The 57,671-nt window shown below is 72.6% G+C and carries 49 protein-coding genes, 1 tRNA gene and 1 pseudogene (1 of these 51 only partly in view); 29 read left to right on the top strand and 22 right to left on the bottom strand.

Translation table 11 applies throughout. From position 1 onward, the window contains the following. The 3 genes from thrS to HD597_RS10140 form a co-directional block, all read right to left on the bottom strand. Positions 1-543, bottom strand: partial view of a threonine--tRNA ligase gene (gene thrS / locus HD597_RS10150; protein WP_253741741.1) — the 5' end (the start) only. It extends 1,422 nt beyond the left edge of the window; 543 of the gene's 1,965 nt are visible here — the first part of the coding sequence; its start codon is at positions 541-543; the stop codon falls past the left edge of the window. Positions 544-609: 66 nt separating this feature from the next. After that, positions 610-1,206 (bottom strand): glycoside hydrolase family 25 protein, encoded by a 597-nt coding sequence (locus HD597_RS10145; RefSeq protein WP_253741740.1) that lies wholly within the window; start codon positions 1,204-1,206, stop codon positions 610-612. A 39-nt stretch (positions 1,207-1,245) separates the two neighbouring features. After that, complete coding sequence (locus HD597_RS10140) at positions 1,246-2,145, bottom strand: TIGR03564 family F420-dependent LLM class oxidoreductase (RefSeq protein WP_253741738.1); 900 nt, start codon at positions 2,143-2,145, stop codon at positions 1,246-1,248. Between the two features lie 98 nt (positions 2,146-2,243). Here HD597_RS10140 and pgm point away from each other — a divergent pair, with 98 nt between their 5' ends. Then, positions 2,244-3,878 (top strand): phosphoglucomutase (alpha-D-glucose-1,6-bisphosphate-dependent), encoded by a 1,635-nt coding sequence (pgm, locus tag HD597_RS10135; RefSeq protein ID WP_253741737.1) that lies wholly within the window; start codon positions 2,244-2,246, stop codon positions 3,876-3,878. Between the two features lie 87 nt (positions 3,879-3,965). Here pgm and HD597_RS10130 read toward each other — a convergent pair whose 3' ends face one another. From HD597_RS10130 to HD597_RS10110, 5 genes are all read right to left on the bottom strand, one after another. Next, complete coding sequence (locus tag HD597_RS10130; RefSeq protein ID WP_253741736.1) at positions 3,966-4,730, bottom strand: SDR family NAD(P)-dependent oxidoreductase; 765 nt, start codon at positions 4,728-4,730, stop codon at positions 3,966-3,968. Next, a complete protein-coding gene (locus HD597_RS10125) occupies positions 4,721-6,010 on the bottom strand; it encodes an MFS transporter (RefSeq protein WP_253741735.1) in 1,290 nt (429 codons plus the stop codon). The genes HD597_RS10130 and HD597_RS10125 overlap by 10 nt, the downstream gene beginning before the upstream one ends. Continuing rightward, a complete protein-coding gene (locus HD597_RS10120) occupies positions 6,011-7,045 on the bottom strand; it encodes an Ldh family oxidoreductase (RefSeq protein WP_253741733.1) in 1,035 nt (344 codons plus the stop codon). It lies immediately after the preceding gene. 109 nt (positions 7,046-7,154) lie between these two features. After that, on the bottom strand, positions 7,155-7,871 hold the full coding sequence (locus HD597_RS10115) for a DUF2786 domain-containing protein (protein WP_253741731.1): 717 nt from the start codon (positions 7,869-7,871) through the stop codon (positions 7,155-7,157). Positions 7,872-7,954: 83 nt separating this feature from the next. Beyond that, a complete protein-coding gene (locus HD597_RS10110) occupies positions 7,955-9,196 on the bottom strand; it encodes a hypothetical protein (protein ID WP_253741729.1) in 1,242 nt (413 codons plus the stop codon). 201 nt (positions 9,197-9,397) lie between these two features. Between HD597_RS10110 and HD597_RS10105 the strand changes: the two genes are divergently transcribed. The 5 genes from HD597_RS10105 to HD597_RS10085 all read left to right on the top strand — a co-directional run bounded on the left by HD597_RS10105 (position 9,398) and on the right by HD597_RS10085 (position 12,562). After that, positions 9,398-9,835, top strand: a complete 438-nt coding sequence (locus HD597_RS10105; RefSeq protein ID WP_253741728.1) for a hypothetical protein — start codon at positions 9,398-9,400, stop codon at positions 9,833-9,835. Between the two features lie 103 nt (positions 9,836-9,938). Then, positions 9,939-10,214 carry a hypothetical protein gene (locus HD597_RS10100; protein ID WP_253741727.1) on the top strand — a complete coding sequence of 92 codons (276 nt, stop codon included), beginning with the start codon at positions 9,939-9,941 and terminating at the stop codon, positions 10,212-10,214. Between the two features lie 144 nt (positions 10,215-10,358). After that, positions 10,359-11,543 carry a cytochrome P450 gene (locus HD597_RS10095; protein WP_253741726.1) on the top strand — a complete coding sequence of 395 codons (1,185 nt, stop codon included), beginning with the start codon at positions 10,359-10,361 and terminating at the stop codon, positions 11,541-11,543. 18 nt (positions 11,544-11,561) lie between these two features. After that, entirely contained in the window at positions 11,562-12,293 is a 732-nt protein-coding gene (locus tag HD597_RS10090) for an HAD family hydrolase (protein WP_253741725.1), read from the top strand. Further along, positions 12,290-12,562, top strand: a complete 273-nt coding sequence (locus tag HD597_RS10085; RefSeq protein ID WP_253741724.1) for a DUF4031 domain-containing protein — start codon at positions 12,290-12,292, stop codon at positions 12,560-12,562. The genes HD597_RS10090 and HD597_RS10085 overlap by 4 nt, the downstream gene beginning before the upstream one ends. A gap of 68 nt (positions 12,563-12,630) precedes the next feature. Here the strand turns inward: HD597_RS10085 and HD597_RS10080 are convergent, their stop codons facing one another. After that, the gene (locus HD597_RS10080) at positions 12,631-13,461 is read right to left on the bottom strand and encodes an HD domain-containing protein (protein WP_253741723.1); all 831 of its coding nucleotides are present in this window, start codon (positions 13,459-13,461) and stop codon (positions 12,631-12,633) included. 105 nt (positions 13,462-13,566) lie between these two features. On the opposite strand from HD597_RS10080, the gene HD597_RS10075 reads away from it, so the two are divergent. Beyond that, the gene (locus tag HD597_RS10075) at positions 13,567-14,733 is read left to right on the top strand and encodes an alpha-hydroxy acid oxidase (RefSeq protein ID WP_253741722.1); all 1,167 of its coding nucleotides are present in this window, start codon (positions 13,567-13,569) and stop codon (positions 14,731-14,733) included. On the opposite strand, the gene HD597_RS10070 is transcribed toward HD597_RS10075, so the two are convergent. Then, positions 14,720-16,855: a discoidin domain-containing protein gene (locus HD597_RS10070; protein WP_253741721.1), complete on the bottom strand. Its 2,136-nt coding sequence runs from the start codon at positions 16,853-16,855 to the stop codon at positions 14,720-14,722. The two genes, HD597_RS10075 and HD597_RS10070, sit on opposite strands and share 14 nt — an antisense overlap. Positions 16,856-16,949: 94 nt before the next feature. Continuing rightward, positions 16,950-18,140: an ROK family protein gene (locus HD597_RS10065; protein ID WP_253741719.1), complete on the bottom strand. Its 1,191-nt coding sequence runs from the start codon at positions 18,138-18,140 to the stop codon at positions 16,950-16,952. A 143-nt stretch (positions 18,141-18,283) separates the two neighbouring features. Here HD597_RS10065 and HD597_RS10060 point away from each other — a divergent pair, with 143 nt between their 5' ends. The 6 genes from HD597_RS10060 (at position 18,284) to HD597_RS10035 (ending at position 25,223) form a co-directional block, all read left to right on the top strand. Next, the gene (locus HD597_RS10060; protein WP_253741717.1) at positions 18,284-19,495 is read left to right on the top strand and encodes a sugar ABC transporter substrate-binding protein; all 1,212 of its coding nucleotides are present in this window, start codon (positions 18,284-18,286) and stop codon (positions 19,493-19,495) included. 25 nt (positions 19,496-19,520) lie between these two features. Beyond that, positions 19,521-20,456 (top strand): carbohydrate ABC transporter permease, encoded by a 936-nt coding sequence (locus HD597_RS10055; RefSeq protein ID WP_253741715.1) that lies wholly within the window; start codon positions 19,521-19,523, stop codon positions 20,454-20,456. Further along, on the top strand, positions 20,453-21,286 hold the full coding sequence (locus HD597_RS10050; RefSeq protein WP_253741713.1) for a carbohydrate ABC transporter permease: 834 nt from the start codon (positions 20,453-20,455) through the stop codon (positions 21,284-21,286). Before HD597_RS10055 ends, HD597_RS10050 begins: the two co-directional genes overlap by 4 nt. A gap of 11 nt (positions 21,287-21,297) precedes the next feature. After that, a complete protein-coding gene (locus HD597_RS10045) occupies positions 21,298-23,271 on the top strand; it encodes a beta-galactosidase (RefSeq protein WP_253741711.1) in 1,974 nt (657 codons plus the stop codon). Between the two features lie 227 nt (positions 23,272-23,498). Then, a complete protein-coding gene (locus HD597_RS10040) occupies positions 23,499-23,792 on the top strand; it encodes a hypothetical protein (protein WP_253741708.1) in 294 nt (97 codons plus the stop codon). 189 nt (positions 23,793-23,981) lie between these two features. Further along, entirely contained in the window at positions 23,982-25,223 is a 1,242-nt protein-coding gene (locus tag HD597_RS10035; RefSeq protein WP_253741706.1) for a hypothetical protein, read from the top strand. 7 nt (positions 25,224-25,230) lie between these two features. On the opposite strand, the gene HD597_RS10030 is transcribed toward HD597_RS10035, so the two are convergent. Beyond that, positions 25,231-25,815 (bottom strand): RNA polymerase sigma factor, encoded by a 585-nt coding sequence (locus HD597_RS10030; protein ID WP_253741704.1) that lies wholly within the window; start codon positions 25,813-25,815, stop codon positions 25,231-25,233. Positions 25,816-25,994: 179 nt separating this feature from the next. Between HD597_RS10030 and HD597_RS10025 the strand changes: the two genes are divergently transcribed. The 5 genes from HD597_RS10025 (at position 25,995) to HD597_RS10005 (ending at position 33,995) form a co-directional block, all read left to right on the top strand. Next, positions 25,995-26,705: a Crp/Fnr family transcriptional regulator gene (locus tag HD597_RS10025; RefSeq protein WP_253741703.1), complete on the top strand. Its 711-nt coding sequence runs from the start codon at positions 25,995-25,997 to the stop codon at positions 26,703-26,705. A gap of 23 nt (positions 26,706-26,728) precedes the next feature. Next, positions 26,729-28,012 carry an oxygenase MpaB family protein gene (locus HD597_RS10020; protein WP_253741702.1) on the top strand — a complete coding sequence of 428 codons (1,284 nt, stop codon included), beginning with the start codon at positions 26,729-26,731 and terminating at the stop codon, positions 28,010-28,012. Next, positions 28,012-31,242 carry an ATP-binding protein gene (locus HD597_RS10015; protein ID WP_253741701.1) on the top strand — a complete coding sequence of 1,077 codons (3,231 nt, stop codon included), beginning with the start codon at positions 28,012-28,014 and terminating at the stop codon, positions 31,240-31,242. Before HD597_RS10020 ends, HD597_RS10015 begins: the two co-directional genes overlap by 1 nt. 43 nt (positions 31,243-31,285) lie before the next feature. Continuing rightward, positions 31,286-33,085, top strand: coding sequence for a glycoside hydrolase family 15 protein (locus HD597_RS10010; protein WP_443689985.1), 1,800 nt, complete (start codon positions 31,286-31,288; stop codon positions 33,083-33,085). Between the two features lie 97 nt (positions 33,086-33,182). After that, positions 33,183-33,995 (top strand): DUF4352 domain-containing protein, encoded by an 813-nt coding sequence (locus HD597_RS10005; RefSeq protein WP_253741699.1) that lies wholly within the window; start codon positions 33,183-33,185, stop codon positions 33,993-33,995. A 7-nt stretch (positions 33,996-34,002) separates the two neighbouring features. Here HD597_RS10005 and HD597_RS10000 read toward each other — a convergent pair whose 3' ends face one another. The 3 genes from HD597_RS10000 to HD597_RS09990 all read right to left on the bottom strand — a co-directional run bounded on the left by HD597_RS10000 (position 34,003) and on the right by HD597_RS09990 (position 38,023). Then, positions 34,003-34,872 (bottom strand): hypothetical protein, encoded by an 870-nt coding sequence (locus HD597_RS10000; protein WP_253741698.1) that lies wholly within the window; start codon positions 34,870-34,872, stop codon positions 34,003-34,005. A 93-nt stretch (positions 34,873-34,965) separates the two neighbouring features. Beyond that, positions 34,966-35,712 carry an SDR family NAD(P)-dependent oxidoreductase gene (locus HD597_RS09995; protein ID WP_253741697.1) on the bottom strand — a complete coding sequence of 249 codons (747 nt, stop codon included), beginning with the start codon at positions 35,710-35,712 and terminating at the stop codon, positions 34,966-34,968. A 43-nt stretch (positions 35,713-35,755) separates the two neighbouring features. Then, positions 35,756-38,023 (bottom strand): hypothetical protein, encoded by a 2,268-nt coding sequence (locus HD597_RS09990; RefSeq protein ID WP_253741696.1) that lies wholly within the window; start codon positions 38,021-38,023, stop codon positions 35,756-35,758. 136 nt (positions 38,024-38,159) lie between these two features. Here HD597_RS09990 and HD597_RS09985 point away from each other — a divergent pair, with 136 nt between their 5' ends. Continuing rightward, entirely contained in the window at positions 38,160-39,071 is a 912-nt protein-coding gene (locus tag HD597_RS09985; RefSeq protein WP_253741695.1) for a DUF4352 domain-containing protein, read from the top strand. Between the two features lie 3 nt (positions 39,072-39,074). Here HD597_RS09985 and HD597_RS09980 read toward each other — a convergent pair whose 3' ends face one another. Next, positions 39,075-39,764 (bottom strand): sulfotransferase family protein, encoded by a 690-nt coding sequence (locus tag HD597_RS09980; protein ID WP_253741694.1) that lies wholly within the window; start codon positions 39,762-39,764, stop codon positions 39,075-39,077. Positions 39,765-39,878: 114 nt separating this feature from the next. Between HD597_RS09980 and HD597_RS09975 the strand changes: the two genes are divergently transcribed. The 7 genes from HD597_RS09975 (at position 39,879) to HD597_RS09945 (ending at position 49,307) form a co-directional block, all read left to right on the top strand. Beyond that, entirely contained in the window at positions 39,879-41,378 is a 1,500-nt protein-coding gene (locus tag HD597_RS09975; protein ID WP_253741693.1) for a class I adenylate-forming enzyme family protein, read from the top strand. Between the two features lie 71 nt (positions 41,379-41,449). After that, positions 41,450-43,009 (top strand): NAD(P)-binding domain-containing protein, encoded by a 1,560-nt coding sequence (locus HD597_RS09970; protein WP_253741692.1) that lies wholly within the window; start codon positions 41,450-41,452, stop codon positions 43,007-43,009. Between the two features lie 13 nt (positions 43,010-43,022). After that, positions 43,023-44,390, top strand: a complete 1,368-nt coding sequence (locus HD597_RS09965) for a cytochrome P450 (RefSeq protein ID WP_253741691.1) — start codon at positions 43,023-43,025, stop codon at positions 44,388-44,390. Next, entirely contained in the window at positions 44,347-45,687 is a 1,341-nt protein-coding gene (locus HD597_RS09960) for a cation:proton antiporter (RefSeq protein WP_253741690.1), read from the top strand. Before HD597_RS09965 ends, HD597_RS09960 begins: the two co-directional genes overlap by 44 nt. Positions 45,688-45,749: 62 nt before the next feature. Next, positions 45,750-46,439, top strand: a complete 690-nt coding sequence (locus HD597_RS09955) for a response regulator transcription factor (protein ID WP_253741689.1) — start codon at positions 45,750-45,752, stop codon at positions 46,437-46,439. Then, positions 46,436-47,740, top strand: a complete 1,305-nt coding sequence (locus HD597_RS09950; protein ID WP_253741688.1) for a sensor histidine kinase — start codon at positions 46,436-46,438, stop codon at positions 47,738-47,740. Before HD597_RS09955 ends, HD597_RS09950 begins: the two co-directional genes overlap by 4 nt. Before the next feature lie 10 nt (positions 47,741-47,750). Further along, on the top strand, positions 47,751-49,307 hold the full coding sequence (locus HD597_RS09945; RefSeq protein WP_253741687.1) for a phospholipase D family protein: 1,557 nt from the start codon (positions 47,751-47,753) through the stop codon (positions 49,305-49,307). Between the two features lie 9 nt (positions 49,308-49,316). Here HD597_RS09945 and HD597_RS09940 read toward each other — a convergent pair whose 3' ends face one another. The 3 genes from HD597_RS09940 to HD597_RS09930 form a co-directional block, all read right to left on the bottom strand. Then, entirely contained in the window at positions 49,317-50,348 is a 1,032-nt protein-coding gene (locus tag HD597_RS09940) for a trypsin-like serine peptidase (protein ID WP_253741686.1), read from the bottom strand. Positions 50,349-50,441: 93 nt separating this feature from the next. After that, a complete protein-coding gene (locus HD597_RS09935) occupies positions 50,442-51,749 on the bottom strand; it encodes a hypothetical protein (RefSeq protein ID WP_253741685.1) in 1,308 nt (435 codons plus the stop codon). 209 nt (positions 51,750-51,958) lie between these two features. Then, positions 51,959-53,380 carry a glycoside hydrolase family 6 protein gene (locus HD597_RS09930; RefSeq protein WP_253741684.1) on the bottom strand — a complete coding sequence of 474 codons (1,422 nt, stop codon included), beginning with the start codon at positions 53,378-53,380 and terminating at the stop codon, positions 51,959-51,961. Positions 53,381-53,599: 219 nt separating this feature from the next. Between HD597_RS09930 and HD597_RS09925 the strand changes: the two genes are divergently transcribed. Both HD597_RS09925 and HD597_RS66705 read left to right on the top strand, forming a co-directional pair. Then, on the top strand, positions 53,600-54,526 hold the full coding sequence (locus HD597_RS09925) for a class I SAM-dependent methyltransferase (RefSeq protein ID WP_253741683.1): 927 nt from the start codon (positions 53,600-53,602) through the stop codon (positions 54,524-54,526). Next, positions 54,481-54,579, top strand: a pseudogene (locus HD597_RS66705) (IS5/IS1182 family transposase); the annotation flags it as partial. The gene HD597_RS09925 and the pseudogene HD597_RS66705, both read left to right, overlap by 46 nt. A gap of 15 nt (positions 54,580-54,594) precedes the next feature. On the opposite strand, the gene HD597_RS09920 reads toward HD597_RS66705, so the two are convergent. Then, on the bottom strand, positions 54,595-55,065 hold the full coding sequence (locus tag HD597_RS09920; RefSeq protein ID WP_253741682.1) for a pyridoxamine 5'-phosphate oxidase family protein: 471 nt from the start codon (positions 55,063-55,065) through the stop codon (positions 54,595-54,597). 302 nt (positions 55,066-55,367) lie between these two features. Here HD597_RS09920 and HD597_RS09915 point away from each other — a divergent pair, with 302 nt between their 5' ends. After that, positions 55,368-55,577, top strand: coding sequence for a hypothetical protein (locus HD597_RS09915; protein WP_253741681.1), 210 nt, complete (start codon positions 55,368-55,370; stop codon positions 55,575-55,577). 55 nt (positions 55,578-55,632) lie between these two features. On the opposite strand, the gene HD597_RS09910 is transcribed toward HD597_RS09915, so the two are convergent. Then, on the bottom strand, positions 55,633-57,294 hold the full coding sequence (locus tag HD597_RS09910; protein ID WP_253741680.1) for a TROVE domain-containing protein: 1,662 nt from the start codon (positions 57,292-57,294) through the stop codon (positions 55,633-55,635). Positions 57,295-57,569: 275 nt separating this feature from the next. After that, positions 57,570-57,643, bottom strand: a tRNA-OTHER gene (locus HD597_RS09905). Between the last annotated feature and the right edge of the window lie 28 nt (positions 57,644-57,671).

The following is a 57,671-nucleotide window of genomic DNA, read 5'->3' as shown; positions in this document are numbered from 1 at the left end:
GAGGTTGTCGTAGATGGTGAGCTGCCCGGCTCCCACCTCGACGCTCTCCTCGTCGGCGGCGCCGCCCTTGAGCCCGATCAGCTCCAGCTTGTACGGCTCGGCCGCCAGCTCCTCGCGGGCCTCGTCGTCGCCGACCGGGCGGCGGGAGAAGAGCTGACCCTGCTTGACGATCTCGCGCATGCGCTTCTCGATGCGCTTGAGGTCGTCGGGGTTGAACGCCTGCGGGACGTCGAAGTCGTAGTAGAAACCGTTCTCGACGGGCGGCCCGATGCCCAGCTTGGCCTCGGGGAACAGCTCCTGCACCGCCTGCGCCATGACGTGCGCGGTGGAGTGCCGCACGATCGCCCGGCCCTCTTCGCTGGAGATCTCGATCGGCTCGACGGCGTCGCCGTCGGACAGCGCGTGGGCCAGGTCGCGGGCCTCGCCGTTGACCCTGGCGGCGATGACGGTGCGGCCGTCGGCCTCGAGCGCCTCCCCGGCCGTCGTGCCGGCCGCGACCACACGCTCGGCTCCGGCGAGGGTGATGCGTAGCTCGGCTGACACGGTGAACTCCTTGAAGGTCGCGCTCGATGCCCGGCACCGAGGCAGGTTCGACGGTAGTCACCGATGCTATCGCGGGTGAAACCCCAGCTTTGTCAGCTCCTGCCGGGTGCCGTGGAAGACGTTGCGGTCGATCGGGCTGCTGGCGTACTGGTGGATGGTCCAGTCGCGCCAGGGCCTGGGCACCGGCGGGTTGCCGCGCGGGCTCTCGGGGCTGGCGATCCAGAGAGGGTGTTCGGCCAGCCCCGCGCAGTGCCCGCCGCGCGCGAACGCCTGGAAGGTGTAGATGAACGGCCGCACGCCGGCGTGCCGCTCGACGTGGTGGCACCAGCGGCGGGCGTACCTGGCGACCTGCTCGGGGCGCAGGCCGTCGTTGGTCTCGAGGTCCAGCGCGATCAGGTCGCCGCGGCGCAGCCCGCCCGCCGACCTGATCGCGCCGAGGAAGTGCCGTGCCTGCTCGATGGGGTCGCCCTTGGGCCTGGCGAAGTGGTAGGCGCCGCAGACGATCCAGCTCTCGCGCATGCCGTTCCAGTTGCGCGCGAACCACTTGTCGGTCCAGTCGCCGCCCTCGGTCGCCTTGGCGAAGGCGAAGGCCACTCCCGCCTCCGCGTGGCCGGCCCAGTCGACGGTTCCCTGCCAGTTCGACACATCGATGCCTTGTAGCACGCGCTTCACCTTGCCGGATTTTAGGGAGATGTGCGCGGATCAGCCCTTCGCCGCGCCGATCAGCAGGCTCCTCGTGCGTTCCCGGTTGGCGAACATGGAGCCCACGAAGTCGGTCACCCCCGCCTGCTTCAGCTCCTCCAGCCTGGCCAGGACGGTGTCCTCGTCGCCGACGATCGCCGCGTCGCCAGGCCCCGCCGCCCCTTCCCTGTCGAGCATGGCACGGTAGGAGGGGAGCTGCCCGTAGATCTTGAAGATCTCGTTGGCGCGCTCGACGGCCGCGGCGCGGTCGTCGGTGACGCTGATGGGCAGCGCGCAGACGATCCTGGGCCGCTCGCGGCCCGCCTCTGCCGCCGCGGCCGTGATGGTGGGCGCGATGTGCTCGGCCACCGTCTTCGGGCCGGTCATCCAGAGCACGGTGCCGTCGGCCACGGTGCCCGCGAGCTTGAGCATGCGCGGGCCGAGCGCGGCCACCAGCACGGGGAAGCCCGCGCCGGGGGTGGTGAGCCGCACGTTGGCCTTGAGCGTCTCGCCCTGGTAGTCGACCTGCTCGCCGCGGGAGGCGGGCAGGAGGATGTCGAGGTACTCCTTCATGTGCCGGCCTGGCCGCTCGAAGCTGTAGCCGAACATGTTCTCGATGACCATCTTGTGCGACAGGCCGATGCCCAGGGCGAACCGGCCGCCCAGCGCGGCGTTGGCGGTCATGGCCTGCTGGGCGAGCACCGCCGGGTGGCGCGGGTAGGTGGGCACGACGGCGGTGCCGAGCTCGATGGGCGGCGCCTGGACGCCGGCCGCGGTCAGGGCGGTGATGGCGTCGAGGCCGAAGATGTTGGAGAGCCAGGCGGAGGAGAAGCCGTCCTCCACCGCCTGGGCGATCTGGTCGCGCAGACCGCCGATCGCGTCGGGTCCTTGAGGTTCGGCGAGAAAATATCCGTAGCGCATGAGAACAGAACTCCGTTCTGGTGACTGACGCGAATGTATCTCCCCACGCCGCCATGCGGTCACCCGCCCGGCCGCACGGGATTTGTAAAGTGACCTCCATGACGCATGAACGCGCGGGACAGCCCGCCCGGCCTTCCGACCTGGTCGACGTCGCCAGGCTGGTGACGTCCTACTACGCGCTCCACCCGGATGCCGGCGAGGTGGCGCAGCGGGTGGCGTTCGGCACGTCGGGGCATCGGGGGTCGTCGCTGAGGTCGGCGTTCAACGAGGACCACATCGTGGCCACGAGCCAGGCCATCTGCGAGTACCGGCAGTCGCAGGGCACCGACGGGCCGCTGTTCCTGGGCATCGACACGCACGCGCTGTCGGAGCCCGCGCGGGTGTCGGCGCTGGAGGTGTTCGCGGCCAACGACGTCGCCGTGCTCATCGACTCGCGCGACGGCTACACCCCCACGCCCGCCGTCTCCCACGCCATCCTGCGGCACAACAGGGGCCGCACGAGCGGGACGGCCGACGGCGTCGTCGTCACGCCGTCGCACAACCCGCCGGGTGACGGCGGGTTCAAGTACAACCCGCCGCACGGCGGCCCGGCCGACACCGACGCCACCGGGTGGATCCAGGACCGCGCCAACCGGCTGCTCCAGGACGGGCTGAAGGGCGTGCGCCGGGTGCCGTACACGGCGGCGCTGGACCGGGCCGGGCGCTACGACTTCCTCGGGACGTACGTGGACGACCTGCCCTCCGTGGTGGACCTCGACGCGATCCGCGCGGCCGGCGTGCGGATCGGGGCCGACCCGCTGGGCGGGGCGAGCGTCGCCTACTGGGGGGAGATCGCCGAGCGGCACCGGCTGGACCTCACCGTGGTCAACCCGCTGGTGGACCCGACGTGGCGGTTCATGACGCTCGACTGGGACGGCAAGATCCGGATGGACTGCTCGTCGCCGTACGCGATGGCCTCGCTCATCGCCGGCCGCGACACCTACGACATCTCGACGGGCAACGACGCCGACGCCGACCGGCACGGCGTCGTCACGCCCGACGGCGGGCTGATGAACCCCAACCACTACCTCGCCGTCGCCATCTCCTACCTCTGCACGCACCGCGACGGCTGGCCGTCCGGCGCGGGCGTGGGCAAGACCATGGTCAGCAGCGGGATCATCGACCGGGTGGCCGAGTCGCTGGGCCGGCGGCTGTACGAGGTGCCGGTGGGCTTCAAGTGGTTCGTGCCGGGGCTGCTGGACGGCTCCCTCGGGTTCGGGGGCGAGGAGAGTGCGGGGGCCTCGTTCCTGCGGCGCGACGGCTCCGTGTGGTCCACCGACAAGGACGGCCTCATCCTGGCGCTGCTGGCCTCGGAGATCCTGGCCGTCACCGGCGAGTCGCCGAGCGCCCGCTACCGGGAGCTGGTCGAGCGGTTCGGCGAGCCCGCGTACGCGCGGGTGGACGCGCCCGCCACCCGGGAGGAGAAGGCCGTGCTCGGCAAGCTGTCGGCCGAGCAGGTGACGGCCGGCTCGCTGGCGGGCGAGCCGGTCACGTCGGTGCAGACGTCGGCGCCCGGCAACGGCGCCAAGCTGGGCGGGGTGAAGGTCTCGACGCGGAACGCCTGGTTCGCGGCCCGGCCGTCGGGGACCGAGGACGTGTACAAGATCTACGCCGAGTCCTTCAAGGGCCCGGACCACCTGGCCAAGGTGCAGGAGGAGGCCCGCTCGCTGGTGTCGGCCGCCCTGGGCGCCTGAGCCTCCGGCCCTGAGCCACCGGCACGGGCCTCCGCCGGCCGGGCCTCCGGGCCGGAGCCGCGCGGCGCGGGCCCCCGCGTCGCGCGCTCAGTACTGCAGGTGCCGCCCGCCGTCCCCCACCAGCACCTCGCCCGTCACCAGGTCCGACTCCAGCAGGGCGGTGACGAGCTGGGCGATGTGCTCCGGTTGCGCGGTGCGCCGCAGCGGCGCCTTCCGCTGCTCCTTCGCGGTCATCTCGGAGAACACCTGCTCCCCCACCCGGTCGATGTGCCAGCGGGTGGCCACGAGGCCGGGCGCGACCGCGTTCACCCGGATCTCGGGGCCGAGCGCCACCGCCAGGTCGCGGGTGAGCTGGAGCAGCGCGGCCTTGCTGACCCCGTAGGCGATGGAGGAGCCGGTGGCCAGCAGGCCGGCGACGGAGGCCACGTTCACGACGGCGCCGCGCGCCGCCCGCAGGGCAGGCGCGAAGGCGCGGGCGCAGTAGAAGGCGCCCATGAGGTTGACGCCCATGATCCGCTGCCACACCTCGTCGGTGAGGCCCTCCAGGTCGGCGAACGGCACCCACGCGGTCGTGCCCGCGTTGCACACCAGGGCGTCCACCCGCCCGTAGTCGGCGCGGACACGCTCGGCCAGGCGCCGTACGGCGGCGTCGTCGGACACGTCGGCGGCCACCGCCTCCGCCTTGCAGCCGAGGCTCTCCAGCCGGGCCACCGTCTCCCGGGCGTCGGCCGCCGAGCGCGAGTAGTTGACGACCACGGCCGCCGCGCCCTTCCTGGCCAGGCGCTCCGCGACGGCGGCGCCGATGCCGGTGCCGCCGCCGGTGATCACCGCGACCGTGCCGTTCAGGTCCATAGATCAGTCTCCTTGCTCTCGCGCGAGGCGTGGAACGCGGCGAACGAGATCACCGCGGTGCCGACCAGGAACGCCGCCACCAGCCAGGGCGCGCCGCCCAGCCGGGCCGCCAGAGCCGCGCCGATCAGCGGCGAGAACCCGGCCAGCGCCGCGCCCAGCTCCCGCGAGGCGGCGAACCCGGTGTAGCGCACCCGTGCCCCGAACAGCTCGGCGTAGAACACCGGCTGCACGGCCACCTGCGGCGCGAAGCCGAACGCGCCCATGATCATCATGGCCAGCCAGACCAGCCAGGTGACGCCGGTGTCCACCAGGAGGAAGTACGGATACGCGTACACCGCCACGAACACGACGCTGAACAGGTTGAGCGGCCGCCTGCCCACCCGGTCGGACAGATGGCCGTACACCGGTTGCAGCACGATGACGGTCAGCCCGAACAGGATCACGCCCAGCAGCGCCGTGCGGCTGCTGAGGCCCAGCCGGCCGGTGGCGTACGCGACGCTGAACGTGGCCAGCGTGTAGACCACGGCCGTGTCGCAGATGTGCGCGCCGACCCCGACCAGGAAGTTGCGCGGGTGACGGACCAGCGCGTCCCTGATCGGCAGCCGGACGATCTCCTTGGTCCGCGCCATCTCCTGGAACACGGGCGACTCGTCGACCCGCAGCCGCACGTACAGGGCGACCCCGATCAGCGCGAAGCTCACCAGGAACGGCATCCGCCAGCCCCAGGCCAGGAAGTCCTCCTCCGGCAGGAGCTGGACGAGCAGGAACGCCGAGGTGCCCAGCACCAGCCCGATCTGCACGCCGGTCTGGGCGTAGGAGGCGTAGTAGCCGCGCCGGCCAGGCGGGGCGTGCTCGGCCAGCAGCGTCGCCGCGCCGCCGAACTCCGCGCCCGCGCCGAGCCCCTGGCAGACGCGCAGCAGCGTGAGCAGCACCGGCGCCAGCACCCCGATGGCGGGGTAGGTGGGCAGCAGGCCGATCAGCCCCGTCGACACACCCATGATCACCGTGGTGATGATCAGGGTGGAGCGGCGGCCGATCCTGTCGCCCAGATGGCCGAACAGGACGCCGCCGAACGGCCGTACCACGAACCCCACGCCGAACGTGGCGAACGCGACGATCGTGCCCGTGGCCGGGTCGGCGTCGGTGAAGAACAGGCGGTTGAAGACGAGGGCGGCGGCGGTGCCGTAGATGAAGAAGTCGTACCACTCCAGGGCGGTGCCGACGAGGGCGCCCAGGACGACGCGGCGTAAGGCGGGGCTGGGGGCGGGTGTGGCGGACATCTAACCTCCTGGCGGCGTGTCTGGCCACGGAACGCCGAGCCGCGCGGCGAGCCCGCCCAGCTCCGCCCACACCGGCGCCGGCAGCGGGACGCCCTCCTTCAGCCGCTGCGCGCGGGTGCGGGCCTCGGGCTCCCCCGGGACGACCACGCCGGGGCCGCCGGCGCGCAGGGCTTCGCAGAAGGACTCCACCTGGGCGACGTAGCTCTCCAGCGGGACGAACGCGGCGATGTCCACCGCGGTGATCACCGTGCCGAAGGTGCCGTCGTACTCGGCGGAGCAGGCGGTGCCGGTGCCCGTCAGCAGGCCGCCGACCAGCTCGACGAGCACGCTCAGGCCGTAGCCCTTGTGCCCGCCGAACGGCAGCAGCGCCCCGCCCCGGTAGAAGTCCGCCGGGTCGGTGGACGGGCAGCCGTCCGGATCGACCAGCACCCCCTCGGGAGCGGACCGGCCGGCGGCGAGCAGCAGGCCCAGTTTGCCCTCGGCCATGGCGGCGGTCGCCCAGTCCATGACCACGGCCGCGCCGCCCGCCCGGGGCACGGCCCAGGCCATGGGGTTGGTGCCGAGCATCCTGCGGTGCCCGCCGTACGGGGCCACGGTGGGGTCGGCGTTGCCGACGACCTGGGCGACCAGGCCGCGCCGTGCCAGCGTCTCCGCGTACTCGCCGAGCCTGCCGACGTGGTTGCAGTCGCGGATGGCGACCACCCCGGCGCCGTGCGCGGCGGCCAGCGCGGCCGCCTCCCGCGTGGCCAGGCCGGCGGCGGCCTGGCCGAAGCCGCGCCGCCCGGACACGACGGCGGTCGCGCCGCGGCGCGAGACCACCTCCGGGCGGGCGTCCGGCACGATCGCGCCGCTCTCGATCCGGTCGTGGTACCACTTCACCCGGCGTACGCCGTGCGAGCCGTGACCGGCGAGATCGGCCTCCACCAGGGACGCGGCCACCACCGCGGCCGTGTCCCCCGGCAGGCCGGCGGCGGTGAGGAGGTCGTGGGCGAGATCGCGGAGGCGGTCGGCGAGGACATGGACGGATGCGTTCACGGTGACCTGACTCGCTTGGGCAGGACTGCGTTCCGTGTGCGCCCTTATGCCCGATTACCGCTCGCCCAAACGGAGGCCCGGAAAGGGCTTACCGAGACGTGGCCTCGCCTCAGGTGAGCTCGCGGGCGGTGGCCGTGGCCATGCCGGTGCGGCCGAGGTCGGCCGCGCGGCCGGCGGCGGCGCCGTCGCGGTAGCCGGTGCCGCTGGTCCTGGGGACGCTCATGCGGACGTCGGGGTAGTGGGCGGCCACCGCCCGCTCCACCTCGGCCCTGCGGTCGGCCAGGACGAGCGCGGCGCCCGTACCGGCCGACTCGGCCTCCGCCCTGGACTCGGCCTCGCACAGCAGCCGGTACACCTCGTCGGTGAAGCCCAGCAGCCACGAGCGGCGATAGGCCCGCACGGCCGTGACGTCACCGGGGAGCTCCGCCCTGGCCAGCCCCGAGGCCATCTGCAGCAGCAGCGACGTGGCCAGCAGGTCGGCCCGCTCGAGGTCGGCCGCGAACCCGAACACGTGCACCCGCTGCCCGCCGTCGCCCCGCCCGATGAGCAGCGGCCGGCACCGCAGTGCCTGCGCCACGAGGCTGACCAGCCTGGCCTTCTCCCTGGCCCAGGGCGCGGGCAGGGTGACGATGCGGTCGCCGGGGACCTGGCGGGTGCCGGCGGGTGGCAGGGTGTCGATGCCGTGCTTGGCCATCAACGCCGAGGCGGCGGCCATGAACGTGGCCCGCTCGTGCTCGTTGTCGGTGCGCTCGGCCTTGGCCAGCAGTTTCCTGACGCGTTCGAGCGTCCGCTCCCGCACCCGCTCCCCCTGCTCCCGTTCCCGCACGCCGTTCACTCTCCTCCCGAAGGGACCTCCGCCGGAGTGCGGCGCGATGGAGGAGTGCGGGCCGGCGGGGCACGGGGTCAAGCCTACGACTTGGTCGTCAGCACCCGGCCGTCGTCGGCGATGGCCGGGAACGCGCCGGTGTCGACGATGCCGTGCTGCTGGTACAGCGCCTCGATGAGCGCGTGCGCCTGCGGCTCCAGCTTCCACAGCGCGCGGTACTCGCGCGCCGTGCCCAGCGGGATGCCGATCTCCTGGGCGATGTCCACCGTACGCGGCACGATGCCCTTGGAGATCTGCCGGTCCCAGTACTCGCGGGCGGCCCGCATGAGCGCGGCGCGTTCGGCGGTGCTGACGACGTGCGGGGTGGTGTCGAGCACCGCGGCGTCCTCGTCCTCGTCGTCCACGAGCTCGGCCAGCGCGGGCGGCAGGGCGGGCCGGGCGGGCACGGGGTGGTGGTCGGCCTGGGGCTCCCAGGGCACGCGGGGGTCGGCGTCGATGAGCGCGGAGGTGTTGTACAGGGCCGCGATCTGGGCGAGCAGCGCCTCTTGCCGGGCCGGGTCCACGGCGAGGCCGGTGTGCTCGACCGCCTGGTCCATGGCCTTGTCGAGCTTGGCCAGCGCGGCGCGCATCTTGCGGTCGGGGGCGCCGGCCTCGCGCAGCGCCTTGGCCTTCTTGGCGGCCAGCGCGACCCGGGTGAGCCTGCGGTGGGCGTCGACCTCGCTGGCGGTGCGGTCGCTGACCTCGGCCACCCCCAGCCGGACCATCAGCCTTTCGGGGGTGAGCCGCCAGTTGATGCGGCCGGTGCCGCGGATGCGGTGGCGTTCGATGGCCATGCCGCGCTCCCACAACCAGGCGGCCACGAGCGGAGCGGCCAGGCGGAACACGGCTTCGGGCAGCGAGCGGGCGTCCATGGAGGACAGCACGGCGGTCAGGCAGGTCAGGGCCCACACGGCGATGCCGTCGATGCCGGCGGAGAAGTTCTCGCGCATGTTGCGGCGGGCGCGTACGGCGGAGGTGATGATCGCGACCTCGATGAACGCGAACAGCAGTAACCGCAGCGGCCCGTCGAGGTCCAGCACGTCTTCCGAGAAGCGCCACATGCCCTGGGCCGAGACGCCGGTGGCGATGGAGGCGGCCACGATCGTCAGCACGTCCTCGATCGGACGCGGTGCGACGTACCTGGTGAACACCCAGGACAGGGCCCGCCAGGCGATCCTCAGCACCAGGACCGCGAGCACCAGGCCGACCAGGCTCAGCAGCGCGATGACGGCGGTGGCGAGCGGCTTCTCGGTGATGAAGGCTGTTATTTCCTCAAATGTCGGCATCAGTCACTATCCGTGAGGGCTCAAACTCCGGCTCTATGCGACGAGATCATCGCAGAATGTCGCCATCTTGTACGCCAAACGCCGTCTGCTGCCCCACTTTGCCCTGCTTTCACAGCAGTTCAGGGCACTTGACGGAGGTGTATCAGAGCGGGGCGTGCACCCTCTGCCGTCACAGGGGGTCCGATTTCCGGGAGGGGAACCATGAAGATCTTCGGCCGCGAGCCCGCGCTCGTGCTGGGCCTGCTGAGCGCGGGCCTGCAACTGGTGACGGCGCTCTTCCTGCCGCTGACGATCGAGCAGGTCGCGGCGATCAACTCACTCGCGGCGGCGGGGCTGGGCGTGTGGACGGCGTTCGCGACACGCGACCTGGACGGGGGCAGGAGCATCAAGGCTGCGGCACTGGGCGTCGCGCAGGCGGGCATCACGCTGGGGCTGGTGTTCGGGGTGTCGCTGACGGATCAGCAGACGGCGTCGATCATGGCGTTCGTCGCGCTGCTGGGCGCCGTGCTCGTCCGCCAGCAGTCCACCCCGGCCGCCACGGTCACCCCGGCCGCCACCGGCGCCACCATCACCGGCGCCGGCACCGGCGCCGCCCCCAGCGCGGCGGCGGCCGGGGAGGCGCTTCCTCCGTCCCCATGACGGCCGGCCCGCGGCCGGGCTCCCTGCCGTCTTGGTGACAGCCTCGATCCCCGCTGGTCGTGTGCCACGGCCGGGCGCACAATGGGACGCGGAGGAGGGGATTGTGAGCAAGCGATCGCGAAGACGCCGTGCTCTGTCCAGTGGCGCGCCCGCCTGGCCGCCCGGCTTCGGCCCCGGCGAACCGCACTGGACCGAGCGCGACCGTCCCCCGTTCGAGGATCCGCCCGGTGGCAGGGGCGGGGTGCGGGAGCCGCGCAAGCCGAAGCCTTCGCCGCCGGCCCTGTCGGCCGAGGCGGAGCCGCCCGAGCCGCCGGTCCGCGCCCGCGACCGGACGCTGCCGCCGCCCGAAGAGGTGACCAGGGCGTTGGCCGGGAGGTGACCGAGCCCCCGCGCTCGCAAGGGCAGCGAGGGTGAGATGTAAATTCGTCCTTTCGGAGGGCTCCATTCACCTTTCCGGATGGGACCATCTATGCAGGGATTTATCCCAACATGGTGCGATGTATCCCAGCCAGGACGGATATCGATGTCAGAGACAGAAGAGTTCCCGCTCGTCCAGTTCATGCGTGAGGGGTTCGACCCCGTGGCCGAGCTCGGGCGTATCCGGGGCGAGCACCCGGTCTTCCCCATGCAGATCCCGGGCGACCAGACGGTGTACCTCGTCACCCGCTGGGAGGACGTCCGCGCGGTGCTCGGCGACCACGAGCGCTTCAGCAACGACTTCGCTGGCGTGATCGGGCTCGGCTCCAACCAGGAGGACCCGGGCGGTCTCGGCTTCCGCGACCCGCCCGAGCACACGCGGCTGCGCAAGTACCTCACGCCCGAGTTCACCATGCGCCGCCTGCGCAGGCTGGAGCCGCGGATCGAGGCCATGGTCGAGGAGTACCTCGACCGCATGGAGGCCAAGGCCGCGGCCGGCGGGACGCCGGTCGACCTGGTCGAGGAGTTCTGCCTGCCGATCCCGTCGCTGGTCGTGTGCGAGCTGCTCGGCGTCCCGTACGACGAGCGCGCCGGCTTCGTGAAGCTCAGCAAGGACCGCTTCGACTTCACCGCGGGGCCCGAGGCGTCCCTGCAGGCCATCAACGACGCGATGGCGTACCTGACGGACCTGGTGGCCAGGGAGCGGCAGAACCCGGGCGACGGGCTGCTCGGCCAGCTCCTGCGCGAGCACGGCGACGAGCTCGACGACCGCACCCTCGCCAGCATGGCCGACGGCCTGCTGACCGGCGGCCACGACACCAGCACCAGCATGCTCGCGCTCGGCACCCTGTGGCTGCTGCGCAACCCGGAGCAGGCCGCCAAGGTGCGCGAGGTCGACGGCTACGTCGTGGACGTGGTCGAGGAGCTGCTGCGGTACATGACGGTCGTGCAGGTCGCCTTCCCGCGCTTCGCCCGCGACGACCTGGAGCTGCACGGCGTGCCGATCAAGAAGGGCGAGATGGTGCTGTGCTCGCTGACCGGCGCCAACCGCGACCCCTCACTCGGCGGCGACATGGACGAGGTCCGGCCCGGGCGGGAGACGGCCGGCTCGCACCTGGCGTTCGGCCACGGCATCCACCGCTGCATCGGCGCGCCGCTGGCGCAGATGGAGATGCGCATCGCCTTCCCCGCGCTGCTGCGCCGCTTCCCCGATCTGCACCTCGCCGGTGACGTGCCGTTCAGGGAACTCGCCATCGTCTACGGCGTGAAAGAGCTACCCGTCGCCTGGTAGAGCGGTTACGTTCGCTGTGTGGACGAGCCTGTCATCGACCTGACCGCGATCAGCGCCGTCGTGTTCGACACCGACGGCGTGGTCACTGACACCGCTCGGGGGCACGCGGCCGCCTGGAAACACGTCTTCGACGCGTTCCTGCGCGGCCGCTCGGCGCCGTTCGACATCCGCGGCGACTACCTGCGTCACGTGGACGGTCGGCCGCGCCTCGACGGCATCCGCACGTTCCTGGCCGCGCGCGGCATCACCGTGCCCGAGGGATCACCCGGCGACGAGCCGGGCGAGCCCACCGTGCACGGGCTCGGCCTGGCCAAGGACCGTCTCTTCCTGGAGCAGGTGGACAAGTACGGCGTGGCCGCGTTCCCCGCCACGGTGGCGCTGCTGCACGAGCTGCGGCACCGCGGAGCCCGTACCGCCGCCGTCTCCGCCAGCCTGCACGGGCGCAGGCTCGTCGGCTCGGCGGGGGTCATGCACCTGTTCGACCAGATGGTGGACGGCAACGACGCCGCGCTGCTGAACCTGCCCGGCACACCCGATCCCGCGCTCTTCCTGGAGGCGGCGCGGCGGCTGGACCTGCCCGCGGCCAAGGTCGCGGTGGTGGTGTCCGCGCTGCCGGGGATCGAGGCGGGGCGCAAGGGCGGGTTCGGCATGGTGGTCGTGGTGGACGCCGAGGGTGAGGGGGCTGATGCCGCGGTGCCCGATCTGGGGGCGATCGGGGTGCGTGGGAGGGTTCTACCCTTGACGTCGTGACCGTTCTCATCGATCCGCCCAACTGGCCGGGGCCGCGGGGCCTCATGTGGTCGCATCTCGTCAGCGACAGCTCACTGGAGGAGTTGCACGACTTCGCGGAGCGGCTGGGGGTGCCTGAGCGGGCGTTCGACCGGGATCATTACGACGTGCCGGAGACCGTGCATGCGCGGGCGGTGGCGCTGGGGGCGGAGGCGGTCGGCTCGCAGGAGCTGCTGCGGCGTCTCGTCGCGGCCGGCCTGCGCCGCCGCAAGCGCCACCTGCCCAGGTAACCCGCGCCCGGCGCCGCCGGCGCGCGCAACGCCGTCACCCGCCCTGCGCCCGTTCGGGCCCTGCGCGGTCAGCTCGCGGTCAGCGTCGCCAGCTCGGCCGTCATGTTGGCGCGGGCGCGTTCCTCCCACAGGTCGCGGGCGTGGGGGGTGCGGTAGAGGGCCGGGGTGGAGAGCAGGCGGCGCAGGAGCGCCGAGCGGCCCTGCGCGAACAACGCGTCGGGGACGTGGGCGTACTCCTGGCGGATCGCCCGCGTGTAGTCGTCGTATCCGGGGCCTGCGAGGACGGCCAGGTCGGCGTCGCACAGGACGGCGCCGTCGCGGTCGCCGGGCTGGAGCGTGTCGTGGGCGGCGGTGAGGCGGACCAGCCTGGCCGCCTCCGCCACCCGGCCGGGCGGGACACCGCAGCGCGGGAGGCGTGACTGGGCGAGCTGGGCGCTGCGTTCCTCGTCCCAGCCCGCGCGGCCGTCGTAGACCGCGTCGTGGAACCAGGCGGCGAGGCGCACGGCCGTGAGGTCGCCGGCCTCGTCGGCGAGGTCGTCGATGGCGGTCAGGACGGCGGCGAGGTGGGTGAGGGTGTGGTAGCGGCGGTGCGGCTCCGCCCAGCGCGCGACCAGCTCGGCCCCCAGCGCCAGGGCCGCCGCCGATCCGCCCGCCAGCCCGGCCCAGCCCCGCATGAGATCGGCCCCCAGGCCACCGCCGTCCGCGCCGCCACCCGCGGCCCCGGCCGCGGCGTGTGCGTCACCCGCCGCGTCGCCGTGCGCCGACGCCTCGCGGGTCGCGGTGGCGCCGTGGGCGGGATCGGCCGCGGGATCGGCCGCGGGATCGGCCGCGGTGCCGGGTGCCGGTGCCGTAGCGGCCGGGGGTGTGGGGGCGGGTGTGGGTGGGCGATCGTCGATCACGATCCCACCGTACGCGGGCCGCGCGATGTTAAGGTCCTCGGCATCGGGTCGAATGCGGACAAGGAGCCACGGCGCCTGCCCCGGTGGCGGGAGCTGCGCAGGGTCGTGCCCGGGAGGCCGCGCTGGTCGAGGGCGGACAGGGTCGCGGCGGCGGCCGGCGTGGCCGATCTGCGGCTGATGGCCAGGAGGCGCGCTCCGCGCATGGTGTTCGACTACGTGGACGGCGCGGCCGAGGACGAGCGGTCGGCGGCCAGGGCGGTGGAGGCGTTCGGGCGGGTGGAGTTCGCCCCGCACGTGCTGCGGGACGTCTCCGAGGCGCCCACGTCGGTCGAGGTCCTGGGCCGGCGGATCGCGATGCCGGTGGTGCTCGCGCCGACCGGGTTCACGCGGATGATGCACCGCGAGGGCGAGCGGGCGGTGGCGCGGGCCGCCGAGCGGGCTGCCGTCCCCTATACGCTGTCCACGATGGGCACCACGACGGCCGGTGACGTGGCCGCCGCCGCGCCCGGCGGGTGGAACTGGTTCCAGCTCTACGTGGTGCGTGACCGCGACCGCAACCTGGAGAGGCTGAAGCTGGCCTCGGACGCGGGCATGGACGTGCTGGTGGTGACGGTGGACGTGCCGGTGGCGGGGGCGCGGCTGCGGGACGTGCGGCACGGCCTGACGATCCCGCCCTCCCTGCGCTGGCGGGGCGTGCTGGAGGCGGCGCGGCATCCGGCGTGGTGGTTCGACTTCCTCACCGGCGAGCCGCTGACGTTCGCCACCGTGGAGGGCGCGCCGGAGGACATGGCGGGGCTGACGAACCTGATGTTCGACCCGTCGGTGACGGTCGCCGACCTGGAGTGGATCAGGTCGGCGTGGCCGGGGAAGCTGCTGGTCAAGGGCGTGCAACGGGTGGACGACGCGAAGGAGCTGGCCGCCGTGGGGGTGGACGGGCTGGTGGTGTCCAACCACGGCGGGCGCCAGCTCGACCGCTCCGCCACCCCGCTGGAGCTGCTGCCCGAGGTGGTGGAGGCGGTCGGGGACCGTACGGAGGTGTTCCTGGACGGGGGTGTGCGCAGCGGGGCCGACGTCGCCGCCGCGGTCGCGCTGGGCGCCCGGGCGTGCTTCGTCGGCCGCGCCTACCTGTACGGGCTGATGGCCGGGGGCGAGCGGGGCGTGACGCGGGTGCTGGACCTGCTCCACGCCGAGCTCGTACGGACGTTGCAGCTCCTGGGTGTGGCCGGCGTCGAGGGGCTCACCCGGGACGCCGTGCGGATCAGGGGAAGTTGACGATCTTCACGGGGATGGTGGCCGTCCCCTGGGCCGGGGCTCCGGTGTTGTTGATGACGTGGTTGATCGTGCCGTTGCCGCCGAGCGAGACGGTGAGCAGGGAGTGGAAGCGCACGTTCGGGTTGACGGGCGCCTCGAAGCCGCGCTCGGCCACGATGCTCGGATCGACGTTGAAGTAGCAGTACGCCCCCACTCCCCACGCCTCGTGCGAGGTGACCGAGTCGGCGACCTTGTAGGCGGCGTAGCCGCGGGTGGAGCCGTTCATCCAGGCGGCCTGACTGGGCGGGTCGTAGGGCATCTCGTTCTGGAAGAAGATGGTGCGCCCGCGCTGCCCGTTCCAGATGAGCTGGTACTTCTGGTAGTGCTCGACGAACAGCCCGTACGCGGTGACGTCGTCGCCGTTGACGATCAGCCCGGTGTCGGCGGTGTTGACCGTCCACCCGATGCCGGCGCCGTGGTCGCCGCGCCAGGCCCAGATGTGGTCGATGAGGGTGTGGTCGCTGTTGACGACGAGGCTGGTCGTGGCCTTGCCGGCGTGGGCGCCGCCGATGCGGAAGAACACGTCCTGGATGGAGATGGGGTTGGCCGCGTGCGAGGCGGACGAGCCGGGCGGGCCGACCTCCATGAGGACGGGCGAGTTCACGCTGCCCGCGTCGAACAGCAGGCCGGCGACCCTGACGCCGTCCACGTCGGCGACGCGCATCGGCACGACGCCGTTGTCGGGGATGATCGTGGCGTAGCCGAGGCCGAGCACGACCGTGTTCGGCCTGGTGACGTTGATGGTCTGGCCGACGTGGTAGATGCCGGGCGTGAAGAGCAGGTTCAGGCCGGAGGCGAGGGCGGCGTTGATGGTGGCGGCGGTGTCGGACGGCCTGGCCACGTAGAACTGGGTGAGCGGGATCGAGGCGCCGGTGCCGGGCCAGCTCGCGCCGCGCGTGTTCTGCCGCAGTGAGGGCACGAACACCTGGTAGGCGCCCGCGGAGTCCACGTACAGGTAGGGTTTCTCCCTGGTCACGGGGCTGTTGGCGAGCGTGGTGTACGGCGGCTCGGGGAACGACTGGGCGGGCGCGCCCACGACGCCGGAGAACACCATGTTCCACACGCCGTTGAGCCAGCCGCCGATGGTGCTGTCGCGGGTGAACCACTGCTGCTGCGAGTACGGCTGCACGGTGCCGTCGATCCGGCTGTCGGCGATGTAGCCGCCGCTGGCCCAGCCGTACCCGCTGGGGGCGAGGTTGAGGTTGCCTCTGACGTGCATGCGGCGGAACGGCGCGGCCTGCGAGACCGCCCACTGGTTGGTGCCGCCGGGCGGGGTGATGGACAGGTTCTCGGCCGAGCGCCAGAAGTTCTGCGTGGCGTTGCCGCCGAACCAGCCCGCGTCCACCCTGACCTGGCCGTTGATGGTGACGTCGTCGGGGTTGCGGCCGAGGCCCATGATCGAGGTGTAGAAGCCGATGTTCGCGTTGACGTTGTAGCTGCCGGGCTTGAACAGCAGGGCGTGGCGCTGCAGGCCGAACTGGTTGGACTCCATCTGGGTGAAGACGGAGTCGAGGGTGGCCTGGATGCTGGACGACGGCATCGAGGGGTCGAAGACGTGCACGTCGGGGCCGAGGTCGCCGCCGCCCGGCGGGGTGGTGGTGGTCGTGCGGACGGTCAGCTCCCACAGCGAGTAGCCCCAGCCGGTGGCCCTGGCCGTGCCGTGCACGCGCAGGTAGCGGCCGGTGCCGGCGACGTCCAGGGTCTGGGTGCCGCCCGTGCCGGTGGTGGTGGCGTAGAGGTCGGTCCAGGTGGAGGCGTTGCCGGAGACCTGGACGCGGAACGCGGTGGCGTGGGCGGTCTCCCACTGGAGCACCACCTGGCAGATGTCCTGGGAGGAGCCCAGGTCCACCTGGAGCCACTGGGGGTCGCTGAAGGCGCTGGACCAGCGGGTGCCGGCGTTGCCGTCCACGGCGGCCGAGGCGGGGGTGCCGGCGTTCTCGGTGGAGGAGGCGGTGGCGGGGCGGTTGAGCGCGGCGTTGGCCGTGCCGCACGCCAGGGCCTGCGCGGGGGCCGTGACCAGGCAGGACAGGAGTAGGGCCGCCAGCGCGGCGACGATCAGGACAGGACTTCGGCGGGGGTGCACAGCGGGACTCCTCACGAACGGGGGTGGTGAGAGAGCGCTCTATCGAGCAGAGCGTGCCTGCGGCCCGCACTTCTGTCAATGCTTGATTTAACTTCTACGCAATAGTACTCACGGGCGACGGAAGCGCGGCGTCCCCGAAGAACGGCTCGATCACCAGCGTGGCCGCCCCCAGCGCCACCGCGTCGGGCCCGAGCCGCCCGAGCACCACCGAGTCCGGCTGGAACGGCTGGGCCTGCGTATTGGCCGCCGTGGCCGCCCGGATCCCGTCGAGCAGCCGCCCGCCGAGCATCAGCCCCGCCCAGCCCCCGATCACGATGCGCTCGGGGTTGAACAGGTGCACCAGCGACGAGAGCCCCACCCCGAGGATCTCCACGCTCTCCCCGATCACCGGCGAGCCCTCCTCCAGCAGCCGGGCCAGCGCCGCCTCCTCGTCGGCGGAGTCGGCCTCGACGCCGGCGCGCTCCAGCATGGCCTCGGCCCCCAGGTACGCCTCCAGGCAGCCGCGCGCCCCGCACCGGCACGCCCGCCCTCCCGCGACCACCTTCAGGTGCCCGACCTCGCCCGCGGCCATGCCCGCCCCGCGGTAGATGCGCCCGTCGGTCACGATCGTGCCGCCGACGCCGGAGCCCACGAGCAGGATGATCGCGTCGCGGGTGCCCCTGCCCGACCCGAACCAGAGCTCGGCCTGCCCCATGGTCTTGGCCCCGTTGTCCAGGACCAGCGGCAGCGAGGTGCCGGCCCGCAGCAGCGCGCCGAGCGGCACCGCCTCCCAGCCGAACGTCTTGGCCCGCACGAGCCCCTCGGGGCCCGGCTCGACGATGCCGGGCACGCCGACGCCCACGCCGAGCACCTGCCCCGCGGGCACCTCGCCCTCGGCGATGACCGCGTCCACGCCGGTCAGGATGTGGCGGGCGACCAGCTCGGGGTCGTGCTTGGCCGAGCGGACCGCGTAGTGCGCCCTGGCCCGCACGTTCATCTCCAGGTCGAACAGCTCGACCTTGACCTGGGTCTCCCCCACGTCCACGCCGACGGCGTAGCCGTAGGCGGGGTTGACCTTGAGCAGCACGCGGGGCCTGCCGCCGTCGGAGTCGACCTGCCCGGCCTCGACGATGACGTTGTCGGCCAGCAGGTCGCCGGTCATCGTGCTGACCGTGGCGGCGCTGAGCCCGGTCTGCGCGGACAGCTCGTTGCGGCTGGCGGGCCCGCCGAAGTAGAGCGCGCGCAGCAGCATCGCCCGGTTACCCCGGCGAAGGTCCCGTACGGTCTTGCGCCCTGACGTGCCCATGTCGTCCCCGTCCCTATCAGAAGTCCGCCGCCATGTTAGTTCACGGCCCGAAGTACCCGGGTAGCCGGTGTTACCAAAGCGTTCCCTGACTTTCTTCGAGGCTTAGATTATGGTCTGGCCATCCCCCCGATGAGGAGATGGCAATGAGCCGAGGACTTGTGCGAGGCGCCGTCGTGGCGGCCCTCGTGAGCGGGCTGGCCGCGTGCGGCGGTAACGACGGCGGCCGGAGCGCGGGCAAGGAGCTGACGTTCTGGATGTACCAGGACCGGACGCCACAGGCGGGCCAGGTCATGGATCAGGTCCGCAAGGACTTCGAGAAGGCCAACCCCGGTGTCACGGTCAAGCTCGTCAAGATCCCCAAGGACGACTACAACACCAAGCTGGGCAGCGCCGTGGTCAGCAAGAGCGCCCCGGACGCGGGCATTCTCGACCAGCCGCTGGTCTCCAAGTACGCCCTCGACGGCACGATCAAGGAGGTGCCCGCCGGGCTCATCACCGAGGCCGACTACTACAAGGGCGCGCTCGACACCAATCGCGCCAACGGCAAGCTCTACGGCCTGCCCCAGGACCAGACCACGGTCGCTCTCTTCTACAACAGGAAGCTGGTGCCGGCCCCGCCGAAGACGTGGGACGAGCTGAAGCAGGTCGCCGCCCGGGTGCACGCCGCCGACGCCAACGTGGCCGGCATGAACGTGCCCAAGGGCGACGGCTACGGCGCCTGGATGTTCCCCGGCATCGTGCACGGCGCCGGCGGCGAGATGGTGGACGACGCCGGCAAGAAGGTGCTGTTCGACCAGCCGCCGGCCGTGGAGGCGCTGCAGCTCTGGGTGGACCTGCAGAAGTCGTCGCCGCGCAAGATCACCGACTCGGACAAGCCGTTCGAGAACGGCCTGGCGGCCATGACGATCTCCGGCCCGTGGGACGTGCCGACGATCAAGGAGCAGTTCCCGGACCTGGACTTCGGCGTGGCGCCGCTGCCGTACAAGAGCGAGCCGGCCGGCAACATCGGCGGCGAGGACTCCGTGGTCTTCTCCACCAGCAAGAACCCGGACCTGGCCTGGAAGTGGCTGGCGTTCCTGGCCGGCGCCGACAACAACGGCGCGGTCGCCGACGCCTTCGGCGGCTTCCCCGTGCACCTCAAGGCGCAGGTGCCCGCGGGCGGGCCCGAGCAGGCGGCCTTCCTGGAGCAGCTCAAGGTCGCGCACGCGCGCCCGGCCGTGCCGCAGTGGATCCAGGTCAACGACGAGATCATCGCCCCGGCCATCGAGTCGGCGCTGACCGGCAAGGCCACGGCGCAGCAGGCGCTGGCGGACGCCGCGGGCAAGACCCGCTCCCTGCTCGGGTGGAACGGCTGACGTGGCCGCTCCCGTACTCGAACGGGTGACGACGGGACCCGGGAGGCGCGCCAGACGCCGCCCGGGCGCCCGGCGCCGCGACCACCTGATCGGCTGGCTGCTGATCGCCCCCGCGCTCGCCTACTTCCTGGTCTTCCTGCTGTACCCGGCCCTGTCCGCGCTCTACTACAGCTTCACCGACTGGAACCTGCGCACCGAGGCGAGCTGGGTCGGCCTGGCCAACTACGCCGACCTGCTCTTCGACGACGTCAAGTACCCGCACTTCTGGAAGTCGGTGAGCGTCACCCTGCAGTACACGCTCATCGCCGTGCCGCTGACCCTGGTCTCCGCGCTGGCGCAGGCGCTGCTGCTGAACGCGATCAGGCGCGGCGCGAACCTGTTCAGGCTGCTGCTGTTCCTGCCGGTCGTCACGGCGGAGGCGGCGGTGGGCGCGATCTGGCGCTGGCTCTACGACCCGCAGTACGGCCTGATCAACACGCTGCTCGGCCTCGTCGGCGTCCCCGGGCAGAACTGGCTGAACACCCCCGAGCTGGTCATCCCGGCGCTGGCGTTCATCGCGGCCTGGCAGTGCGGCATCTCGATGATCATCTATCTGGCGGGGCTCAAGGGCATCCCGGGCTCGATCCAGGAGGCGGCGATCATCGACGGGGCCGGGCCGTGGCAGCGGTTCTGGCGGGTGACCTTCCCGATGCTCAGGCCGACCACGTTCTACCTGCTCGTGACGGGCGTCATCGCGGCGCTGCAGGTGTTCGGCCTGGTGTACGTGATCTTCTCGGGGAACGGGCGCAGCGTCACCGGCGGGCCTGAGCAGTCGGGGCTGACGTACGTGCTGCACCTGTACCTGTTCGCCTTCCGCTACGACGCGATGGGCGCGGCCTGCGCGATGTCGTTCGTCCTGCTGGTCTTCATCATGATCGTCACGGCGCTGCAGTTCCGCTTCGTCAAGCAGGAGGCGGCGTGAGGAAGCTGTCGATCTACGTCGCGCTGGTGCTGCTGGCCGCCGTTTCGGTGGTGCCGTTCCTGTGGATGGTGGCCACCTCGTTCAAGCACGGGCCCGACATCTACACCAAGACACCCCATCTGCTGCCGCTGGACAAGAAGACCGGCGAGTGGGCCGCCACGCTCGACAACTACTCCTACGTGCTCGACGTCGGCGGGCTCGGCAACGCCTTCGTCAACAGCGTGTGGGTGTGCGCGATCCTGGTGCCGGCCAAGCTGCTCATCGACGCGCTGGCCGCGTACGCGTTCGCGCGCATCCCGTTCCCCGGCCGCGACAAGCTGTTCGTGATCATGCTGGCCGGCATGATGGTGCCCGCGATCACGCTGCTCGTGCCGCGCATCCACGTCACCCAGTCGCTGGGCATGTTCGACTCCGGGTGGGGGCTGATCGTGCCGAACATCGCCTCGGTGCTCGACATCTTCCTGCTGCGGCAGTTCTTCCTGTCGCTGCCCGGCGAGCTGGAGGAGGCCGCGCTGATCGACGGCGCCGGCCGGATGCAGATCTTCTGGCGGATCGTGCTGCCGCTGTCGAAGCCCGTGCTGGCGGTCGTCACCATCACCAGCTTCCTGTTCCACTGGAACGACCTGGTGTGGCCGCTGCTGGTCACCAACGACCCCGAGCTCTACACGCTGCCGCTGGCGCTGCAGCAGCTCGTCGCCAGCCCGGACGGCGGGCGCGCGTACTACATCATGGCGGGCGCCACGCTCGCCGTCCTGCCCGTGATCGCGGTGCTGCTGGTCTTCCAGCGCCGCATCCTCCAGGGCATCGCCTTCACCGGTCTCAAGGGTTAGGAGAATCCACTGTGGCCATCGAGGTCCGCGACGGGGTCGCCGTCGTCGACGGCGTGCCGCGGGTGCTCGTCACCGCCGACTATCCGTACTACCGCGACGATCCGGCCGTGTGGGCCGACCGCCTGCGCGCCGTACGGGACGGGCTCGGGATCGAGGTGCTCACCTGCTACCTGCCCTGGCGGCACCACCAGCCCGAGGCGGGCACGGCGCCCGACTTCACCGGCCTGACCCATCCGGCCAGGGACGTCACCGGCTTCCTGGCGCTCTGCCACGAGCTGGGCCTGCGGGTGGTCGCCAAGCCCGGCCCGTTCATCCATGCCGAGGTCAACTACGGCGGGCTGCCCGACTGGGTGTGCCCCGACGCCGACCCCGCCTTCGAGGCGCTGCTCGACGCCTCGGGCGCGCCCTCGCGCTGGGCGGACGCCGCCGCGCCCGAGGGCCGGCCGCTGCCGGCCCCGCTGGCTCCGGCGTTCCTGGCCAGGGCCACCGAGTGGCTGTCGGCCGTGGGCAAGGAGGTGCTGGCCGGCGCCGAGGCGGTGATCGCGCTGCAGATCGCCAACGAGGGCGTCTACACCAGCGGCGCGCTGCCGCTGACGGCCTACGACTACAGCCCGTCGGGGGTGGCGTTCTACCGCGACCGGCTGCGGTCCTGGTACGGGACTCCGCAGGCGTACAACGCCGTGCACGGCACCTCCCACGGCGACTGGGCGGACCTCGAACCGCCGACGCCCGCCTCCGGCCCGCTCGCCAAGGCCGACTGGGGGCGTTGCCACGCCGAGTACCTGGCCGAGGTGTACCGCGTCTGGACGCAGGCCACCGGCTCCGGCCTGCCGGTCCTGGTCAACCTCAACCCGCCGACCGTGCCCGAGCTGGACGACTGGCTGGCCAGGGTCAGGCCGGAGCTGTGGGGCGAGATCTGCTACGGGTTCACCAACTGGATGGGCGTGGTGTCGGCCGACCGCGACGCGCACGCCCGCTACGTCATCGCCGCCAAGCGCGTGCCCGGGCCGAACCTGGAGGAGAACTGGGGCTTCTCCGAGCTCTACGACCCCGCCTACGTCGACGGGGCGACCAGCTTCCACCAGTCGCTGCTGGCGCTGGCGGCGGGGGCGACCGGGTTCAACGTCTACACCGGGGTGGCCACCTCCGGCTGGGCGCCCGAGCTGGACGCCGCCCACGCGGGGCCGTACCCGGACTGCCCGCCCATCGACGCCGAGGGCAGGGCGACGGGGAAGGCGCCGGTGGTGCGGGCGCTGGCGGACTTCTTCTCGGTGCACGGCGCCGAGTTCCTGGAGTGCGAGCCGGTGCGGCGCGACGCGTTCGGCCTGTACCTCCCGTACGCCGGGATCGCCGCCCTGTCCGAGGGGGCCGAGGGGCCCGGGTGCGGGAGGCCGCTGCGGGCCTTCCACGAGCGCATGCGGGCCAGGGGGCTGGACTACGGGCTGGTCGAGCTGGAGAGCGTGACGGCGCGGGAGCTGGCCGCCTACCGGTCGGTCACGGTGCCCGGCGGGCCGTTCATGCACCGGCGCGTACAGGAGCTGCTGGCCGCGTACGCGCGGGCGGGCGGGCTGGTGCTGGTGGACGGCCCCGTGCCGGCGCTGGACGAGCGGCTGGCGCCCTGCGGGCTGATCACGCCGGCCGCTCCCCCGCCGGACGCCGGCGAGAGCCTCGTCCTGTACGGCGACGCCGACGCGTTCCTGCGCAGCCATCCGGCCCGGGATGTGCACTATCTCGTCGTGCTCGTCCAGTCGGGCAACGAGGGGCCGATCGGGCTGCGGACCCCGTACGGGACCGTCGAGGTGGTCGCCGCGCAGGGCGGCGGCGCGGTGCTGCGCCTGGCCGGCGGCCAGGTGGACGACCTCGCGATCAGGGGGATCAACGCCTACCTCGACTGCGCGGTGGAGGCCGGCGTGCGCCTGAACGGCGCGCGCACCGGCGCCTCCGGGCCCGGCGATCTCACCCGCATCAACGGCCGACTTGTCTAGACGAAAGCAGTACATGCATCGATAAAGAGCACGGGTATTTCGCCGCCGGTGTCGTCGCTCTACTCCTTCGCACGGGACCCGCCCGCGGAGAGGAGATCGCCATGGCATCAGGGGAGTTCCAGGTGATGAAGGTGCCGGCCGAGCAGTTGGCCGGCCTCCTTCACGGCCAGGTTGTCGATCCCGGTGCCCAGCCCACGCACGTGGTCCATCGGGACGAAGGTTGGACAGTGGACGTGAGCTGGGAGGTCACCGGCGAGCTCGTCGACTGGCTGGCGGGACGCTGGCAGTTGGAGATCATCGCCGACCTGGCGGGCGGTGGCGAGACCAGGCATCCATCGCCGCCTGTGGAGCTGACCTTCACCCCTGGCTCGGGCCGCTACACCGCCTCGATCCCCATGCGCGGCCAGCTCTCCCCCGGCCTCTATGACCTGGTGGTCAACCTCACCACGACGACGGCCGCGGGCACCGCGGGGGCGCTCGGCGGATTCGTGGTGATCAGCAGATTGACGGTCAAGGAGTGAGCCCCCGCCCCCGGATCGCCGGGGGCGATGATCATCCTGCAAGCATGCCGCAAGCGACGCCTCCTAGGCTCCTGGCCGCGGCCCTGGGGAGAGAGACACGGGCCGCCGGACTGTATCTGACGCCGACGGAGGCGCTCTTATCTCCGTGAGCCCTCCGCCAGGCGACGGGACCAGCAAACGGGAGACTCCATGTCCGACACTCCGATGACCGCGGATGACGTGCTGCGCATCGCGGCCTACAAGGACCGGAGCGCGGCACTCGAAGCCATGGTCATCGCCTACAGCTACCACCGCGTGGCAGGGGACCTCGCGGTGCGCCTGGGCCGGCAGGCCAACAACTGGTACTGCTACGCCACCTGGACCTCCAAGGCGGTCGGCGAGAGCCTCGACCTCGGCCCGAAGTCGCCGTTCATCGAGGACTTCGGCCGCCGCCTGCGCGTGCCGCAACGCTTCAAACGGCTGTTCAGGGCCGCGCTGCTCACCCTGCTCGGGCCCAGCTACCAGCTCGGCCTCGCGCTGGCCAACCGCGCCATCTTCCTGGAGACGGCCAGCCTCGCGGTCAACCTGTGGAACGACGAGCCCGACCGCTTCCTGAAGGTCAGCCCCGAGTCGGACCTGACGCCGACGCCGCCGGAGTTCCTGACGGACCTGCTGTCGCCGGCCGACCCGCGCTACCTCAAGGACGCCGCGCAGCTCATGGTGGAGGCGGCCGGGACCGAGGACCAGGCGGAGCGGGCGGACCTGATGCTGGGCGCCAACATCGCGCTGTCGGCCTACGAGCAGGCACGCGCGCAGGCGGCGCTGGAGCTGGTGCTCTACCGGCCGGTCCGCTGGCTGACCCGGGTGTCGTGGCGATCGCTGCGCTCCCTGGTCACGCGCAGGCCCTTCGCCAGGTTCAAGCTGTACGCGGCCGGCCACGCCGACCAGCCCTGGCTGACCCGCAAGCTGGAGGACCTGTGGTCCTCGCTCTACACCCGCCACCTGTTCGCCGTCGCCACGCCGCTCAGCGACGTCAAGGTCGGCAGGCCGCTGACGGCGCCGGCGGGCGTGGACCTGGCCAAGGTGTGGGTGCCGATCCAGAACGAGAAGGTGCGCAAGCTCGCCGAGGAGTTCATCACCGAGGACCAGGAGGCGTCCACGGCCGGGGTGACCGACTGGGTGTCCTACCCCGACCGCATGCGCTTCATCGTCAGCTACTTCCGCGTCTACCAGAGCGTGGACGCGCTCTACCGGGTGCCGTTCGACCAGAAGATCGCCGACGGGCTGGCCGAGGAGATGGCGCGGGGGCTCGTCCCCGAGGCCGTCGGCGGCATGCCCGCGCTACGCGGCAGGAAGTTCTACGCCTTCCCCACGGAGACGGATCCGGACGCGTACGAGATGGCGCACTTCGACTTCGAGCCGTTCCTGGAGGCGATCCCCCTTGACCGGTGAGTAGCCCTCAGTCCAGGAAGTCGCGAGTGATCTCGCGGGCCTGAAGGAGCCCGCGCAGCCTCGCGAAGGTGCGGGCTCGGGTGGGCCCGATGCTCCCGACCGGCCTGCCCAGCCTGCGCGCCACGTCCACGTAGTGCGGCTCGGAGGTTTCCGTGAGCGCCCTGAACAGGACCCGCTGCGCTGCCGGCAGCTCCTCGACCAGCTCTTCGAGCGTGCCGGCCAGCCAGATCCTGGCCAGTTCCCTGTCCACGTCGTCCGTGCTGCCCAGCGAGTCGAGGTCAGGAGTGCAGATCTCCTTCGTGCGCTTGGTGAGCTTGAGGCATTCGCGGAAGGCGATCGTGGCCAGCCAGCCCGGCATGCGGTGGCCGTCCTCGACGCTGCCCAGGTTCTGCCAGGCGAGCATCCAGGTCGTCTGGAGCACGTCCTGGGCGTCCTCGTGGCTGAGCCTGAAGCGGCGGATGCGGGCCTTCAGCATCGGGCTGAACTCCTCGACGAGCTGCTCCCACGCCCAGGAGTCGCCCTCCCGGGCGGCGCTCACCAGCGCCGCGGTGTCGGGGCGTGAGTCGAGCCGTTCCATGGTCTGCGCTTGCATGTCGTTCTCCCCGCCGGTCCGGTTTCTCGGGGGGCCAATTCCGGCCGGCTACCTCACGGTGCGACGGGTGATCCGAAAAGACTGTTCCGAAGGGAACAGTCCGGGTGTGGTCCTCGTCACATTCGGGAGATCGCCTGCCGCCTGCTGTCCGCTCGCGGAAGTCGGCCTAGAGTTCTTGCATGAACGCGCGCAGCGGGCTTCCGTACGAGGTCGAGCCGGTCGCAGCGGTGCTGGCGGAGATCCCGTTGTTCCAGGTGCTCGGGGAGAGCGGCATCCGGAGCACGGCGCGCGCGGGGATGGCGCGCCGCTACCGGTCGGGGCAGATCATCTTCCACCAGGGGGATCCGGGAGAGTCGCTGTACGTGCTGCTCGACGGGCTGGTGAAGGTGGTCTTCACCACCGAGCACGGCGACGAGATCGTGCTGAACATGCTCAGGCGGGGCGACACGTTCGGCGAGATGGCGCTGCTGGACGGCTCGCCGCGCTCGGCCTCCATCGTGACGGCGCGGCCGTCATGGGTGTTCGCGCTGCCCAGGGCGCGGCTGCTGGAGCTGATGCGGGAGCATCCGGGGCTGGCCGACGAGTTCCTGCGCCTGCTCGGCCGCATGGTGCGCCGGCTCACCGGTCAGGCCGCCGACCTGGCCTTCCTCGATCTCGGGGGTCGCCTGGCCAAGCTGCTGCTGCAACTGGCCGACAAGCACGGCCGGGCCGACGGCGTGGTGGACCTGCCCGGGCTGACCCAGTCCGACCTGGCCTCGCTGATCGGCGCGTCGCGGCCCGCGGTCAACCGGGCGCTGCAGTCGCTGGTGTCGAGGAACCTCATCTCCGTCCAAGGGCGGACGATCACGCTGCTGGATGTCGCCGCCCTGCGGAAACGGGGCGGCCTCTGAACGAACTGGAGAGTACGGGGTAGATGAACGTCCATGACGAGCGCTGGCCGGAGGAGAGGTTCCGGCAGCTCAGGCAGCAGGCAGATCCTGACATCGACAAGGTGGTGGCCGAGTACCTCCAGGCGCAGCCCGCGGGGACGGGCGCGCTGGAGCTGGTCAAGGCCGTGGTCGCGGAGCTGGGGGCGGCCAAGAGGGAGGCCAGGGAGCCCTCGGGCGAGCCACCGGCCTCGGAGATCTTCGAGGCGCTCCAGTTCGCCGGGGAGCTGCCCGAGTGGGGGGACGACCGGGAGCTGCTGGCCCGGGGACAGGCCGTGTTCGCCGACTACGGGCTGTACCAGTCGGCCGCGCTGTTCTTCGCGTGCCTGCCGATGGCGTACGTGGAGGTGTCCAGCGCCAAGGTGCTGGCCGGCGTCTCCAACCTGGCCACGCACAGCCTCACCCGCCGGGTGGCGGAGACCGGGCAGATGCTGGTGGACGTGATGGGCCTGAAGGCCACCGACAGCCTGCAGCCGGGCCGGCCCGGGCACACGACGGCGATCGGCCTGCGGATCCTGCACTCGTTCGTGCGCGCCCTGGTCGAGGAGAAGTACGCCGACCACTGGGACACCGAGCGGTACGGCCCGCCGGTCAACCAGGAGCTGCTGCTGGCCACGCTCTTCGACTTCTCCGTGGTCACGTGGGAGGCGATGGAGACCATGGGCGTGGCGCTGAGCGAGGAGGAGCGCACCGCCAACCTCTACACCTGGAGCGTCTTCGGCCACCTCATGGGCGTCGAGGTCTGCCGCGACGGCCCCCTCACGCTCGACGACGTCCAGCCGGTCAGCGCGCGCCTGGGCCGCCTGCTGGAGCCCAGCGACGAGGGCCGGCGCCTGATGGCCATGCTGCTGAAGGAGATGGAGGCCTTCATGCCGCTGGGCTGGCGCAAGATGCCGCGCAGCCTGGTCCACTGGATCTTCCAGGGCGCCGAGCACGGCGTGCACCGGGTGCCCGAGCTGCTCGGCGTGCCCGCCGCGGCCTGGTGGTGCACCGCGCTGTTCGCGGCGGCGCGTTCCGCCCACCGGCAAAAGTGGCTGGCAGGGCCGGCGGGCGGTGTGGTTCGCTGGCTGGTACGGAAGGCCGGGCGGCACATCGTGATCGCTCTGATCGACCGCCACTCCGACGGGCAGGCGGCGTTCAGGATCCCCGACGAGCTGGCCCGCGCCTGGCGGATCAAGCAGTCGGCCCCCGCGGTCACGACCCGCGCGCTCCGCCGCACCGTCCGCAAGACGCTACGAGCGCCCGCGCAGGGGCGGAAAGGCCCGCGCTAGTGACTGCTCCGTATGAGCCCAGACGTGAGCCGGGCACGCTCACCACGGCGACCATCCTGTTCACCGACGTGGTCAGCTCCACCGCGCTGCGGATCAGGCTCGGCGAGGAGCGGGCCAACGTGGTCTTCCGCCGCCTCTACGAGCTCCTGCGCTCGGTGGTGACGGCCAGCGGATCCTCCTTCACCAAGAGCCTGGGCGACGGGCTGATGGCCGTGTTCGACTCGGCGACGGCCGGGCTCGACGCGATCATCGCGGTGCAGCAGGCGGTGGCCGACGAGAACGAGCGCGCCCTGGAGAAGATCTCCATCAGGGCCGCGCTGGCCGCCGGCGACGTGTGCTGGGGGCACGACGACGTGAGCGGGCTGCCCACGGTGGAGGCGGCGCGCCTGGTCGCGGTGGCCGAGGGCGGGCAGGTGCTCTGCACCGACCTGGTCAGGCGGCTGGCACAGGGGCGCAGCCGGCACGAGTTCAAGGATCTCGGACGGCTGCCGGGCAAGGGGCTGCGCGAGCCGCTGCACACCTACGAGCTGCACTGGCAGAGCGCCGACCACCACCTCGGCGGCGGGCTGGCTCCGTGGCTGGACGACGCGGGGGTGCTGCCCTTCGTCGGCCGCGAGGAGGAGCTGCGGGTGCTCGACGGGGAGCTGGCGGCGGCCGAGTTCGGCAGCGGGCTGGTCGTCCTGGAGGGCGACCCCGGGGTGGGCAAGACCCGGCTGGCCTCCGAGGTGGCCAGGCGGGCGCTGAAGCGGCAGTTCACGGTGCTGGCGGGGCGGTGCACGGATCCGGCGCGCAAGGCGTACGAGCCGATCGCCGGAGCCGTGGAGCGGCTGGCCCGCACCTCGCCCGCGCTGCTGCTGCGGGCCGGGGTGGACCAGCAGTGCGGCCAGCTCGTCAGGCTGGCGCCGTCGCTGGCCGCGCCTCCGCTGTCGCTGGAGGTGCCGCCCGCCACCGAGCCCGTGTCCGAGCGCTACCACCTGATGGCCGCGGCCCGCACGCTGATCGAGCGGCTGGCCACCGTGCGGCCGGTGCTACTGATCATCGACGACCTGCAGTGGGCCACGCTCGAGTCGCTGCAGATGCTCAGCGCCCTCATGTGGGACGCCGACGCGCTGCCGCTGCTCGTGCTGGCCACCTCGCGGCCCGTCCCGGTCGAGACGGCCCCGCCGCAGACGCTGCCGGAGCTGCACAAGCTCACCGCGGGCGCGCGGGTCGTCCAGGTGCCGTCGTTCGGGCTCGACGAGGTCTCCTCGGCACTGGTGCAGGCGCGCGCGAGCAGCGACCCCGAGCGGCTGCACCGGATCACGGGCGGCAACGCGTTCCTGGTCAGCGAGGTGATCAGGGAGCTGGGGGCGGGCAAGGAGCTCGACGCGCTGGCCGTGCCCGACTCGGTCACCCGCATGGTGACGGCCCGCCTGTCGCAGCTCCACCCGGACGCCAGGGACCTGGTCACCCTGCTGGCCGTCGGCGAGCGCATGACCTCGGCGGAGCTGCGCCGCGGGCTCGGCCTCGACGAGGCCAGGTTCGTGGCCGCGGTGGAGGAGGCCATGGGCACCGGCCTGGTGACCATGCTGGACAACGGGTCCTGCCAGTTCTCCCACGAGCTCACGAGGGACGCGCTCTACGCCACCCTCTCGCCGCCGCGCGCCGCGCTGCTGCACGGGCGGGTGGCCGACGCGTTGTGCGAGACGGACCCGGCGGCGATGCGGATGCGCCCGTACGTGGTGGCCGCCCATCTGGTGGCCGCCGCCGAGCAGGGCCGCGACCCGGCCAGGGTGAGCGCGGCGGCCGACGCGGCCGTGCAGGCCGCCCAGCACGCGCTGGCCGGGCTGGCGCACCGCGAGGCCGTCACCTGGTACCAGCGGGTGCTGGGTCTGCTGCACGACTTCCCCGGCACCACGCTGGAGCGGCGCGCCGAGCTGCTGGTCGAGTGCGGCAGGGCGATGTGGCTGGCCGGGCATCCCGAGGCCAGGCGCACCCTGCTGGACGCCGCCGACCTGGCCAGGGAGTGCGAGCGGCACGACCTGCTCGTCACCGCGGCGCTCGGCGGCGACCGGGGCTCGGCCATCTCGGCCGCGCCCGACCGGGAGCGCATCGCGCTGCTGACCGAGGCCCGCAAGGTGGTCGACTCCACCGACGTCAGCACCAGGGCGCTGCTGGCCGCCCAGCTCGCCTCGGAGCTCATCTGGGCGCCCGACGGCGAGCGCCGCTTCGCGCTGAGCGACGAGGCGGTGGCGCTGGCCCGCAAGTCCGGCGACCCGCGCACGCTGGTGAGCGTGCTCGGCATGCGCAGCCTGACCATCATCCCCGCCGACCCGCTGCACCAGCGGCACCGCGACGGCGACGAGATGCTCGAGGCCGCCCGCCGGACGGGGGACGACCTGGCGCTGTTCCACGCGTACATGCAGCGCACTCCCCCGGTGCTCGACGGCGGCGACACCACCCGGGTGGCCATGCTGCTCGGCCAGGCCGACGAGCTGGCGCACCGGCTCGGGCAGCCGCACCTCACCTGGCTGATCGGCTACTCCAAGGCCGGCCTGACGCTCATGCAGGGCGACCTGGTGCAGGCCGAGGCGGAGGCTGAAGCCGCGCTGCGGCTGGGCTCGGAGATCGGCCGCCGGCTGGAGGCCATGGCCATCTACTCCGAGCAGATCCGCGAGATCAGGCGGTTGCAGGGCCGGCTGTGGGAGCTGCGCGAGCGGCTGCGTCGCGCCGCCCGGCGCCCGCGCGTGGACCCGGTGCACGCGGTGCTGCGCTACCTGTGCGAGCTCGGCGACGAGGAGGCCGAGCCGCTGCTGGACCGCATCCTGGACTACGGCGGCGCCGCCCCGCCGCGCAACATGGCGCACCGCTCCGCGCTCGACAACCTGGCCGTGGCCGCCGCCCGGCTGGGGCGGGCCGAGCTGGCCGGGCGGCTGTACGACTCGCTGGCCTCCGGCGGGGAGACGTTCGGGCACGGCGCGGTGGCCCACCACTGCGGGCACCACTACCTGGCCCACCTGTGCGTGGCGAGAGGGGATCCGGGGCGGGCCGCCGAGCACTTCGAGGCCGCGGCCGAGGTGCACGAGCGGCGCGGGGTGCCGCTCATGCTCGCCGAGTCGCTGCTCGACTGGGCGGGCCTGCTGGACGAGGGCGAGCTGGGCGGGCCCAAGCCGGCGGACCTGCGCGAGTGGTGCCGCTCGCTGCTCGCCGGGCGGGGGGCGCTGCTGCTGGACAGGCGCGCCGCCGTCTAGGGAAGGCCGTTTAAGCAGGTCAGAGGCGGGGCAGCCCGTTCGAGTGATAGTGAGCGGCTACCCGCCGATCGGTTCGTACGCGTTCCTGTCCGACTGCCACACGGCGGCGCTGGTCGCTCCCGACGGCGCGGTGGAGTGGATGTGCGCGCCCCGCTTCGACGGCCCCAGCGTGTTCGCCAGGATCCTCGACCGGCGGCGCGGCGGGGCGTGGGAGCTGCACGTCGAGGAGTCGTTTGTCGCCGAGCGGGGCTACCTCGACGAGACGCTCGTGCTGCGCACGCGCTGGGAGGGCGCGCAGGGCTCGGTGGTCGTGCACGACTTCCTGGCCATGTCGCCGGCCGGCGAGGCCGGCGGCATGCGCCCCGTGCGCCTGCTGGTGCGGTGGGCCAGGTGCGAGCGCGGGCGCGCGGTCGTCAGGTCGCGGGTGCTGGCCAGGCCCGACTACGGGGCGCGGGAGGCCCGCTGGACCGGCCGCGGCGAGGTGCTGGAGGAGGACTCCGGCCTGATCCTCGCGGGGGCGCCGGAGCCCGAGTCCCGCACCGTCCTGCGGGAGGGCGAGTCGCTGGCGCTCACGCTCGACTACACCGGAGCGGCCCCCACCGGCCACCCCGGGCGGCTGCTGGAGGACACAGTGCGGTCCTGGCGGGCCTGGTCGGCCCGCTCCGGATACGCCGGGATCGGGGCCAGGGAGGTGCGGCACAGCGCGATCGTGCTGCGCGGGCTGCTGTACGACGAGGGCGGCGGCCTGCTCGCGGCGCCCACGACGTCCCTGCCCGAGTGGCCGGGCGGCCCGCGCAACTGGGACTACCGCTACGTGTGGCACCGCGACGCCGCCCTGACCGTGCTGGCACTGCTGCGGCTGGGTCACCAGGAGGAGGCGGGCGGCTACCTGGAATGCCTGTTGCGGCAGTGCGGGGGCGACGGGGAGCGGGTGCCGCCGATGGCCGGCATCGACGGCCGCCCGGTCACCGAGGAGAGCGTGCTCGACCACCTGGAGGGGTACGCGGGCTCCCGGCCCGTGCGGATCGGCAACAACGCCTCCGCCCAGCACCAGCTCGACACCTACGGCCACATCCTGGACGCGGCGCTGGCCTACCACGAGGTCACCGGCGAGCTGACCGGGCGCCAGACGGCCACGCTCTGGCGGGTCGTCCGGCTGGCGCGCAAGCAGTGGCGCGAGCCCGACGCCGGGATCTGGGAGGTGCGCGGGGCGCCGCGCGCCTGGACGTACTCCAAGCTGTACGCCTGGGTGTGCTTCGACCGGGCGGTGCGGCTGGCGGAGCTGCTCGGCGAGGACGGGCTGCCGCTCGACGAGTGGCGGGCCGAGCGCGACTCGGTGCGCGAGGACCTCCTGGCGCACGGCTACTCGCAGGAGGCCGACAGCTTCGTGCAGTCGTACGGCTCGACGGGCGCGGACGCGTCGCTGCTGCGGGTGCCGCTGGTCGGGTTCCTCGACGGGCGGGACCCGCGGGTGCTGGGCACGCTCGACCACGTGCAGTCGCGGCTGGGCGAGGGCGGCGCGCTGCTGCACCGCTACGACCCCGAGAGCACGGTCGACGGGGTGGACGGGCCGGAGGGGGCGTTCCTGCTGTGCTCGTTCGAGATGGTGTCGGCGCTGGTGCTGGCCGGGCGGACGGCGGAGGCCCGCGACCGGTTCGAGACGCTGTGCGCGCGGGCCGAGCCCCTCGGCCTGTTCGCCGAGGAGATGGCTCCCGACGACGGGAGCATGCTGGGGAACTATCCGCAGGCGTTCACGCACCTGGCGCTGATCGAGGCGGCGCTCAACCTCGACGCGTCCGGCACCACGGACGAGCTGCACGACTGGGCGGCGCGGGGCGGCTGACGGGTTCAAAACGAGACCCAACAGGCATTCCGCCCATCCGGGGCACGCGGCCGGGAGCATCCTTGGACGGTCCTTCTCCCTCCAGTGGAGCCGCGCCATGGGATACCCATCGGAACCGCACCGACAGCAGCAGGAAGCCGCCGCGTTCGCGCCGCACGACCCGTACGGGCCGGGCCCCCAGTACACGGCCGGCCCCGACCACCTCGGCGGCCCGCCGTACGGGTACGGGCCGCCGACCCCGCCCACCCCGCCGCGCCGCCGCCTGGCCCTCGTGCTGGCCCTGGCCATCGGCGTGCCGGTGCTGCTGATCGGGGGCGCCGCGACGGCCTGGTTCGTACTGATCCAGCCGGTCCGCGACTCGATCACCTCGGCTCCCGCCTCGCCCGCGGACCCGCGCCCCTCCGCGGAGGGCCCCGCCGAGCCGGCCACGCGGCCGTCGGAGGAGCCCGCCCAGGAGACGGCGGCGCCCAGGGCCGACGACGACGACCCGCTCACGAGCAGGCCCGGCGGGACGGTCACCCTCACGGGCCTGGAGTCCGGCTCGAAGATGGCCGTGACGCTCAACCAGATCTACCACGACGCCGCGCCGACGGCCGACGGCGCGCAGCCGAGGCCGGGCAACCGGCTGGCGGCGGTCCAGCTCACGCTGACCAACAAGGGCCGGGTCGTCTACAACGACGCCCCCATGAACGGGGCGGTGCTGATCGACTCGGGCTCGCAGCAGTACCCGTTCTCCATCAGCAGGGTGGAACAGGGCCTGCCGTTCCACTGGATGACCTCGATCAAGCCGGGCGACAGCCTCAAGGGGACGGTCGTCTTCGAGGTGCCGGAGGACGCCGAGCTCGTACGATTCCAGTTCGCGCTGAACAGCGGGTACGCCCAGCAGCGCGGCGAGTGGTCGCTGCGCTGAGCGCCGTTCAGGCCTGGCGGTCCAGGCTCAGGGTCTGGCCCGCCTCGATGGCCACGCTCACGCTCCTGGCCAGCGTCTCCTCCAGGGCCGCGCCGTGCGTCTCCAGGTCGCGCATCCCCTCGTCGTCGTCGGTGTGCGCCAGCAGGGCCCGGTACTTGTCGTTGTTGTCCAGCGCCTCGCGGGCCCGCAGGGCGGCGTCGGCCTCCTGGACGCGGCGCGCGTACCGCTCCAGCCGCTCCACCCTGGCCGTCACGGACGCCACGGAGCGGCGCAGCGCCTCCTGCTGCGGCTCCAGCACCGCCCGCAGCTCGGGGGTGACGAGACCGCGCATGGCGCGCTCCTGCTCCTGGTGCAGGTGCGTCTGGACCCGCAGCAGCATCGCGATCTCCCAGATCTGCCGGGGCAGGAGCACCTCGTTGGCCAGCCCGTCCAGCAGGCGGCGGCGCATGACCTGAGAGGTGTAGACGGACATCACGGCCCGCCTGGCGCGTTCCAGCAGGGCGCGGGCGGACGGTGACAGCTCGGGGACGAGCACCAGCCGGTCGCGGAACGGCGCCCGCGAGACGCGCAGCCTCGGGACGAACGAGTCGATGATCGTCAGGCGCTGTTCCTCGGTCAGGGCGGGGTCGGCGACGAAGTCGACCGTGCGCCTGACGTGGTCGCGCTCCTGGGCCAGCCGCCGGGCCTCCTCGGCGGTCAGCGACCGGCGGCGCATCGTGTCGTGGGCGACGATGAACGCGCACAGGCCGACCAGGCCGACCAGCACGGTGAACACCGCGCCGACGGGCCCCGCGATCACGTACATGGCGAGGCAGCCCACCAGGACGGCCGCGGCGGACGCGACCGATAACAGCGCGTACAGGCAGCCCTTGGCCACGACGTCCCCCTCTGAACGAGTCCCGAAGTGTCCTGAGAGTTCACCATAGCCCGCGAAGCCGGGAAGATCACGGCCTTGGCGGCCGGCGTCAGGTCAGCGCAGGTACGAGGCGCCGTTGAGGTCGAGCACGGCGCCGCTGGCCCATTCGGCGGCCGGTGAGGCCAGGTAGAGCACGGCCGCGGCGATCTCCTCCGGGCGCGCCACCCTGCCGAACGGGCTCTGTGCCCTGATGGCGTCGCCGCGCGGGGCCTTGAGGTGCTCGTTGGTCATGTCGGTCTCGACGAAGCCGGGGGCCACGGCGGCCACCGCGATGCCCCGCGGCGCGAGGGCGATGGCCAGCGACTGGCTCAGCGCGTTCATGCCCGCCTTGCTGGCGCCGTAGGCCGGGCTGTCGGGCTCGCCGCGGAACGCGCCGCGCGAGGAGACGTTGATGATCCGGGCGCCGGAGGACATGTGCCGCAGCGCGCACCAGGCGGCGTTGGCGGCGCCCAGCAGGTTCACGTCGAGGGTGCGGCGCCAGGCGTCCTGCCACTCCTCGTACGACGTCCCGATGACGGGGTGGTGGAGGAAGACGCCCGCGTTGTTCACGAGCACGTCGATCGCCCCGCCCAGCTCCCGCGCCGCCGCGTCCACCATGGCCCTGACGGCCTCGGGGTCGGCCAGGTCGGCCCGCACCACGGCGTGCCCCTCACCGGGCAGCACGCCGAGCAGGCTCTCGGCCTCCTTCGCGGAGTCGCGGTGATGGATCGCGACCCGGTCCCCCTGCGCGGCGAAGGCCGCCGCGACCGCCCGCCCGATCCCTCTCGACGCCCCGGTGATCAGCACTCCACGTCCGCTCATTCACCGCACATTAGGGCATCTCGCCACGCGGGGTTTCCTCGGGTCACCATCCCCGATCCGTCTTGCGGTAGGTGACGGTCCTGTCGCTCTTCCCGGGGAAGGCCATGATCAGGAGCCGCTGGCCGCGCTCCCGCTCGCCCTTCCACGGGAACCACGCGTGGTGCACGCGGATGCGGTAGGGACCCCGGTAGCCGTCGAGCGCGAGGTCGGGCAGCTCCTGGCCGCCCGCCTGGTCCTGGATCACGATGGAGTCGCCGGCGTCGCGGTAGCCGACCTCGACGACGTGGTCCCAGCCCCTGGTCTCGACCGGCGGGCGGCGGGTGTAGGTCTCCATGGTGACGCACACGTCGAAGTCGGAGTGCGTCAGCACCAGCAGGTGGCCGGGACGGGCCGCGACCAGGCCGTTCCTCTGGGCCTCGTCCAGGAGCTCCATGCCGCCTGGGTCGTAGTCGTCCTCCGGCGTCCCGTACGCCTCCATGACCCCGTAGTCGGTCCACTGGGGCTCCTCGACCCGGGTCGCCCTGGCCGGCTCGATGAGGGGGCGGTGGCGCGGGGTCGCGGCGCACATGCGCCTGGCGTCCGCGTCCCACTCCTCGAACTCCCGGTTCTGGGCGTCGGTCTCCGCCTGGACGACCGCGGCGGCGCCGGGGCAGATCGCGGCCAGCGGGTGGGCCAGGTCGTCGCGCCGCAGGCCCTGCGCGGCGTGCAGGCGGGCCACCTCCTGGGCGTCGTTGCGGGTGTAGACGCCGCACAACCGCCGGCCGTGGGCGAGGATGACCTGGTCGGGAGTGGTGGCGGCGTACCGGAACACGGTGTTCTTGCGGACGCCGCAGACGAACCGCTGCTCGGAGGTCAGGTCCGGCTCCTCGTAGGCGTAGGTGTCCGGGTTGGTGCGGGGCTCGCAGTCCGCGGCGGCGGTGACCGGGCCGCGGGCGTGATCGGCGGCGGGCAGGAGGGCGAGCAGGACGGCCGAGGCCGTCGCGGTCACGAGCACGTGGTGGCGCAGGCGTTGGGCCGGGGGCGCGGCGTAGCCCATCAGGAGGACCAGCGCGCAGGCCAGGAAGGCGCCCGAGAACCACAGCGGCGAGATGCCACCGGTCAGGACGATCTCGCCGTTGTCGGCGAACAGGCCGTCCGGGTACGACGTCAGGTCGTCGCCGGGGAAACCCCAGTCGCCCGGCGTGGTGGTGAGCACGCCGGCGGCGCCCACGGCGGCGGCCAGGACCAGGGACAGCGCCGTCCCCCGGATCAGGCGCCGCGTCCGGCGCAGGACCGCGGCCAGCACCAGGAGCGCGGGAGCGCCGATCCCGACGAGCAGGTCGAGGGCGAGCCACGCCATGGCCAGGTAGCCGCCGACGTCGTCACGCAGGAAACGCTCGATCACGCCTCTGGGGCCGTGCCAGAACGGCATGCCGCGGGCGAGGTTGGCGACCACCGGGAGCAGCGGCAGCACGACGGCCAGCGCGGGCAGCGGCCAGCGCCGGGCCGGCGCCCGGGCGGGACGCGGCGCGGGGGCCGGCGGCGGGCTCGCGAGGTCGTGGGCCGAGCGGGCCTGCCACACCGGCCCGAAGACGCTGACGCCCCTGAACAGCGTCCAGATCAGCTCCTCGACGGGCAGTTCGTCGTCCGACGTCCAGGACGTCATGATGACCGAGGGATGGACGAGCGACGTCGTGACGCTGAGCACGCCCAGCCACACCGTGGCCCTGCTGAAGCGCGGGTCCCTGGCCTGGGCGAGCAGGACCGGGAGCATCCACGCCGGCCAGGAGAGCTGGGTCCATCTCATGACGGGGAGGGACCACGCCGGGTGGCCGAGGCCGTCCGCCACGGATTCGGCGAGCCCGGCCAGGGCGCACAACGACCCTCCGGCGAGCACGGCCGGCCGCAGCCACCGGGAGCAGCGCAGCACCGTGAAGTACAGCACCACGGTGGCGAGCTGCAGCAGGGAGCCGAGCACGCCCTGCCACCACGTCCACGGGATCACGGAGTACGGCAGCATCGACCAGGCGGCGTTGAGGTAGAGCGTCCAGCGCAGCAGCGTGACGCGCCGCTCGCGAGGCTGCGGGCCGCCGCGCGCCGGGCCGCGCAGGATCTGCCGGTACGCCCACCCCTGCACCGCCACGACCGGGAGCAGGAGCAGCAGGACCCACCAGGTGGCGGGGAGCCTGTCGAGCGGTGGTTCGCGCAGGACCGCCCACCAGACGGCATCCAGCTTGCCGGTGACGAGCGTGACGACGCCCGCGGCGATCGCGGCGATCACGTAGAGGGCCACGACGAACGTGGCGATGGTGCCGAGCCGATGGCGACGCACGAGGCACTCCTGGGGGATTTGGAGCGCCAACTCTAGCGAGGCGGCGAAAAGTGGATCAAGCTGTTACGGGGCGCAGGACAACCGCCCACCGTCATGGAACGTCCCATCAGTCCCGTCCCCTATCAGGAGTCGCGCCATGGGATACCCGCCCCTGCCGTCCGGCCCGTACGGACCGCAGCCTGCGTACCAGCAGCCGCCGTACGGCCCGAGGCCCTTCCAGGGTGGGCACGCGCACGGCCCCGCGCACCAGGAGCCCGTGGCGGCGCCGCCGTCGCCGCGCGACAACCTGCCGCTGATCGTCCTGCTCGCGGTCGGCGTCCCGCTGCTGCTCCTGGGCGCCTGCGCCGCCGTGGTGATGGTGCTCACGGACGACGGCCGGCCGGCGGTGCTCGCCGACGCCGACGGGCCGAACATGGTCATCACGACGGAGCCGCTGCCGAGCGAGCCTCCGGCCACGGGGGACGCCCTGGGTGACGCCGCGGGCCTGCCGACGGCGGACACGGCCGGTCAGCTCCCACCGGCCGGCACGACGGACCTGCCCGGCATCGGCCGGCCCGCCGCGAGCCAGCCGCCCCCGGGCCAGACGGGGCAGACGGGGCAGACCGGGCAAACGGGGCAGACGGGGCAGCAGCAGGCCGCGGTGGGCGGCACGCTCACCGTGCAGGGCCTGGACCCCGCTCTCAAGGTGAGCGTGACCCTGAGCCGGGTCGTGAACCCGGCCACCCCGGCCTCCGACCTCCTGAAGCCGAAGGCGGGCAACAAGCTCGTCGCCGTCGAGGTGACGCTCGCCAACGCCGGTCAGGGCGTCTACAGCGACGCCCCGGCGAACGGCGCCCGGCTCATCGACGGCCAGGGGCAGCAGTACCGCTCCTCCTCCTCCAACGTCACCGAGGGGCCGGGCTTCGGTGGCACCGTGACGGTCGACGCGGGCGAATCACGCACGGGCGTGATCGTGTTCGAGGTGCCGGAGACGGCCACCCTCGCCAGGTTCCAGTTCGGGCCGGACAGCGGGACGGCCGGCCAGAAGGGCGAGTGGAGGCTGTCCTGACGCTCACCGCCCGCGCAGGATGAGCCGCGCCAGCCGCCGCGGCCGCTTGCGCCGGAACGCCGCCCGCTCGTTCACCCGCGGGTACGGCACGTCGGGCACGGCCACGCCGAGGAACGCGCACAGCGGCTCCCACCCGTCCCCCGGCTCCAGGACCAGCAGCCGCTCCGCCGGGATCACCGCCCTGACCTCGGCGACGTGCCGCTCGAAGACCTCGATGACGTGGTCGCGCTCGTCGATGCGCCCGCCGAAGACGGGGTCGATGAAGGTCGCCCTGGCCATCCGCGGGTACAGCGCGAAGTCCGGCGCCCGCCGCGCCACCAGCCACCGGATCATCCGCCGCCGCAGCGGCGGCCGCGCCCGCTGCTCCAGCGCGCTGCGGAAGATGGTCGCGCTGACGCTGTCGTACCAGCGCCCGGGTTCGCGGACGGTGAGGACGACCCTGGCCTCGGGGTAGTGCGCGGCCAGCTCCCGCCAGTACGCGGAGGCGGGCCAGTCGAGCGCCGACCGGAACCCGTCGAACAGCGTGTCCCAGTCGCGCGAGCGCCCCTCGCCGACGTCGAGCCACTGCCGCACCCGGTACGGCTCGGCGATGACGGTGGACATGTGGTAGCAGGGCCCGAGGCCGAGCAGTTCGAGAGCCGCCTTCAAGGACCTCGTCCCGGTCCGGCCGAAGCCCGCGCCGATCACCTTCACTCGCACACCTCTGATCTCTCTCTGATGTGCGCCGCCTAACGTCGCGACAAATCCCGTTATATGACGGCATCAGGCACTCCGGGAACGCCCACCGACGCACAGAGGAGCTCCGCCATGCTCTTCCCGCACCCCCTGATCGAGGCGCTGCGCCAGGCCCCCGACACCCCGGCCTTCGAGCACGCCGGCAGGACCGTCACCCGCGCCGAGCTGCTGGAGCTCATCCGGCGGCTGGCCGGCGCGCTGCGCGAGGCGGGCCTGGGCCCCGGCCGGGCGATCGCCGTCCGCACGGAGGTGACACCGGAGGCGTTCGCCGCGCACATGGCCGCGCACGCGCTGGGCTGCCGCGTCGTCGGCATCCGCCCCGGCTACCCGCCCGGCCAGCTCGCCCACGTGCTCGCCATGGACGTCGACGCCGTCCTGGTGGACCCGGCCACGGCCACGCCGCGGCTCATGACCGGGCGGGCGCTCTCGCTGGGCCCCGTGCCCGGCGCGGCCGACCTGCTGGCCCGCCCGGACGACGGCGGGCCGCTGGAGCCGACCGCCAGGCCGGACGACGTGGCGGCCCTGACCTTCACCAGCGGCAGCACCGGCCGCCCCAAGGGCTGCGCGATCACGTACCGGGCGCTCAGCGAGCACTGGGCCTGGCAGCCGCGCGTGTGGTCGCCCGTGGCGGCGGCCTTCGCGCGCGGGTTCGAGCGGTACCTGCTGTTCGGGACGCTGGCGAGCATGGTGGTCATGGAGTTCCTGGCGCCGTGCCTGCTCGGCGGGGGCACGGCGGTGATCCCGGAGGACGACGGGCGGCCGATGTTCCCGTACACGATCGAGCGGTACCGCATCACCGGCTCGATCATCACCGTGCCGAGGCTGTTCCGGATGCTGGAGCTGGTGGACACGGCGGACGTGTCGAGCCTGCGGGCGCTGATGGTGTCGGGCTCGCCGATCGGCCCGCGCCGGCTGAGGGCCGCCGCCGCGCGGCTCGGCCCGGTCGTCTACCAGGGGTACGGGCAGACGGAGGCGGGCAACGTGGCCATGCTCACCCCCGAGCACATCGCCGCCGGCATCGTGGCCCCGGTGGGCCTGCCGCATCCGGGGGTCGAGCTGAGCGTGCGCGACGAGGCCGGCGCCGAGGTGCCGCCCGGCCGGACGGGCGAGATCCACGTCCGCAGCCCGTACGTCATGGCCGGTTACTGGGGCGACGAGGCGGAGACCCGCGACACGCTCAGGGACGGCTGGCTGCGCACCCGCGACCTCGGCCACGTTGACGCCGGCGGCTTCCTGCACCTGGAGGGCCGCTCCCGCGACGTGGTGATGGTCAACGCGATGGTGGTGTACGCGGGCCCGATCGAGCGGGTGCTGACCGGCCATCCGGACGTGGACGAGGCGTACGTGGTGGGCGCGCCGGACGAGGGCACCGGCGAGGCGGTGCACGCGTTCGTCGTGCCCGCGCCCGGCCGGGTGCCCGACCAGGGCGCGCTGGCCGCGCGCGTACGGGCGGAGCTGGGCGAGGACAGCGTGCCCAAGACGATCACGGTGGTGCCCGGTGTCCCGGTCGCCACCAGCGGCAAGCCGGACAAGCGTGCCCTCCTGGCCGAGCACGGATCGGGCCTGTTCTAAGCAGACTCTGAGAATCACCCGCCAACACTGATATTTGCCCCTTCAACCACTTTGCAGTGACGGAGGCATCAGTGGCGGACAACACCCTCGACTACCTGGTGATCGGCGCCGGACCCGCGGGGCTCCAGCTCGGCCACTTCCTGCACCGGGCGGGCCGCACGTACCTGATCCTCGAGGCCGGGTCGGGTCCGGGCGGGTTCTTCCGCACCTTCCCGCGCCACCGCACGCTCATCTCGATCAACAAGAAGCACACCGGCTGGGACGACCCGGAGCTCAACCTCCGGATGGACTGGAACTCGCTGCTCTCTGACGACCCCGGCCTGCTGTTCACCCGCTACAGCGACCGCTACTTCCCGCACGCCGACGACATGGTCCGCTACCTGTGCGACTTCGCCGAGGCGTGCGGGCTGCGGATCGACTACGACGCGCGCGTGGTCAAGGTGGAGCGGCCGGGCGACTTCCGCGTGAGCGTGGCGGACGGCCGCACCTACCGGGCGCGGCGGCTGGTCGTCGCGGCCGGCGTCACCCTGCCGAACGTCCCGCCCATCCCGGGCGTCGAGACCGCCGACCTGTACGGCACCGCCTCCACCGACCCGGCCGACTACCTCGGGCAGCGGGTGCTCGTCATCGGCAAGGGCAACTCGGCGTTCGAGACGGCCGACAACCTGATCGAGACGGCGGCGGTCATCCACGTGGCGGGCCCGCACTCCGTACGCATGGCCTGGCGCACCCACTACGTCGGCCACCTGCGCGCGGTCAACAACAACCTGCTCGACACCTACCAGCTCAAGTCGCAGAACGCCCTGCTCGACGGCGACATCAGGCGCATCGAGCGGCAGCCGGACGGAACCTACCTGGTCACGGTGGCCTTCGCCCGGGTCAACGAGGTCACCAAGGACATCCCGTACGACCGGGTGATCCTGTGCACCGGCTTCCGCTTCGACTCCTCGATCTTCGCCGACGGCTGCCGGCCCGGCCTGGCGATCGGCGGCAGGTTCCCGGCGCTCACGCCCGCGTACGAGTCGGTCGACGTCCCCGGCCTGTACTTCGCCGGCACCATCACCCAGTCGCGCGACTTCAAGCGCGGCACCAGCGGCTTCATCCACGGCTTCAGGTACGGCGTGCGCGCCCTGCACCGGATCATGGAGTCCCGCCACCACGGCGTGCCCTGGCCGGCCAGGGAGCTGCCCGCCGACCCGGCGGCGCTCGCGGCGGCCGTCATCGACCGGGTCAACCGCACCTCGGCGCTGTGGCAGCAGTTCGGCCTGCTGGCCGACGTGATCGTGCTGAACGGCGACGGCACCGCCCGCTACCTGGAGGAGCTGCCGCACGACCTTCAGGGCCCGCCGATCGGCGAGCGCGGCCACTTCGCGATCACCCTGGAGTACGGCCCGGACCACGACCGGGCCGACCCCTTCGACATCGAGGTGGGCCGCATCAGCCAGAGCGACCCGGCCCGCGCCCACGAGGGCCACTACCTGCACCCCGTCGTGCGGCACCACGTGCCGGGCCGGCCCGTCGCCGCCCACCACATCACGGAGAACCTGGAGAACGAGTGGGACTCCCCCGAGGTCCACGTCGAGCCGCTCCGGGCGTTCTTCGCCGGGCGGACCGCCTCCGTGCCCGCGTGAGAGGGAGCCCGGCATGCTGATCGTCTGCCTCGCCGTGCTGGCCGTGCTGGCGAGCCTGCCGTGGTGGCTGCCGGCCAGGGTCGTGGCGCTGCGGGTGCGCGTGTTCGAGCGGATCAACGGGGACGAGGGCATCCCGGTGCCCGGCGACCTCGTCGGCGTCGAGCACTTCGACGCGGTGTACGCGCACCCGGCCGCCGCCGGCCGCAGCCGGGGCGCGGCCCTGTCGGACCTGTTCTGGTACTGGCTCTCGCCCGGCCCGGAGATGCACCAGGAGCACCTGGAGGCGGGCGCCGCCTACGACGCGGTGGCCCGGGTCACGCGCCGCCTGCTCGCCGTGCGCCGCGCCGAGGCCGAGGAGCTCGCCCGCCGCTGCGCGGGCCGGGCGCTGCGGGACGTGCGCGGCCTGGTGCGGCTGCGGGACCTCATGATGCCGCTGTGGGCGGAGTTCTCCTACGAGCTGGTCTTCGCCGAGCCCTGCCCGCGCGAGGCCCGCGACCTCATCACCGCGAACGCGAGCGACGTCTCCTCCGCGCTGAAGTGCACGAGCCTGCGGCACCTGAGCCGCCGCAGGCGCCTGACCGCCTACCTGCTGCGCAACCTGCACCGCGTGCGCGTGCCGCTCCCCGAGGGCCTGACGGCCCGGGAGAAGGCGTACCACCTGCACGGCGCCTTCTTCACCACCGCCGTCGTGCAGATGTCGGAGGCCATGGCCCACCTGCTGCTCGTCCTGGCCCGGCACCCCGGCGTGCAGGAGCGGGCGCGCTCGGGCGACGACCGCTACCTCGACCAGGTGATCGCCGAGACGATGCGGCTCTACCCGCTCTTCGGCATCGCCCACCGCATCACCACCGGCGACATCGCGCTCGACGGGCGCACCACGATCCCCGCCGGCTCGGTGCTCTGCTTCAACTACCCCGCCTACCACCGCGCCGGCCTCGCCGACCCGGACCGCTTCGACCCGGACCGGTTCGCGGGGCCGGGTGCGAAGGACCTCAACCACATCCCGTTCGGCGTCGCGGCCAACCGGCCGTGCCCCGCCCGGCGGCTGGCGCCGATCGTGATGCGCGCGGTGGCGCGCGAGGTCCTGGACCGCTACGTCCTCGACTCCTCCGTCTCCCACACCAGGTCACTGCCCCATCGCGGGCCCTGCCTGCTCACCCCTCGCGACGTGCCTCACCGGCCCGGCCCCGCCCTGGCGTACCTGCGGGTGCGGGACCGCTGGGAGGACGTCTGGCGCAGCCTCGCGCAGCTCGTCCTCGGCACCGTCATGGTCTGGGACGCGCGCAGGCTGCGGCTGTGCGAGCGCCATTTCGAAGGCTCTGAAGCGGAGAAACCGTATGCCCATCCTGGCTCCCGTCGCAGCCCACGTCACGGCTCCTGACGCCAACCTCGCGCTGGTGCTCAAGGTCCTGCCCGCCCTCGTCGTGCTCCTCGTCGCCGCGGCCGTCTGCGGGCGGCTGGCCCAGATGGTGATGCAACCGCGCGTGCTCGGCGAGATGGTCGCCGGCGTGCTGCTCGGGCCGACCCTGTTCGGCTGGCTGTTCCCCGAGGCGCAGGCGGCGCTGTTCCCGCCCGAGGTGCGGCCCGTTCTCTACGTGCTGAGCACCATCGGCCTGACGCTCTACATGTTCCTCGTCGGGGCCGGCATCGACCACACGGCGCAGACACCCGGCGAGCTCCGCAAGGCGGGCGTGCTGGCCGCGTCGGGGATCGTCCCGTCGCTGCTGCTCGGCGCCGGCGCGGGGCTCCTGCTGTACGACCTGCTCTCCCGCCCCGACGTGCCGCCCTTCCAGTTCGCCCTGTTCGTAGGGGGCGCGCTGTCGCTGACCGCCTTCCCCATGCTGGCCAGGATCCTGTACGAACGGAACCTGCAGAACACGCCCATCGGCCGGCTCACCCTGCTGGCCGCCTCCATCGACGACGCGCTGGCCTGGTGCGTCCTGGCCCTCCTGTCGGCCATGCACCTCGGCGGCGGCCCCGGCGGCGCGCTGCCCACGATCGCGCTGACCGCTGTGTTCGCCGTGGTCATGCTCAAGGTCGTGGCGCCCCTGCTGCGCCCGCTCGGCAGGACCGTCGCGCGCACCGGCCGGTTCGGCCCCACCGCCATGTACGTCGTCATCCTCGTCCCCCTCGCCGCCGGCTGGGTGACGGACTGGATCGGCGTGTACTCCGTCTTCGGCGGCTTCTTCGCCGGCCTGGCCATGCCCCGCGACCCCGCGTTCCGCGAGGCGTTGCACGGCCGCATGATGGAGATCGTCTCGACCCTGCTGCTGCCCACGTTCTTCACCTTCTCCGGGCTGAACACGCAGCTCGGCGGCATCACGGGCGGGGCCATGCTGGCGGCGTTCGGGCTGATCCTGCTGGCGGGGTTCGCCGGGAAGTACTTCGGGTGCTCGCTGGCGATGCGGGGCATCGGGTTCGGCGTGCGGGAGTCGTACGCGGTGGGCGCGCTCATGAACGCCCGCGGCCTGATGATCCTCATCTTCATCAACATCGGCCTGGCCCAGGGCATGATCACGCAGGAGCTGTTCGCCATGCTGGTGCTCGTGGCCGTGCTCACCACCGCCGGCGCGCTGCCCCTGTACAAGCTGGCCCTGCCCGACCGGCTGGAGGCCGGCGCCAGGTCCGACGAGGCGAGCGCGCGGGCGCCGGTCGAAGTCCGGTCCAATTCGTCCTAGCCGAGTGGGCCAATGGCCGAGTGGACCTGGTAAATCCACGACAGTGGTGTAACCGTGGTCTGGTGGCTGGGACATCAGGCACGGCCGGTCCTGTCTCGCGCCGGCTGCTGCTCGTCGAGGACGACCGCGAACTGGGGAACATGCTGGTCGGCCTGTTCACCGAACAGGGTTACACCGTCGATCACGCCCTGGAGGGCCAGCGCGGGCTGCACCTCGGGCTGTCCCGCGCGTACGACGTGCTCATCGTCGACCGCGGCCTGCCCGCCCTCGACGGGATCGACCTGGTGCGGCGGCTGCGCCGGCAGGCGGTCACCGTGCCGGTGCTGGTGCTCACCGCGTTCGGCTCGGTCGCCGACCGGGTGACCGGGCTGGACGCGGGCGCCGAGGACTACCTGGTCAAGCCGTTCGAGATCGACGAGCTGCTGGCCAGGGTGCGCGCCCTGCACCGCCGCAACCTCGACCTGGCCGCCCTGCTGCCGCTGGGCGCGGGCTGGCTGGACACCGAGGCCAACCTGGTCCGCCTGCCGACCGGGGAGCAGGTGACGCTGTCGGGCCAGGAGTGCCGGCTGCTCAGCGCGCTGGCCGCCCGCCCCCGGCAGGTGCACACCCGCAGGTCGCTGCGCCAGCGGGTCTTCGACGGGGCCAACAAGGAGTCGATCGTGGACACGTACGTGTACTACCTGCGCACCAAGCTCGGGTCGGGCGTCGTGTGCACCGTGCGGGGCGTGGGTTACCGTCTGGGCGAGCTGTGAGCCTCACCCCGCCCGGCCGGTGGCGGCTCACCGGCGGTCCCCGGCTGCCCGACCCGGACCGGCGGCTGCTCGTCCGCGCCCGGCGGCGCATCACCGTCCAGGTGGCGGGCGCGATCTCCGTGGTGCTCGCGCTCGTCGGCGTGCTGGTGTGGTGCGCCATGGGCCACGGCCAGGGCACGGCGGCCGAGCGCGACCTGGCCGCCGCCGCGCAGCGCTCGCCCGTCGCCCACCCGCCGCCCTGCGTATGGCTGTACGAGCTGCGCTCCGACGGCACCGTGCGCCCCTCCCCCGGCGCGCCGGCGACGCTGCCCGTACGGCCGGCGCTCGCGCGCGTGGCCGCCGGAGGCGAGCCGGAGACGGCGCACGTCACCGTGGCCGGGCGGGACTACCTGATCCACACCCGCGAGCGCGCCGGCACGACCGTGCAGGCCGCCATGGACCTGCGCCACCAGGCCGCCGAGCAGCAGCGGCTGCTGCGTACGCTCATCGGGGCGGAGATCGCCGGGCTGCTGGCCGCGCTGCTGGTCGGCCAGGTCGTCTCCCGCCGCGCGATCGCGCCGCTGGGCGAGGCGCTCGCCCGGCAGCGCCGCTTCGCCGCCGACGTCAGCCACGAGCTGCGCACGCCGCTGACCCGCCTGCACACCCGCGCCCAGCTCCTGTCGCGGCGGCTGCGCGGCGGCACCGACCCGATCCTGCTCCTGGACGAGGTGGACCAGCTCACGACCGGCACCGGGCAGCTCGGCGAGGTGGTCGAGGACCTGCTCAGGTCCGCGCAGTTCAAGCAGCTCTCCAGGCCCTTCGGCCCGGTGGACCTGGCCGTGCTGGCCGCCGAGCTGGCCGTGGCCGAGAGCGCCAGGGCCGCGGCGCGGAGGATCAGCATCGAGGTGCGCTGCGAGGGGCCGGGCGACCCCGTCGTGCGCGGGGTGGAGTCCGCCCTGCGGCGGGTGATCTCGGCCCTGCTGGACAACGCGCTCGGCCACACCGGCCCCGGCGGGCACATCCAGGTGACGCTGGCCGGCGAGCCCGGCACGGTGTCCCTGACCGTCAGGGACGACGGCGCCGGGCTGGACCCCGAGGACGCCGAGCGGCTGTTCACCCGGTTCGAGGGGACGGGGTTCGGGCTGGGGCTGGCGCTCGTGCGCGAGGTGGTGGACGGTCACCACGGCACGATCACCGCCGACGGCCGCCCGGGCGGCGGCGCCGTGTTCACCGTACGGCTGCCCGCCCATCCCGCCGAGCCGATCGCCGAGCCGCCGCGCCGCCCGGCCCGGCAGAGGTATCAGCCGCCGCTCCCGGGGTAGCCAGGATCGAATGCGAATCGAGGACTGGTTCCTCACCGAGGAGGAGCGCGGCAACCCCGCCACCAAGCTGCGCGCGTGGTCGCACGGGAACGACGTGCGGCCGCTCGTCCACGGCGCCGCCTACTTCGCCGAGCTGAGAGCGTGCCTGGAGCAGCTCGGCAAGGACGACCTGCTGCTGTTCGCCGACTGGCGGGGCGACCCCGACGAGCGGCTGACCCCCGACGGGCCCAGCGTGGGCGCGGCGATGGCGGCCGCCGCCGAACGCGGCGCTCTCGTCCGCGGCCTCATCTGGCGCTCCCACCTCGACCTGCTGCGTTTCAGCTCGGCCGAGAACCGCCACCTGGGCCAGGAGATCGAGGACACCGGCGGCCAGGCGCTGCTCGACACGCGTACCTCGGTGGGCGGCTCGCACCACCAGAAGTTCGTCATCCTGCGCCACGACCGCGGCCCGGAGCGGGACGTGGCCTTCGTCGGCGGCATCGACCTGTGCCACAGCCGCCGCGACGACGCCTCCCACGAGGGCGACCCGCAGCGCGCCCCGATGCCCGACGTGTACGGGCCGCGCCCGCCCTGGCACGACGTGCAGGCCGCCATCCGCGGGCCCGCCGTGGCGGAGGTGGAGCAGGTGTTCTGCGAGCGCTGGGAGGACCCCGCGCCGGAGACCCGCGACCCGCTGCGCCGCCTGCGCGACCACCTCGGCCGCCTCGACGACGCCCCGCCCCTGCCCCGCCCGGGGCCGCCCCCGCCGCCCGCGGGCCGCCACTGCGTTCAACTGCTGCGCACGTACCCGGCCCGCCGCCGCGGTTACCCGTTCGCGCCCGACGGCGAGCGCAGCATCGCCCACGCCTACCGCAAGGTGCTCGCCCGCGCGCGCTCGCTCATCTACCTGGAGGACCAGTACCTGTGGTCCACGGACGTCATCGAGCCGTTCGCCCGCGCCCTGGAGCGCGAGCCGGGCCTGCGCATGATCGTCATCGTGCCGCGCCACCCCGACCAGGACGGCTGGCTGGCCGGCCCCGCCAGCCTCATCGGCCGCGCCGACGCCCTGCGCCGGCTGCGGCGCGCGGGCGGCGACCGGGTCGCCATCTACGACCTGGAGAACCATCGCGGGACGCCGGTGTACGTGCACGCGAAGGTGTGCGTGGTGGACGACGTGTGGGCCGCGATCGGCTCCGACAACGTCAACCTGCGGTCGTGGACGTACGACTCGGAGCTGAGCTGCGCGGTGCTCGACGAGCAGGAGGACCCGCGCCCGCCGGCCGGCGCCCTGCGCTTCGCCAGGGAGCTGCGCCTGACCCTGATGGCCGAGCACCTGGACCTGCCCGAGGAGCGGGCCGGCGAGCTGTGCGACCCGGTGGCCGCCTTCGACGCGTTCGCCCGCTCGGCGGCGGCCCTGGAGGCCTGGCACGGGTCGGGCGGGACGGGGCCCCGCCCGCCCGGCCGGCTGCGGCCGCATCCCGAGCCTCATCTGTCGCGCGCGCAGAAGCTCATGGCGCTGCCGCTGTACCGGTTCGCGGTGGACCCGGACGGCCGGCCACCCGCCCTGCGCCGCTCACGCGACTTCTAGGCCGCTCCGCTACACGAGGCGACCGGACCAGGACGCCGAAGCGGCCTTGTAGACCGCGGCCGTCTGGGCATCGAAGTACGGCGAGACGCCGGTGTCGTAGCGGTCGTCGGCATCGGTGTCGGAGACGCTCATCGTGACGCCGTTGAGGTAGCCCATCTTCTTGCTCGCGTCGTAGCGCAGCAGCCACGCGGAGCCGAGCGCGCCCTCACCGGTGAACGGTGACTCGACACCCACGAGATGCTCGGCGGACAGCTCGGGAGCCGCCACCCAGGACGCCGCCCCGGTGGACTGATGGAGGTGCTCTCCCGTGTAGGGCAGCGTCCCGTCGGGGTGCGGGCCCGCCGGATAGCCGAAGACCTTGATCGAGGAGTCCGGCGGCTGGTTCCAGGCGAACCCCTGCCCGCCGGCGTTGTCGCCGAGCCGTCCCGTGTCGCTCAGCACGCCGGCGGAGTCGGCCACGACGCCGTTGTAGACGGTCATGAAGGCGTAGTCGCGCTCGAGGTCGTCGTAGAGGGAGAGCTCGTAGTGGACGAAGGCCTGCTTGGCGACGTACAGGCCCTTGGGCGCCGTGCCGTCGGCGTAGCCGGGCACGAACACCACCCGGCTCTGCGTGGGAGCGGCGTCCTCGATGTCGAGCACGCAGTGCCCGGCCGTGGCGACGACGTTGCGGTACTGGCTCTGCAGGGCGGTGCCCGTGCACCAGTGCGGCTGCCCGTCGCCGCCGACGAAGAACACCTTGCCCGCGGTCATGGGGTCCTCCCCGCTGGGCGGGACCAGTGGCGCGGTGTTGCCGGGCTTGCTGTCCGGGACGGGCGTGGTGGCCGCGGCGGTCACGGACACCGAGGTCTGCACGGAGTACGGTGCGGCGTTCCTGAGATTGGCGCCCCCGTCGGCGAGCCAGAACGTGGCGGTCTGCTGGGCGTCGGCCGCGGTGCCGTGCAGCGGGACCGAGGCGATGACGTCGGCCTGGGCGGGTGTGGCGATGGCGGTGGCGCCCACCAGCCCGAGGCCGATGCCTAACGCGATCAGTTTGCGCTTCATGGTGGGATCTCCCGTTCTCTCGGCGGACGAACGATCAAGATCATATGCAGGGGCTGGCCGCGAAGGCCACCCATTATCGCTCACAAGTTCGAATCAAGGCGTCGAGGCGTACTCGTAGGCGCCGGCCTCGATGCCGCCGTCCGCGCCGATCGCGACGCCGTTCAGATCGATCTGGCCGTACTTCACCTTGCCCAGGCCGATCGCCTTGCTGCCGGCGAGGAGCCGCAGCGGGTTGCCCGGGTCGAACCGCGGGTCCTCGAAGACGTTGCCGGTGCCGTCGTCGCCCGCCTGGTACTGGTCGCCGTCCAGCACGTTGTAGGAGTTGGCCGCCGCGGTCACGCCGGGCGCGTAGACGCTCTTCTTCTTGGCGTAGACGGCGTTCTGCGTCATCGTCAGGTGCTCGTCGGTGCAGCTGGCGTCGCAGACCACGCCCTCGGCGTCCGGGTTGCGCAGGTGGATCGAGTTGTTGCGGAAGACCGTGCGCAGCACGGGGCCGTTCGGCTCGACGGGCGAGCCCGCCTCCTCCTTGAACGGGCCGCGGGTGACCATCCCGCCCCTGGTCCGATCGCCGTAGACGGCGTTGTACTCGAACACGTTGTCCGCGGTGCCGTCCGGGTCCTGCGACTCGCCGTCGGCCGAGGTGAGCGTGCCGAGCTCGGTGAAGGTGTCGTTGTCGACCGAGATGTTGTGGTGCACCCAGTTGCGCGAGCCCTTGAAGATCTCGACGGCCGCGCCGTCGAAGACGTAGTCGAAGCTCGGGGCGATCGAGCCCCTGATGTCGTTCCAGGAGATCTCGGAGTCGTCGCCGTGGACCAGCATGGCGAAGGCGCCCGAGTCGTCGTTCGCGTACGCCTCGCCCATCTCCGAGGCGTCCGTGTTCACGCTCATGACGTTGTTGTTGACGAACTCGTTGTTGTTGATCGAGGTGTAGTCGGCGTCCTCGTCGATGAAGACGCCCGCCGACGCGCCGGTGATGTAGTTCTGGTTGAGGAAGTTGTGGTCGCCCTCGATCGAGAACCCCGACCACTCGCACCGGCCCGCGCCCTCCACGCCGACCTGCAGGTTGTAGACCTCGATGTGGTCACCGGAGAGCAGCACGCAGGACACCGCGTCGGTCCCCTTGATCACGGGCTTGGCGCCCGTGCCGTAGGCGTCGACGACGATCGGCGCCCCCTGCTCGCCGTCCTCGGCGATCACCAGTTGCTCCGCCCACGTGCCGCCCCTGCGCAGCAGCAGTTCGGAGCCGGGGGTCAGGGTCGCCGCGCCGGCCCTGACCAGCGTCCGCCAGGCGGTCGCCGCCGACCTGCCCTCGTTCGCGTCGTTGCCGCTGATGTGGTCGACGTAGTAGGTGGGGGGTTCGGCGGCCGCGGCCGCCGGGGCGGTCATCAGGCCCGCGGCCATGAGCGTGAGGGCGGATAAGCCCGCGCACTTCGATTTCCAGCTCGGCACTGGGACTTCAGCCTCCTGTTGCGAGATCGGCACGTGCGGGAACACCACTGGTCACGGCCGCTCCACCGGGCGACGGCCTCGATCGCGGCCGCGGCCGTCGCCAGGACCGGCCGGTGCCTGCCGTCCGTCCGACGGCGGGCACCGGCCGGGGCGGCGTCAGGTCACGAGCCGCCGTTGATGAGCGACATGGCCAGGTCGGGGCTGAACGAGCCCGCCGGGACGTCCGCGCCGATCCCGCACGGCCCGTCGGAGTCGCCCGGCACCTTCACCCAGAACAGGTACTCCGCCCCGGACGTCTGGCGGACCGGCGAGGCGCCGAGCCTGCGCTCCGGCGGGTTGCACCAGTTGTCCTCCGGCGTGCCGTCCACGTACGGGCCGTTGCCGTTCCGGCTGGTGTCGATCACGTACGTCTTCGCGCCGACCGTCGTGCGCAGGAGGCCGTCGACCGCGACCGCGTACGCCTGGCTGTCGGCGGTGGTGATGTAGTTGGAGACGTTCACCGAGAAGCCGCGCGCGTTGGCGATGCCCGACTTCACCAGCAACGGCGCCATCTGCGCGGCCGGGATCCAGGTGGCGTTGCCCGCGTCGAGGTAGACCCACGCGTTCGGCGCCTCGGCCCGCAGCACCTGCGTGGCGTCCAGCAACATCCGGTACTGGTCCTCGGGGTCCTTGCCGATCCGCGTCACGCACCCCGCGGCGGCGACCCCGTCCGGCTCCAGCACGACGACGGCGTGGCGGCTGCCGATCGCCTTGGCGAACTCGGTGATCCAGGCGTGGTACCCGGCCGCGTCGCCGGCGCCGCCGCCCGAGTGCCCCGCGCACGCGTCCCGGTTGGGGATGTTGTACGCCACCAGCATCGGCAGCCGGTCCTGTGCCTGCGCGGCGCCCACGTAGGTGTCCACGGCCTTGGTCAGGTCGGTGAACCAGCCGCCGAACCACTCGAAGATCGGCTTGTTGCCGATGTTGTCCCTGATGGGGGTGGCGGCCGGGTCATTCACGTGCTCGGCGGCCCACCGGGCGGGGTTCGACAGCGGGTTCACGTACAGGCCGGTGGGCCGGGTCGTCTGCGTCTCCATCAGCGAGACGTTGTCGAAGCGCACGACCGGCTTCGCCCCCGACCCGCCGAGCTGGAACGTCACCTCGGCCGCCGTCGCGGACGCCTGGGCGGCCGTGAACGGGATGCTGTAGCGCTTGCTCGACGAGGTCAGCCGCACGTCGGTGGCCAGCGACTGGTTGCTGCTCGGGGTGGCGGTGTACTGCACCGTGGCCTTGGCGGTGAAGGCGACGGTGGAGTGGGCGTCGAAGGAGAGGGTGTAGCTCTTGCCCGGGTTCAGGGCGGCGGTGGCGGGCGCGGCGACCATCGCGTCCCAGGGGTTGGCCACGACGTTCTTGACCTCGACCCGCATGCGGTCGTCCTCGACCGCGATCGTGCTCTGCCCGAGGGCGGCCCAGGGGGCGGTCGAGCCGGTGAAGGTGCCGTTCGCGACGAGCTGCGCTGCGGCGGAGGCTGGATGTGGCACCAGGAGGGTGGCGGTGGTCAGGACGGCGGCCAAGGCCGCGGCTCTCGATGCGAGGGATCGCACGTGATCACCTTTCGGTGGGCTACGGCGGAGATCATTACTGACTCCCTCTGACAAGGTCAAGAAACGCCGTGCAACCGCCGCCGGGCGTCCGGGCGACGCCGTCGCCATCGGTGATCGCCCGGCGGCGGGGCGAAGTCGATCTGGCCAGGAACGCCCGGCATGCCGCAGACTGGCAGCACGTCGGATCTTGACCGCCGATCGATCGGGGTGAGACGCACGATGTCGGAGCAGGAGACGAGCGAGCACAACACGGCAGAGCCGCGGGCCCGCGAGCGGGACGGCGTCCGGCCGCGGACCCTCGACGGGGACGACGTGCGGCCGCGGACTCCCGACAGGGACGACGTGCAGCGCCGGACGTGGGCGACCGGTGACTACAGGTCCGTCGGGGCGCGCTTCCTGCTGGCCGCCGAGCTGCTGTGCGAGGCCGCCCGGTTACGGGCCGGCGAGGAGCACCTGGACGTCGCCACCGGCACCGGCAACACGGCCCTGGCCGCCGCCCGCCGCTCCGCCCGCGTCACCGCCATCGACCTGGTGCCCGACCTGCTGGCCCACGCCACGCGCCGCGCCGAGGCGGAAGGGCTGACGATCGACTTCCGCCAGGGCGACGCGGAGGCCCTCCCGGTGCCGGACGCCTCGTACGACCTGGTCACCTCGACGTTCGGGGTGATGTTCGCCCGCGACCAGGAGCGGGCGGCGGCCGAGCTGCTGCGCGTCACCAAACCGGGCGGCCGGATCGCGCTGGCCTGCTGGACACCGTCCGGCTACATGGGCCGCATGCTCGCCCTCAACACCAAGTATGTCTCCCCCGCGCCCGGCACCCGCCCGGAGAGCCGCTGGGGCACGACGGACGGCCTGCGCGAGCTGTTCGGCCCCGGCGCGGCCGTCGAGGCGGGGACGCGGGAGCTGTGGTGGCGCTTCTCCAGCCCCGAGGAGCACGTACGTGCCTGGTGCGCGACGTACGGCCCCACGGTGATGACCCTCGAATCCCTGGACGCCTCCGGCCGCGAATCCCTCGTCGCGGACCTGACGGAGCTCGTCCACGAGCTGAACACCGGCGGCGAGACGCTGCTCATGCCGCTGGAGTACCTCGAGATCGTCATCCGGCCCGAGCCAGGGGCGGCCGGTGGGCGAGTCACCGAACGATGATCGACGGGGTCTTCTTCCGGGTGCGGACCAACATCACCTGGCGTGACCTGCCGCTGTGATCCACCGGCTCACCAGCTGTGCGACCATGAGCCTTCCCGCCGCTCGACGGCGGCGGCGACCAGCCCGTAGGGGTCAGGATGGATCCCGCGGGAGAAGTCCATGAGTTCGACTCTGTGCGGACGCAACCGGATCAGCACGAAGTCGTTCCCGGCCGGGCCGTCCGGAAAGAACGCCTCCAATCCGTCCTGCCACCGGACAACCCGTTCCGTCTTGTCATCGACCAGTTCGGCGTCCGCCTGCAAGCACAGGTAGGCGAAGGCGGCCCTGTCTTCGACCGCGTATGACACCATCCGATGACGTGAGATCTCGGTGGCCTTACGAGACGCCGGGCTCGTCCCGATCCACACGGTCCCGTCGGCGTCAACACCGACATGCTGAACGAGCCGAGTATGCGGCCGCCCATCGTTCACCGTGGTCAGGAACCCATACGGGTTGGCGCGCAACAGCTCCAACGCCACATCGAACAACTCACCGGACACCGGTCACCCACCCGCTCTGAAGATCACCACACTTCCGACCATACTTCACGGCACCGACCCGCTGGACGAGGGCGAACCAAGGAGCGGGACTTCGAGATCGAGCAGGTGCCGCCCCTTCCTGCCGAGCAGGTCGCCAGCGTGTTGCCGCGATCGACCGCGGCTGTTCAGCGCGGCCGCCGGCAGGCCGCCGACGAGATGGACGTCTTCGAATCCGCCTGGGCCTCGGACCGCTTCCACCCCGCCCACGGCGCCGGCCCCGCCACGTCGCGCCTCGAAGGCTGGATTTCGGGCGCGCCCGCGAGGTGCTGCACGCGCACTGCGCCGACGCGGGGCGGGACCCGTCCGGCATCCTGATCTCCTGTCAGGTGCGCCACGACGGCGACCCGGCCGCCACGGCAGCCGCCGCGTACGCGTTCGCCGAGGCCGGAGCAGACCTCGCGATCGTCCACCTGCGACCGCCCTACCACCCGTCGGTGCCGGAACCGCTGGCGTCAGCCCTGCGGGAGAGCTGACGCCACGACGCCATCCTGATCGGCCGGTCGGGCGGCCGGCCACTGCCCACGCAGGTCAGCGCACGAATCCGTTGACCACGAGCGGCAGCGACGCGTCCAGCCCGGCCACGTTCAGCACACCGTCGTCCTTCGGGTCACCGATCGAGTACCCGGCGGCCGTCATCGCGGCGACGACCACCCGGGCCTCCGGGTTGACGGCGCGCCGGTAGGCGTTCAGCGCCTGCGTCGGGTGGGACCGGCCCGCCCAGGTCTCGTTGTCGGTGAAGACCACGATGCCGTCCACCTCCATCCCCCGCTCACGCGCCCACGTGAACGGCAGCGACAGGTCGGTGCCGCCGCCGGACGGCTTCCAGGAGGCGATCTCGCGCAGGTTGGTGCGCGGCGTCACCCTCGACGCGTGCACCAGCGTGTCGACGTCGATCACGTGCGCGTTCCCGCGCTCGATGCGGGCCAGCATGACCGCCATGGCGTTGCCGACCTCGTACGGCGACCCGATCGGCGAACCGCCCACCCGCACTCCGCCGCCCCAGCTCATCGACCCGGACGAGTCCACCGCGACCAGCAGCCTCTTGCCGGACGGCTCGACGGCGCCGAAGGCGAGCTCGTACGTCTCCTCCAGCGCGTCCAGCACGGCCGGCACCGGGTGCCACGTCTGCCGGTCGGCACGCGGGTTCGGCTGCGCCACGCCCGACCTGTAGACGCGCAGGGCGAGCCAGGCGTCCATCGGGTGGATCCGGGCGCGCAGGATCGCCTCCCGATCCGTCAGCCGCCGCACCGCCCGCGCCGTCGCCTCGGCCATCGGCTGGAGCGTGCCCAGCCGGGTCATGCGGGCCAGGTTCCGGATCAGCGCCGTCATGCCGACCGTCTCGATCAGCGCCTCCCACACGCCGGGGTCGCGCAGCACCGCGTCAGGCAGGAACTCCCACGGCACCCTCGCCGTGGTCACCACCTCGATGGCCTGGGCAGGGCTGGTCACGGCCTTGGCGGTGAGGAACCGGTCCACGGCGGGCAGAACCTCGCGGGCCTGCTCGTCGGTGACGTTCCCGGCGATCCACCCGAACAGCGCCTTGCGCTGCTCGCCGTCGGCGACCGGGTGCGCGATGCGCAGCGCGTCGCGCAGGTCGAACGCCTCGCCCTGGGGCGTCTTGCGCTGGCGCGCCTTGCACGCCTTGAACGCGATGTCGTCCGCGCTGCCGTTCAGGAACCAGGAGCCGAGCGCGGTCCGCAGCGAACGGCCCGCCGTGGGCGCGATACCGCGAGCGGTCGGCTTGCCGCCCAGGTTCTTGTAGTAGCCGAAGAACTGGGCCAGGTGGTCGGTCGTGCGCGCCACCTTGGCGAGCGCCGCCTTCGCGGCCTGGCGGGTGCCGGCGTCGCCCTCCGCGTAGCAGGCGGCGAGCGCGAACAGCGCCGGGCGCTGCTTCGGCGCCCGCGGCGGCCGAGCCGTCGAGATGTCCGTCAGCATGCGCACCACGCGCGGCCCGTCCTCGGCGATCGCCTGGGACAGCATGCGGGCGTTCTCGGCGGTCAGCTTGTCCTCGCCCACGTAGTAGGTGCCGCCCGTGGTGCCCAGGATGAGGAAGTCCTCCAGCCGGGTCCACACGTCCTTGGCGAACACGTAGCCGCCGGCCGCGTTCTTCACCTGGTCGGTACGGCCAGGGATCGGCTGGGACTGCGGGGTCGCGATCGCCGAGACCGCGGCGAGAGGGTCACGAGCCATGATGGTGCTCCTTCCAGTCGACCCGCCCGAGGGCGGATATGACGAAGGGGAGCGGATGTGGTGATGTCCACCGGCGTTTATGACAGACGCTCTACCTGACTGAGCTACCACCCGGCACTGCTGGTCGGGTGAGCAGGACTCGAACCTGCGACAACCTGTTCCCGATAACCGACGACCTTCGACCCGCTCCCCTTGCTCGTCAGCCCTGCCGGAGGCGCGGATGTGGGAGACCGACCGGCGTTAGACGTGCTAGGCCGCTACACCACACCGCCCGGAGGCGGCGCCGGGATTCGAACCCGGGTCTCCGCTTTGAGAGAGCGATAACCGATCAGATTCGACCCGCACCGCCGACAGGGCTGACGAGCGATCAGGTCTGG

Source organism: Nonomuraea thailandensis, from assembly GCF_024172165.1.
Classification (GTDB): Bacteria; Actinomycetota; Actinomycetes; order Streptosporangiales; family Streptosporangiaceae; genus Nonomuraea; species Nonomuraea thailandensis.
The sequence above is the reverse complement of the archived record's forward strand: the minus strand, read 5'-3'. Positions and strand labels throughout refer to the sequence as shown.

Coding starts and splice junctions, on each gene's coding strand:
- HD597_RS09975 (WP_253741693.1), top strand. CDS start 39,879: ATGCTCTTCCCGCACCCCCTGATCGAGGCGCTGCGCCAGGCCCCCGAC.
- HD597_RS10110 (WP_253741729.1), bottom strand. CDS start 9,196: ATGCCGACATTTGAGGAAATAACAGCCTTCATCACCGAGAAGCCGCTC.
- HD597_RS10125 (WP_253741735.1), bottom strand. CDS start 6,010: ATGTCCGCCACACCCGCCCCCAGCCCCGCCTTACGCCGCGTCGTCCTG.
- HD597_RS10025 (WP_253741703.1), top strand. CDS start 25,995: ATGAACGCGCGCAGCGGGCTTCCGTACGAGGTCGAGCCGGTCGCAGCG.
- HD597_RS09960 (WP_253741690.1), top strand. CDS start 44,347: ATGCCCATCCTGGCTCCCGTCGCAGCCCACGTCACGGCTCCTGACGCC.
- HD597_RS10060 (WP_253741717.1), top strand. CDS start 18,284: ATGAGCCGAGGACTTGTGCGAGGCGCCGTCGTGGCGGCCCTCGTGAGC.
- HD597_RS09925 (WP_253741683.1), top strand. CDS start 53,600: ATGTCGGAGCAGGAGACGAGCGAGCACAACACGGCAGAGCCGCGGGCC.
- HD597_RS10095 (WP_253741726.1), top strand. CDS start 10,359: ATGTCAGAGACAGAAGAGTTCCCGCTCGTCCAGTTCATGCGTGAGGGG.
- HD597_RS10130 (WP_253741736.1), bottom strand. CDS start 4,730: ATGGACCTGAACGGCACGGTCGCGGTGATCACCGGCGGCGGCACCGGC.
- HD597_RS09985 (WP_253741695.1), top strand. CDS start 38,160: ATGGGATACCCGCCCCTGCCGTCCGGCCCGTACGGACCGCAGCCTGCG.
- HD597_RS10005 (WP_253741699.1), top strand. CDS start 33,183: ATGGGATACCCATCGGAACCGCACCGACAGCAGCAGGAAGCCGCCGCG.
- HD597_RS10140 (WP_253741738.1), bottom strand. CDS start 2,145: ATGCGCTACGGATATTTTCTCGCCGAACCTCAAGGACCCGACGCGATC.
- HD597_RS10030 (WP_253741704.1), bottom strand. CDS start 25,815: ATGCAAGCGCAGACCATGGAACGGCTCGACTCACGCCCCGACACCGCG.
- HD597_RS10020 (WP_253741702.1), top strand. CDS start 26,729: ATGAACGTCCATGACGAGCGCTGGCCGGAGGAGAGGTTCCGGCAGCTC.
- HD597_RS10035 (WP_253741706.1), top strand. CDS start 23,982: ATGTCCGACACTCCGATGACCGCGGATGACGTGCTGCGCATCGCGGCC.
- HD597_RS09935 (WP_253741685.1), bottom strand. CDS start 51,749: ATGGCCGCGGGCCTGATGACCGCCCCGGCGGCCGCGGCCGCCGAACCC.
- HD597_RS10105 (WP_253741728.1), top strand. CDS start 9,398: ATGAAGATCTTCGGCCGCGAGCCCGCGCTCGTGCTGGGCCTGCTGAGC.
- HD597_RS10065 (WP_253741719.1), bottom strand. CDS start 18,140: ATGGGCACGTCAGGGCGCAAGACCGTACGGGACCTTCGCCGGGGTAAC.
- HD597_RS09965 (WP_253741691.1), top strand. CDS start 43,023: ATGCTGATCGTCTGCCTCGCCGTGCTGGCCGTGCTGGCGAGCCTGCCG.
- HD597_RS09945 (WP_253741687.1), top strand. CDS start 47,751: ATGCGAATCGAGGACTGGTTCCTCACCGAGGAGGAGCGCGGCAACCCC.
- HD597_RS09995 (WP_253741697.1), bottom strand. CDS start 35,712: ATGAGCGGACGTGGAGTGCTGATCACCGGGGCGTCGAGAGGGATCGGG.
- HD597_RS09940 (WP_253741686.1), bottom strand. CDS start 50,348: ATGAAGCGCAAACTGATCGCGTTAGGCATCGGCCTCGGGCTGGTGGGC.
- pgm (WP_253741737.1), top strand. CDS start 2,244: ATGACGCATGAACGCGCGGGACAGCCCGCCCGGCCTTCCGACCTGGTC.
- HD597_RS09910 (WP_253741680.1), bottom strand. CDS start 57,294: ATGGCTCGTGACCCTCTCGCCGCGGTCTCGGCGATCGCGACCCCGCAG.